Origin of the sequence: uncultured Tateyamaria sp. (assembly GCF_947494755.1) — a bacterium.
GTDB lineage: Bacteria > Pseudomonadota > Alphaproteobacteria > Rhodobacterales > Rhodobacteraceae > Tateyamaria.
Genome location: NZ_CANLVZ010000004.1, coordinates 167,569 through 225,239, shown reverse-complemented (window position 1 = coordinate 225,239; position 57,671 = coordinate 167,569). Strand labels below are relative to the sequence as shown.

47 protein-coding genes, 2 tRNA genes and 1 pseudogene (1 of these 50 running past the window's edge) are annotated in these 57,671 nt (G+C 61.5%); 27 read left to right on the top strand and 23 right to left on the bottom strand.

Features of this window, described 5'->3' with window-relative positions; genetic code table 11:
* From Q0908_RS07025 to bcp, 3 genes are all read right to left on the bottom strand, one after another.
* Positions 1-847: the 5' portion of a M23 family metallopeptidase gene (locus tag Q0908_RS07025; RefSeq protein WP_299282227.1), read on the bottom strand. The gene continues 485 nt to the left of window position 1, outside the view; the window shows 847 of its 1,332 coding nt (coding positions 1-847); its start codon is at positions 845-847; its stop codon lies beyond the left edge, outside the window.
* Between the two features lie 176 nt (positions 848-1,023).
* Positions 1,024-1,833, bottom strand: a complete 810-nt coding sequence (locus tag Q0908_RS07020; protein WP_299282225.1) for a ferritin-like domain-containing protein — start codon at positions 1,831-1,833, stop codon at positions 1,024-1,026.
* Positions 1,833-2,294, bottom strand: a complete 462-nt coding sequence (gene bcp / locus Q0908_RS07015; protein ID WP_299282223.1) for a thioredoxin-dependent thiol peroxidase — start codon at positions 2,292-2,294, stop codon at positions 1,833-1,835. Before bcp ends, Q0908_RS07020 begins: the two co-directional genes overlap by 1 nt.
* A 72-nt stretch (positions 2,295-2,366) precedes the next feature.
* Here bcp and Q0908_RS07010 point away from each other — a divergent pair, with 72 nt between their 5' ends.
* The 5 genes from Q0908_RS07010 (at position 2,367) to lpdA (ending at position 10,446) form a co-directional block, all read left to right on the top strand.
* Complete coding sequence (locus Q0908_RS07010; protein ID WP_299282221.1) at positions 2,367-5,789, top strand: DUF3971 domain-containing protein; 3,423 nt, start codon at positions 2,367-2,369, stop codon at positions 5,787-5,789.
* Between the two features lie 22 nt (positions 5,790-5,811).
* Positions 5,812-6,882 carry a tRNA preQ1(34) S-adenosylmethionine ribosyltransferase-isomerase QueA gene (gene queA, locus Q0908_RS07005; RefSeq protein WP_299282219.1) on the top strand — a complete coding sequence of 357 codons (1,071 nt, stop codon included), beginning with the start codon at positions 5,812-5,814 and terminating at the stop codon, positions 6,880-6,882.
* A gap of 80 nt (positions 6,883-6,962) precedes the next feature.
* A complete protein-coding gene (locus Q0908_RS07000) occupies positions 6,963-8,231 on the top strand; it encodes an MFS transporter (RefSeq protein ID WP_299282217.1) in 1,269 nt (422 codons plus the stop codon).
* A gap of 90 nt (positions 8,232-8,321) precedes the next feature.
* Positions 8,322-8,900 (top strand): DUF924 family protein, encoded by a 579-nt coding sequence (locus Q0908_RS06995; RefSeq protein WP_299282215.1) that lies wholly within the window; start codon positions 8,322-8,324, stop codon positions 8,898-8,900.
* A 148-nt stretch (positions 8,901-9,048) separates the two neighbouring features.
* Positions 9,049-10,446 carry a dihydrolipoyl dehydrogenase gene (lpdA, locus tag Q0908_RS06990; RefSeq protein ID WP_299282214.1) on the top strand — a complete coding sequence of 466 codons (1,398 nt, stop codon included), beginning with the start codon at positions 9,049-9,051 and terminating at the stop codon, positions 10,444-10,446.
* Between the two features lie 58 nt (positions 10,447-10,504).
* Here the strand turns inward: lpdA and Q0908_RS06985 are convergent, their stop codons facing one another.
* On the bottom strand, positions 10,505-11,377 hold the full coding sequence (locus Q0908_RS06985) for a sterol desaturase family protein (protein WP_299282212.1): 873 nt from the start codon (positions 11,375-11,377) through the stop codon (positions 10,505-10,507).
* A gap of 126 nt (positions 11,378-11,503) precedes the next feature.
* On the opposite strand from Q0908_RS06985, the gene Q0908_RS06980 reads away from it, so the two are divergent.
* Positions 11,504-12,658 carry an MFS transporter gene (locus tag Q0908_RS06980; protein WP_299282210.1) on the top strand — a complete coding sequence of 385 codons (1,155 nt, stop codon included), beginning with the start codon at positions 11,504-11,506 and terminating at the stop codon, positions 12,656-12,658.
* Positions 12,659-12,762: 104 nt separating this feature from the next.
* Positions 12,763-15,648, top strand: a complete 2,886-nt coding sequence (uvrA, locus tag Q0908_RS06975; protein ID WP_299282208.1) for an excinuclease ABC subunit UvrA — start codon at positions 12,763-12,765, stop codon at positions 15,646-15,648.
* 5 nt (positions 15,649-15,653) lie between these two features.
* On the opposite strand, the gene mmsB is transcribed toward uvrA, so the two are convergent.
* The 5 genes and pseudogenes from mmsB to Q0908_RS06955 form a co-directional block, all read right to left on the bottom strand.
* A complete protein-coding gene (gene mmsB, locus Q0908_RS20390; RefSeq protein ID WP_366868851.1) occupies positions 15,654-16,526 on the bottom strand; it encodes a 3-hydroxyisobutyrate dehydrogenase in 873 nt (290 codons plus the stop codon).
* An 87-nt stretch (positions 16,527-16,613) separates the two neighbouring features.
* Positions 16,614-17,567 (bottom strand): annotated as a pseudogene (locus Q0908_RS20385) (enoyl-CoA hydratase/isomerase family protein); the annotation flags it as partial.
* Entirely contained in the window at positions 17,564-18,706 is a 1,143-nt protein-coding gene (locus Q0908_RS06965; protein ID WP_299282203.1) for an acyl-CoA dehydrogenase family protein, read from the bottom strand. The gene Q0908_RS06965 and the pseudogene Q0908_RS20385, both read right to left, overlap by 4 nt.
* Positions 18,707-18,767: 61 nt before the next feature.
* The gene (locus Q0908_RS06960) at positions 18,768-19,202 is read right to left on the bottom strand and encodes a hypothetical protein (protein ID WP_299282201.1); all 435 of its coding nucleotides are present in this window, start codon (positions 19,200-19,202) and stop codon (positions 18,768-18,770) included.
* Between the two features lies 1 nt (position 19,203).
* Complete coding sequence (locus tag Q0908_RS06955; protein ID WP_299282200.1) at positions 19,204-20,703, bottom strand: CoA-acylating methylmalonate-semialdehyde dehydrogenase; 1,500 nt, start codon at positions 20,701-20,703, stop codon at positions 19,204-19,206.
* A gap of 163 nt (positions 20,704-20,866) precedes the next feature.
* Between Q0908_RS06955 and Q0908_RS06950 the strand changes: the two genes are divergently transcribed.
* From Q0908_RS06950 to Q0908_RS06920, 7 genes are all read left to right on the top strand, one after another.
* Positions 20,867-21,799 (top strand): LysR family transcriptional regulator, encoded by a 933-nt coding sequence (locus tag Q0908_RS06950; RefSeq protein WP_299282198.1) that lies wholly within the window; start codon positions 20,867-20,869, stop codon positions 21,797-21,799.
* A gap of 178 nt (positions 21,800-21,977) precedes the next feature.
* Positions 21,978-22,412 carry a CBS domain-containing protein gene (locus Q0908_RS06945; RefSeq protein WP_299282196.1) on the top strand — a complete coding sequence of 145 codons (435 nt, stop codon included), beginning with the start codon at positions 21,978-21,980 and terminating at the stop codon, positions 22,410-22,412.
* A 64-nt stretch (positions 22,413-22,476) separates the two neighbouring features.
* Positions 22,477-22,968, top strand: coding sequence for a pantetheine-phosphate adenylyltransferase (gene coaD / locus Q0908_RS06940; protein ID WP_299282194.1), 492 nt, complete (start codon positions 22,477-22,479; stop codon positions 22,966-22,968).
* Between the two features lie 227 nt (positions 22,969-23,195).
* Positions 23,196-23,708 (top strand): hypothetical protein, encoded by a 513-nt coding sequence (locus tag Q0908_RS06935; protein WP_299282192.1) that lies wholly within the window; start codon positions 23,196-23,198, stop codon positions 23,706-23,708.
* 341 nt (positions 23,709-24,049) lie between these two features.
* Positions 24,050-24,988, top strand: a complete 939-nt coding sequence (locus Q0908_RS06930; RefSeq protein WP_299282190.1) for a pirin family protein — start codon at positions 24,050-24,052, stop codon at positions 24,986-24,988.
* 131 nt (positions 24,989-25,119) lie between these two features.
* Positions 25,120-25,196 (top strand) — tRNA-Asp (locus Q0908_RS06925).
* A 65-nt stretch (positions 25,197-25,261) separates the two neighbouring features.
* Positions 25,262-25,338: transfer RNA gene (locus tag Q0908_RS06920), tRNA-Asp, on the top strand.
* A 32-nt stretch (positions 25,339-25,370) separates the two neighbouring features.
* On the opposite strand, the gene Q0908_RS06915 is transcribed toward Q0908_RS06920, so the two are convergent.
* On the bottom strand, positions 25,371-26,141 hold the full coding sequence (locus Q0908_RS06915) for a hypothetical protein (protein ID WP_299282189.1): 771 nt from the start codon (positions 26,139-26,141) through the stop codon (positions 25,371-25,373).
* Between the two features lie 79 nt (positions 26,142-26,220).
* Between Q0908_RS06915 and Q0908_RS06910 the strand changes: the two genes are divergently transcribed.
* Positions 26,221-27,093: a glycosyltransferase family 2 protein gene (locus Q0908_RS06910; RefSeq protein WP_299282187.1), complete on the top strand. Its 873-nt coding sequence runs from the start codon at positions 26,221-26,223 to the stop codon at positions 27,091-27,093.
* Positions 27,094-27,102: 9 nt separating this feature from the next.
* On the opposite strand, the gene Q0908_RS06905 is transcribed toward Q0908_RS06910, so the two are convergent.
* A complete protein-coding gene (locus Q0908_RS06905; protein ID WP_299282185.1) occupies positions 27,103-27,957 on the bottom strand; it encodes an alpha/beta hydrolase in 855 nt (284 codons plus the stop codon).
* A gap of 3 nt (positions 27,958-27,960) precedes the next feature.
* Positions 27,961-29,331, bottom strand: a complete 1,371-nt coding sequence (locus Q0908_RS06900; protein ID WP_299282183.1) for a M20/M25/M40 family metallo-hydrolase — start codon at positions 29,329-29,331, stop codon at positions 27,961-27,963.
* A gap of 249 nt (positions 29,332-29,580) precedes the next feature.
* Here Q0908_RS06900 and hemA point away from each other — a divergent pair, with 249 nt between their 5' ends.
* From hemA to ispG, 3 genes are all read left to right on the top strand, one after another.
* A complete protein-coding gene (hemA, locus tag Q0908_RS06895; RefSeq protein WP_299282181.1) occupies positions 29,581-30,804 on the top strand; it encodes a 5-aminolevulinate synthase in 1,224 nt (407 codons plus the stop codon).
* Positions 30,805-30,916: 112 nt separating this feature from the next.
* Positions 30,917-32,143, top strand: coding sequence for a helix-turn-helix domain-containing protein (locus Q0908_RS06890; RefSeq protein ID WP_299282178.1), 1,227 nt, complete (start codon positions 30,917-30,919; stop codon positions 32,141-32,143).
* 80 nt (positions 32,144-32,223) lie between these two features.
* Positions 32,224-33,357 carry a flavodoxin-dependent (E)-4-hydroxy-3-methylbut-2-enyl-diphosphate synthase gene (gene ispG, locus Q0908_RS06885; RefSeq protein ID WP_299282176.1) on the top strand — a complete coding sequence of 378 codons (1,134 nt, stop codon included), beginning with the start codon at positions 32,224-32,226 and terminating at the stop codon, positions 33,355-33,357.
* 103 nt (positions 33,358-33,460) lie between these two features.
* Here ispG and Q0908_RS06880 read toward each other — a convergent pair whose 3' ends face one another.
* Together Q0908_RS06880 and Q0908_RS06875 are read right to left on the bottom strand one after the other, a co-directional pair.
* A complete protein-coding gene (locus tag Q0908_RS06880; RefSeq protein WP_299282174.1) occupies positions 33,461-34,204 on the bottom strand; it encodes a DsbA family protein in 744 nt (247 codons plus the stop codon).
* Between the two features lie 5 nt (positions 34,205-34,209).
* Positions 34,210-35,544, bottom strand: coding sequence for a M48 family metalloprotease (locus Q0908_RS06875; RefSeq protein WP_299282172.1), 1,335 nt, complete (start codon positions 35,542-35,544; stop codon positions 34,210-34,212).
* 22 nt (positions 35,545-35,566) lie between these two features.
* Between Q0908_RS06875 and Q0908_RS06870 the strand changes: the two genes are divergently transcribed.
* The 5 genes from Q0908_RS06870 (at position 35,567) to Q0908_RS06850 (ending at position 43,292) form a co-directional block, all read left to right on the top strand.
* The gene (locus Q0908_RS06870) at positions 35,567-36,712 is read left to right on the top strand and encodes an aminotransferase class I/II-fold pyridoxal phosphate-dependent enzyme (protein ID WP_299282169.1); all 1,146 of its coding nucleotides are present in this window, start codon (positions 35,567-35,569) and stop codon (positions 36,710-36,712) included.
* Between the two features lie 54 nt (positions 36,713-36,766).
* Positions 36,767-37,975, top strand: coding sequence for an N-acetylmuramoyl-L-alanine amidase (locus Q0908_RS06865; protein WP_299282167.1), 1,209 nt, complete (start codon positions 36,767-36,769; stop codon positions 37,973-37,975).
* A gap of 113 nt (positions 37,976-38,088) precedes the next feature.
* The gene (locus tag Q0908_RS06860; RefSeq protein WP_299282165.1) at positions 38,089-40,599 is read left to right on the top strand and encodes a penicillin-binding protein 1A; all 2,511 of its coding nucleotides are present in this window, start codon (positions 38,089-38,091) and stop codon (positions 40,597-40,599) included.
* An 86-nt stretch (positions 40,600-40,685) separates the two neighbouring features.
* Positions 40,686-41,810, top strand: coding sequence for a peptide chain release factor 2 (gene prfB, locus Q0908_RS06855; protein WP_299282372.1), 1,125 nt, complete (start codon positions 40,686-40,688; stop codon positions 41,808-41,810).
* A 60-nt stretch (positions 41,811-41,870) separates the two neighbouring features.
* Entirely contained in the window at positions 41,871-43,292 is a 1,422-nt protein-coding gene (locus tag Q0908_RS06850) for an amidase (protein WP_299282369.1), read from the top strand.
* Positions 43,293-43,429: 137 nt separating this feature from the next.
* Here Q0908_RS06850 and Q0908_RS06845 read toward each other — a convergent pair whose 3' ends face one another.
* From Q0908_RS06845 to Q0908_RS06835, 3 genes are all read right to left on the bottom strand, one after another.
* Positions 43,430-43,648, bottom strand: a complete 219-nt coding sequence (locus Q0908_RS06845) for a hypothetical protein (RefSeq protein ID WP_299282163.1) — start codon at positions 43,646-43,648, stop codon at positions 43,430-43,432.
* Positions 43,648-44,787, bottom strand: a complete 1,140-nt coding sequence (locus Q0908_RS06840) for an aromatic ring-hydroxylating dioxygenase subunit alpha (RefSeq protein ID WP_299282161.1) — start codon at positions 44,785-44,787, stop codon at positions 43,648-43,650. The genes Q0908_RS06845 and Q0908_RS06840 overlap by 1 nt, the downstream gene beginning before the upstream one ends.
* Before the next feature lie 105 nt (positions 44,788-44,892).
* Positions 44,893-45,252 carry a hypothetical protein gene (locus Q0908_RS06835; protein ID WP_299282158.1) on the bottom strand — a complete coding sequence of 120 codons (360 nt, stop codon included), beginning with the start codon at positions 45,250-45,252 and terminating at the stop codon, positions 44,893-44,895.
* Positions 45,253-45,477: 225 nt separating this feature from the next.
* Here Q0908_RS06835 and Q0908_RS06830 point away from each other — a divergent pair, with 225 nt between their 5' ends.
* On the top strand, positions 45,478-46,275 hold the full coding sequence (locus Q0908_RS06830) for a helix-turn-helix transcriptional regulator (protein ID WP_299282156.1): 798 nt from the start codon (positions 45,478-45,480) through the stop codon (positions 46,273-46,275).
* Positions 46,276-46,278: 3 nt separating this feature from the next.
* Here Q0908_RS06830 and ilvN read toward each other — a convergent pair whose 3' ends face one another.
* The 5 genes from ilvN to Q0908_RS06805 all read right to left on the bottom strand — a co-directional run bounded on the left by ilvN (position 46,279) and on the right by Q0908_RS06805 (position 51,821).
* Positions 46,279-46,839 (bottom strand): acetolactate synthase small subunit, encoded by a 561-nt coding sequence (gene ilvN / locus Q0908_RS06825; RefSeq protein WP_299282154.1) that lies wholly within the window; start codon positions 46,837-46,839, stop codon positions 46,279-46,281.
* A 33-nt stretch (positions 46,840-46,872) separates the two neighbouring features.
* Positions 46,873-48,624 carry an acetolactate synthase 3 large subunit gene (locus Q0908_RS06820; RefSeq protein WP_299282152.1) on the bottom strand — a complete coding sequence of 584 codons (1,752 nt, stop codon included), beginning with the start codon at positions 48,622-48,624 and terminating at the stop codon, positions 46,873-46,875.
* 283 nt (positions 48,625-48,907) lie between these two features.
* Complete coding sequence (locus Q0908_RS06815; protein WP_299282149.1) at positions 48,908-49,693, bottom strand: methyl-accepting chemotaxis protein; 786 nt, start codon at positions 49,691-49,693, stop codon at positions 48,908-48,910.
* Between the two features lie 50 nt (positions 49,694-49,743).
* Positions 49,744-50,391 carry a response regulator transcription factor gene (locus Q0908_RS06810; protein WP_299282147.1) on the bottom strand — a complete coding sequence of 216 codons (648 nt, stop codon included), beginning with the start codon at positions 50,389-50,391 and terminating at the stop codon, positions 49,744-49,746.
* On the bottom strand, positions 50,388-51,821 hold the full coding sequence (locus tag Q0908_RS06805; RefSeq protein ID WP_299282145.1) for a cache domain-containing protein: 1,434 nt from the start codon (positions 51,819-51,821) through the stop codon (positions 50,388-50,390). The genes Q0908_RS06810 and Q0908_RS06805 overlap by 4 nt, the downstream gene beginning before the upstream one ends.
* Before the next feature lie 251 nt (positions 51,822-52,072).
* Between Q0908_RS06805 and Q0908_RS06800 the strand changes: the two genes are divergently transcribed.
* The 3 genes from Q0908_RS06800 to Q0908_RS06790 all read left to right on the top strand — a co-directional run bounded on the left by Q0908_RS06800 (position 52,073) and on the right by Q0908_RS06790 (position 56,696).
* On the top strand, positions 52,073-53,158 hold the full coding sequence (locus Q0908_RS06800; RefSeq protein ID WP_299282144.1) for a TRAP transporter substrate-binding protein: 1,086 nt from the start codon (positions 52,073-52,075) through the stop codon (positions 53,156-53,158).
* 146 nt (positions 53,159-53,304) lie between these two features.
* Positions 53,305-54,279 carry a TRAP transporter small permease subunit gene (locus Q0908_RS06795; protein WP_299282142.1) on the top strand — a complete coding sequence of 325 codons (975 nt, stop codon included), beginning with the start codon at positions 53,305-53,307 and terminating at the stop codon, positions 54,277-54,279.
* A gap of 62 nt (positions 54,280-54,341) precedes the next feature.
* Positions 54,342-56,696 (top strand): TRAP transporter large permease subunit, encoded by a 2,355-nt coding sequence (locus Q0908_RS06790; protein WP_299282140.1) that lies wholly within the window; start codon positions 54,342-54,344, stop codon positions 56,694-56,696.
* 149 nt (positions 56,697-56,845) lie between these two features.
* On the opposite strand, the gene Q0908_RS06785 is transcribed toward Q0908_RS06790, so the two are convergent.
* Positions 56,846-57,664: an arginyltransferase gene (locus Q0908_RS06785; protein WP_299282139.1), complete on the bottom strand. Its 819-nt coding sequence runs from the start codon at positions 57,662-57,664 to the stop codon at positions 56,846-56,848.
* Between the last annotated feature and the right edge of the window lie 7 nt (positions 57,665-57,671).

Below are 57,671 nucleotides of genomic sequence, written 5' to 3'. Positions count from 1 at the left end.
TCGGTTCTTCGCCACGGGTCGAGAAGGAAATCGGGGTCAATGGGCCGCCCTGACCGGAATAGCCCTGGCGGACCTGCTCGATGATGCGATCCGTGGGCATGCCTGCTGCGCGGAACATCTTGTCCAGTGGCGAGACGGACACGCTCATCGCTTCTTCGAGTTGGCGGAAAATCTGATCGTTTTGCTCGCGCATCAGGGCGATCTCGGTCGCCATCTCATCGGCAGCGAGCAGCGCGTCCTGTGCATCCTGCACCACTTTGTCACGTTCGGCGGCTGTTTTGGCGAGGGCCTCGGCGACGAAATCCATCGGAGCCCCGCCGCCCGCCGCTGCCAGCGCGGTGCCACCAGTTCCGGCTTCGAGGTTTTCCTGCAAGGCGGCCAATTCGGTGCGGGCCTCTTCGCGGGCCTGCATCGTGTCGCGCAATGTGGATTGGATCACGTCAATCCCGGTCTCGACCTCGCGACGGCGCGTTTCCGATTCGAGCAGTTCGGACTGCATCACGGAAATCTGAGTGAGGGCGGCGTTAAAGCGTTCCTGGGCGGCCAGGGCCTCTTCGGCGCGGGCGTCGCGCTGCGAAGACAGATCATTCAGGCGGGCTTGGTAGGTCTTTTGATCGCGCTTGGCCTGTTCGCGGAAATTTCCGGCCCCGATGCTGTCCATCAAAAGGATGGCGGTGGCGACAATGGCCCAGGCCACCAAAAACGAACTGCCCGCAAAGGCGATAAGCTGTGTGCCAGAGCGCAAGCGAATGAATCGCGTGTCCGTATCAGATTTCAAAAACACACGGCGTTCTGGAAAATAGTGCTCCAGCAGGCCATGCCACTTAATCCCGAGGCGTGTTCGCACTGCGTCCCGTCCCTTGTCCCATCTCAATCGCGGCCCTCGCGTCCCCCAACGCGGTGCCTTAAGGTCTGTGCATAAGGGCCTCGCGCTGTCGCGGCAAGCCTGATCGAATATTGCGCGACCAAGTGGCGCGGATTTACGTCAAAGTGGCGAAAAACCGCGCATCGAGTCCATACAACTCAGTCTGCTATTGCCAAAGGCCAATAGAAATCAGGGGGTAACCCTGCGTCAGCCCTTTTTTCCTCGTTGAAGGGGGGCTTGAGGGGGCTGTGGAAATATTGCTGCACCAGCCCGTGAAAGGCGACTTTCGGGTCCATCTCGTGCCGTCCGCACAGGAAGTGAAACCATTTTGATCCATAGGCCACATGGGCCACTTCCTCAGCGTAGATCGTCTCAAGAGCCGAGACCGCCTGATCCAGTTTTGCCTTTTTGAACACCTCGATCATACCCGGTGTGACGTCCAGCCCGCGCGCCTCGAGCACCATTGGCACAACCGCGAGCCGGCCCATGAAATCGTCCTTGGTGTCTTCGGCGGCGCGCCACATGCCCGCATGGGCGGGCAGGGCCCCATAGAAACTGCCCAAGGCCTCAAGGCAGTCGCACATCAGCCCGAAATGCTTGGACTCCTCGTCCGCAGCCTTCACCCAGTCGTCATAGAAGCCGATGGGCATGGGCACATTCGTGAATCGCGCGATGATGTCCCAGTGCAGATCGACCGCGTTCAGCTCGATATGTGCCACAGCGTGCAGCAGCGCGATGCGCCCCTCGGGGCTGCCGGGACGGCGGCGGGGCACGTCGCGCGGGCTCAGCAATTCGGGCGCGGCGGGGCGGGCCGGGTGCCGCGGCGGGTCAGCACTGCCGATCTCGGGCACCTCTCCCGCGGCGCGCGCCGCTTGCCATTGGGCCGCATATTCGCGCGACAGGGCGGTCTTTTCGCGCCCCTCCGCAGTGCGCAGCACAGCCTCGGCCATCTGCGCAAGTGGCATCATCACAGGGCCTGCACCGCCGCCAGAACCGCCTCGGCGTGGTTGGGCACTTTGACCTTGGGCCAGACCATGGCCACATCCCCATTGGCGTCGATCAGATAGGTCGTGCGCTCGATGCCCATGTACGTCTTGCCGTACATGTTCTTTTCCTTCCACACGCCATAGTCCTCGCAGACCGTGCCATTTTCATCCGACAGCAAGGGCACGGACAGATCGCGCTTGGCGGCGAATTTGGCATGGCTCGCCACGCTGTCCTTGGAGATCCCAAAGACCTTGGCACCGGCCGCTTCGAAGGCTTCGAGATGTTCGGAAAATGCAATCGATTCCTTGGTACAGCCGGGCGTGTCATCACGCGGATAAAAGTACAGCACCACCGGGCCGCCCTTGAGCGCGGACAGGGTCACATCCTCACCAGTGCCATCGGGCAGCGTGAAATCGGGGGCAGGGGTCGCAATGTCCAGCATCATTTGGCCTTTTCGTCACATATCGGAAAGTTGTGACTGGCATGATAGGGCGGAGCCAGCAAGAATAAAGACATGAGCAGTGCCGATCCGATAAATCAGCCCCCCGCAGCCAAACCGGTGCGGCGCAAACCCCTGTGGCGGCGGCTTGGCTTGGGCAGTCTGCTGATGTCACTGATGACAGCCGTGGTGCTTGGGGCGCTGATCTACATGGCAACGGGGCGGCCCGTATCGGCCCCCGCGTGGCTGCGTGATCAGATCGAACTGCGTGCGGACGAGGCGATCAACGAAGGGCAACTGCGTTTTGACACGCTGGATCTGGTGGTTGTCGACGGGATGATGCCTCAGATCCGGATGAGCAATGTGAAGCTCGTCACGGAAACAGGGGCCGAGATCGTCGCCTTTGGCGAGTTGACGGCTGGCCTGTCGCTGACCGATCTGCTGCGCGGTCAGATCCGCCCCGCGCGCCTGAGCATCAGCGGTATTTTCGTGAACCTGCAACGGCAGGCCGATGGCTCCGTGCGCCTGTCAGGCGGGCTTGATCTGTCGGCCCCCACCCGCGAGGCGGCCACGCTGGCCCAACTGATCGGCGGCATAGACCAGTTGCTGACCCGCGACGGTCTTGATGCGCTGACCGAGGCGGACATTCGCGCGCTCACCCTGCGGGTCGAGGATATCCAGTCAGGCCGTGCCTGGACCATCGACGGGGGCCGGATGCGCCTGCTGCGCACGGATGACACGGTGCGCATCACCTCTGATCTGGCCTTGCTCAGCGGCGGGCAGGGTGTGGCCACGCTGGCGGCGAATTATGAAAGTGAGGTCGGCGCGACCGAGGCGATATTCGGCATGGCCGTCGCCGACATTTCATCGGGCGACATCGCAACCCTCGCGCCCGCCTTTGCATGGCTTGATGTGTTGCGCGCGCCGATTTCGGGGGCGATGCGGGGCGGGGTGAATGCCCAAGGTAAGCTGGCACCGCTGAACGTGTCGCTGACGATCGGCGAAGGGGTGGTGCAGCCCAATGACGCCGCCCGTCCCGTGCCATTCCAGTCCGCACGCACCTATTTCAACTATGACCCTGCCGAGGGGGTGCTGGCCTTTGACGAGTTGTCCGTCGAAAGCGCGTGGATTACCGCGCGCCTTGACGGCCAGACGGTTCTGGGCATTGGGGCGGACGGGCAGTTGGACGATCTGGTGGGCCAGTTTCAGGCCAGCGTCCTGTCGGCCAATCCTGATGATATCTATGCCGAGCCTGTCAGCTTTGATGCCGCCGAGATGGACTTTCGCCTCGCCCTCAATCCCTTCCGGCTGGATGTGGGGCAGGCGCTGTTTCAGGATCAGGGGCAGATGTTGCTGGCGCGCGGCACCCTCACCGCAGGCGGCGAAGGGTGGAGTTACGGGCTGGACGCGCAGATGGACGGGCTGTCACCCGAGCGTCTGCTGGCGCTTTGGCCAGAACGCGTCATCCCGCCAACGCGCAAGTGGCTGGCCGAGAACCTCACGGGCGGTCGGCTGAGCAATCTGGACGTGGCGTTGCGCGACACGCCCTCGACCCCGACCACCGCCTATGCCAGCTTTGACTATGACGAGGCACATGTGCGCTATGTCAAAACCCTGCCGCCTGTGACCGGCGCGCGGGGCACGGCCAGCCTGCTTGGCAATCGGTTTGTGGTGTCGGTGGATGCCGGACAAGTGCGCGCGCCCCAGGGCGGGATTGTCGAGGTGGGCGGGTCATCCTTTATCATTCCCGATGTGACCGCGCGCGAGGGCGCACCAGCAGTGGTCCGGGTCGAGGCGGCGGGCACCGTCACAGCCGCACTGTCGTTGCTGGATCAAAAGCCGCTCAACATCATGGAAAAGGCCGGATTGTCGCCCAGCCTCGCGGATGGGCGCCTGCAACTGGCGGGCACGCTTGCGCTGCCGCTACGACCGGGTGTCAAAACGGCCGATATTGACTTTGACGCGACCGGCACCGCGCGGAATGTGGTCAGCACGACGCTGATTGAGGGGCGCAAGCTGGCATCGGACACGCTGCGTGTTGTCGCGTCGAATGCGGGCGTGACGATCTCGGGCAAGGGCACGCTGGATGGGGTGCCCTATGATGCCGCCTGGACGCAACCGCTGGCCGACACGCCGCAGCCCAGTCGGGTCGAAGGCACGATCGAGCTGTCCGAGCGCACAATCGACGCCTTCCGGATCGGCCTGCCTGCCGGCCTCGTGCGCGGGCAGGGGGTCGGCAACATCACCGTCGATCTGCCCCTTGGTGGGGCTGTGCCCCGGTTTACGTTGGCCACGAACCTGCGCGGGCTGCGCCTGTCTTCACCGCCCCTGGGGTGGAGCAAATCAGCCAACGCCGCCGGATCGCTGTCACTGGCAGGCACCCTTGGCGCAACGCCACGTGTGGATCAACTGACGCTGGATGCACCGGGCTTGCGGGCGACGGGCTCGATCACGCTGACGCCGGCGGGCGGGTTGGAGCTGGCGCGGTTCACGGATGTCCGCGTGGGTGACTGGCTGCGCGCCCCTGTCGATCTGGTCGGGCGCGGACGCAATGCGGCCCCGGCGGTAGCGGTGCGCGGCGGCACGCTCGATCTGCGCCGCGCTGACTTTGGCGGGTCGGGGTCGGGCACCGGCGGGCAGCAGGGGGGCGGGCCGCTGTCACTGGCGCTCGACCGGCTGACCATCACCGACAGTATTGCGCTGACGGGCATGAGCGGTGAGTTCAACATGGCGCGCGGGCTGGATGGATCCTTCAACGCGCAGGTGAACGGCGGCACCGCGATCCGGGGGCAGGTATTGCCGCAAAACGGGCGCAGCGCGATCCGCATCACCGGGCAGGACGCAGGCGGCGTGGCCCGCTCTGCCGGTATTCTGAAACAGGCGCGGGGCGGGGATCTGTCGCTGACCTTGCTGCCCGTCGGTGCGGCCAGCTTTGACGGCAGCCTGCGCATTACGGAAACGCGGATACAGGACGCGCCGGCCATTGCCGCGCTGCTGAACGCGATCAGCATTGTGGGCCTGCTGGAACAGTTGGGCGGCAACGGTATCCACTTTCAGGAGGTCGAGGCGGCGTTCCGTCTGACCCCGTCGACCATGGCGCTGACCCAGGCCAGTGCGGTCGGCCCGTCCATGGGCCTGTCGATGGACGGCACTTATGATGTGACCCGCTCGATCCTTGATATGCAGGGGGTGATCTCGCCCATTTTCATCCTTAACGGGCTTGGCAGCATCTTTACCCGCAAGGGCGAGGGGCTGATCGGGTTCAACTATCGCCTGCGTGGCCCTGCGGCCAATCCGCAGGTGCAGGTGAACCCGCTTTCGGCGCTGACGCCCGGCATGTTCCGCGAGATTTTCCGCGCACCGGCTCCCGAACTGCCCGAGGTTCAGGGCGGCCTGGCGAGCCCCGCGCAACCCGAAGCCTTTGCGCCTGAACCCCAAGGCGAAACCCGTGCGCAGCGTCGTCTGCGCGAGCGTCAGGAACGGCTTGATGAGCGCTAGGGCGCGCGGTAGGGGACGCGCCATGCGTCTGAGCGATTTTGATTTCCACCTGCCCGAAGCATTGATTGCGACCCGCCCTGCGGTGCCGCGATCCTCGGCCCGTTTGCTGGTGGCGGATGGGGGCGACACCCATGATGCCGTCGTGACCGATCTGGTGGACTGGCTGCGCCCCGGTGATCTGCTGGTGCTGAACGACACCCGCGTCATTCCGGCCCGCCTGTTCGGGACGCGCGCCCGCAGCAGCGCGCAGGGCGAGACGACCGCGCGGATCGAAGTCACCCTGCTTGAGCCGCAGTCGGACGGGACGTGGTCCGCGCTGATCAAACCGCTCAAGAAAGTGAAGCCGGGCGAAGAGGTGATGTTTTCCCCTGATCTGTCCGCGACGCTGACAGGCACGCACGAGGGGCAGGGGCTCTTGCGCTTTAACCTGACGGGTGAGGATTTCGACGCGGCCTTGGCGCAGGCGGGGGCGATGCCACTGCCGCCCTATATCGCAGCCAAGCGAGCCGCCGATGAGCAGGACAAGACCGACTATCAAACAGTCTGGGCGCGCAACAGTGGCGCGGTTGCCGCCCCCACCGCCTCGCTGCATTTCGATGAGGCGCTATTGGAGGCGCTGACAGCGCGCGGCGTGGCGATGACCCACGTGACCCTGCATGTCGGGGCGGGGACTTTCCTGCCTGTGAAGGTCGAGGATGTGACGACCCACAAGATGCACGCCGAATGGGGGCAGGTGAGCGCGCAGGCCGCAAATGATATCGCCCAGGCCAAACAGCGCGGCGGGCGGGTCATTCCGGTCGGCACCACCGCGCTGCGCCTGATCGAGACGATGGCGCGCGACGGCAGGATCGCGGCGTGGGAAGGCGAGACGGATATCTTCATCTATCCAGGTTTCGAAATGCAAGTCACCGATGGGCTGATGACCAACTTTCACCTGCCTAAATCCACGCTTATGATGCTGGTGTCCGCGTTGATGGGACAGGACCGCATCCGCGAAATCTATGCGCACGCCATCGCGCAAAAATATCGCTTTTTCTCCTATGGAGATGCATCATTGCTGCTGCCGCGGGCAAATGGGTCAAAATCGACATGAGGCGTCGTAACCTTCGCTAGACAGGCCGCCAAAGCCCGTGCGACGGCTGGCATAGACCCCCTCCCAAGGAGACCTCAGCCATGATCCAGGTTTTGACCAGCGCTTGGGCGCTTTTGCTGGGCATGTTCCTGTTGATGGTCGGCAACGGCATGCAAGGCACATTGCTCGGCGTCAGGGGCGAGATCGAAGGGTTCTCGACCTTCGAGATGTCCATCGTGATGTCCGCCTATTTCGCAGGGTTTCTGGGGGGCAGCCGCATGGCACCCCGGATGATCCGGCGGGTGGGGCATGTGCGGGTGTTTGCAGCCCTTGCGTCACTGATTTCGGCAGTGATGATCCTTTATCCGACATTTGCCGATCCATGGCTTTGGGCGATTGGGCGTGTGATCATCGGGTTCTGTTTTTCAGCTGTCTATGTGACGGCGGAAAGCTGGCTGAATGACGCAGCGGACAATTCGAACCGGGGGCAGGCACTGTCACTTTACATGATCGTGCAGACGCTTGGGATCGTAGCCAGTCAGGCGCTGCTGCTGACAGCGGACCCGTCGGGCTTTGTGCTGTTCGTGATCCCATCGGTGCTCGTGAGCATCGCGGTCACGCCGATCCTGCTGTCGATCAGCCCCACGCCCGCCTTTGACACCACCAAGCCGATGAGCCTTGCAGCCCTTGCCAAATTCTCGCCTCTCGGAGTGTTCGGGATGCTGATCCTTGGCGGCGTGTTTTCGGCGCAGTTCGGGATGTCGGCGGTCTACGGGGCGCAGGCGGGGCTGAGCGTAGCGCAGATTTCGACATTTGTGGCGACCTTCTTTGTGGGGGCGGTGATCCTGCAATATCCCATTGGGTGGCTGTCGGACCGGGCGGATCGGCGGCGGGTGATCGTGCTGGCCTCGGCCACCGGGGTTGCGGGCTCCTTTATGGGGATGGTGCTGGGCGGCTCTTTTGCGTTCCTGTTGCTGTCGGCCTTTGTGGTAGGGGGCGTGTCCAACCCACTTTATTCATTGCTGATCGCGCACACCAATGACTACCTCGAACATGATGACATGGCCGCCGCGTCCGGCGGGCTGATCTTTGTGAACGGGCTGGGGGCGGTGTTCGGGCCGCTGGTTGTGGGCGCGATCATGGAAAGCATCGGCCCCGCCGGCTTCTACCTCTTTACCGCCGTACTGTTCGTGATTTTGCTGGCCTACAGCATGTATCGCATGACGCAGCGCCCCTCGGTGCCTGTGGACGAACGCGGGGCCTACGTGGCGATGTCGCAAACGTCGACCACGCCGGTCGCCTGGGAGATCGCGCAGGAACACGTCATCGACACTTACGAAGAGTCCGAGGACGACAGCCGGGTCGCGTAATGTGTCGCGGCTGTTGTATTTCGTGATTGGGTAGACCTGTAAAACGGATGTAACGATGGCGTAACGGGGCATGGGAACAGGAGAGAAACCATGGTGGGTCCGGACGATATTCTGAAATTCTGGCTGGATGAATGCGATCCAGAGCAGTGGTATCAAGACGACGCGGCCTTTGATGCCGAGTTGCGCGATCGCTTTCAACCGACATGGCAGGCCGCCTCCGAGGGCAAGTTTGCACTTTGGCTGACCTATCCCAATGGAGCACTTGCCTACATCATTTTGGCCGACCAGTTTTCGCGCAACATGTTCCGCGATGATCCGCGCGCGTTCTCGATGGACAAGGCCGCTTTGGCAGCGGCGAAATCCGCCATCGCCAAAGGGTGGGATTTGCGCATCGATCCCCCGGCGCGCCAGTTCTTTTATATGCCGCTCGAACACTCCGAAAACCTCTGTGATCAGGACCGGGCCGTGCGCCTGGCCTGCGAGCGGATGGAGGACGAGACATTCCTGCTTCATGCCCGCGCGCACCGCGAGGTGATCCGCCAGTTCGGGCGCTTCCCGCATCGCAACGCCGCCCTTGGGCGCAAGACCACAGGGGCCGAACAGGCGCATCTGGATGCGGGTGGCTACGGTGCCGTGCTGCGCAGCCTTCAGACTGACAAGGCCGCCTGAGACCGGCCCGCCTGCGCCCGAAACCGCTGATCAGGCGCAGACTGCCCTTGCGTCAGACGTTGTGTCGCGCCAAGCTCGCGTTGAGAAAGCCGTGGAATTAGTTTAACGGTAAACTAATTCTCATGCAGCATAACGCGAGGACATCGAAATGGCAGCGAAATCTTTTGACGTAGTGGTGGTTGGCTCTGGTCCCGGGGGCTATGTGGCTGCGATCCGCGCGGCCCAACTGGGCCTCAGCACCTGCGTGGTCGAACGCGAACATCTGGGCGGCATCTGCCTCAACTGGGGCTGCATCCCGACCAAGGCCATGCTGCGTTCGTCCGAAGTGTTCCACCTCATGCACCGCGCCAAGGAATTCGGTCTGAAAGCCGACGGCATCGACTATGATCTGGACGCGGTCGTCAAACGCTCGCGCGATGTGGCGGGGCAACTTTCGGGCGGCATCGGCCATCTGCTGAAAAAGAACAAGGTGACCGTCATCATGGGCGAGGGCACGATCCCGTCCAAGGGCAAGGTCAGCGTCAAGACCGACAAGGGCACCGAAGAGGTGACAGCCAAGAACATCATCCTCGCCACCGGTGCGCGCGCCCGCGAATTGCCGGGGCTTGAGGCGGATGGCGAATTGGTCTGGACCTACAAGGCGGCCCTGACGCCCAAGCGCATGCCCCGGAAATTGCTGGTCATCGGCTCCGGTGCCATCGGCATCGAATTTGCCAGCTTTTACAATACTTTGGGGGCCGACACGACGGTGGTAGAGGTTATGGACCGCGTGCTGCCGGTCGAGGATGCCGAGATTTCGGCCTTTGCCAAGAAGTCCTTTGAAAAGCAGGGCATGAAGATCATGCAGAAGGCGATGGTCAAACAGCTTGACCGCGCCAAAGGCAAGGTGACGGCCCATATCGAAGTGGGCGGCAAGGTCGAGAAACATGACTTTGACACGGTAATTTCTGCCGTGGGCATTGTCGGCAATGTCGAAAATCTTGGCCTCGAAGGACTGGGCGTAAAGATCGATCGCACCCATGTGGTCACGGACGAATATTGCCGCACGGGCGTCGACGGCCTCTATGCCATTGGCGACATCGCGGGCGCGCCATGGCTTGCCCACAAGGCCAGCCACGAGGGTACGATGGTCGCCGAATTGATCGCGGGCAAGAATGACGTCCACCCGATCAAACCGAACTCGATTGCGGGTTGCACCTATTGCCACCCTCAGGTCGCCAGCGTCGGTCTGACCGAGGCCAAGGCCAAGGAAGCCGGCTATGAGATCAAGGTCGGCAAATTCCCCTTCATCGGCAACGGCAAGGCCATCGCTTTGGGTGAGCCTGAGGGGATGATCAAGACCATCTTCGATGCTAAGACCGGCGAGTTGCTGGGCGCGCACATGATCGGGGCCGAAGTGACCGAACTGATCCAGGGCTATGTGGTGGGCCAGGCGCTCGAAACCACGGAAGAAGACCTGATGCACACCGTCTTCCCGCACCCGACTTTGTCGGAAATGATGCACGAGTCGGTGCTCGACGCCTACGACCGCGTCATTCACATGTAAGACGGCCCTTGCGACAGGGCGAAAGACAAAGGCACGTGCGACACCGCGCGTGCCTTTTTCAGTTCTGGACGGGGGCGTTCTGCGCCGGTTCAACCTGGCGCGGTGCACCACCAAGCGCGGTGCGCACCAGCCGCGTCCATTCCTGGATCGGATAGATGTAGATCAGCAGCGGGTTCTTGTCGGCGATGCCGGACTCCAGCGCGCCCATCTTTTCGCGGCAGACGCCGGGATAGTAGTAGGTGCCGAACAGCACATCCCAGAGCGGCATCACGTTTGCAATATTCTTGCCATGGGCCTCGGGCACATCCGCATGATGCCAGCGGTGAAACACGGGCGAGGCGATCAGGTATTTCAGCCGCCCGTGATCATAGTCGAGGTCCATGTGCACATACATGTTGTGGATCGAACTCAGCATCACCACGACGGGGATCGCATGGGGGATCTGCATCCATGTCAGCAGCAGGATATAGCTCAGCGACATCAGGACCGCCTCGAAGAAATGGACGCGATAGGCGGTAAAGGCGTTCACATGGGTGTCCGAATGATGCGCTGCGTGCGTGGGCCAGGCCCACCGGGTGTGCATCAGCCGGTGGTTCCAGTAATCGACGAAATCCTTGGCCACGATCCCGATGATACAGACCAGCCACAAGGGTACACTTGTCCATAGCGTCTCGGGCAGGGTGGGGATGTGCAACGCGTCATAGGCGGATTGGGCAAAGGCGTTGATATCCTTGTAGAAAAGCAAGGCGACGCCAAAATTCATGCATCCGACCAGCAGCGTGGCGGCAGTGTTCTGCACGGCGTCCCGGCCAAAGGCGTCGCGCTTTTTGTAGACCGTATAGACGATGGCGCACATCAGGAAGGGCACGAGGATCACGTTGATCAGCATATTGCCGTTGAACACGTTCGCGATGTCGTTCAGGATTTCCATGGCCCATGCCTTTCACACGTGGTGGCTGGGGCACGTATGGCGGGGCTTTGTGACCTCAGATCGACGGCAATAAGGCAATTACGCGGGCGGGTTGCGGCGCGCCCCGTTCGGGGATAGCGCAGGGGGATGACCGTGCGCACCTCCTTTCCCCTTGTCCTCGCCCTTTGGGGCGCTGGTCTGGGTGCGGCAGGCCAATATGCCAAGATCAGCGTGATCTTTGACCGGCTCGGCGCGGCCTATCCGGACGCTGGCGCGGCCCTGGGCTTTATCGTCTCGCTGGTTGGCTTTGTGGGCATCCTGCTTGGGGTTGTTGCGGGGCTGGCCGTGGCGCGCATCCGCTATCGCCGCGCGATGTTGTGGGCGCTGTGGGTCGGGGCGGCCGTGTCGGTGTTTCAGGCGACCTTGCCCGGCCTGCCATGGATGCTGGCCAGCCGCGTGATCGAAGGCATGTCGCATCTGGCCATCGTCGTCGCCGCACCCACGTTGATCGCGCAACTCAGCGCCCCCAAGGATCGCGGCCTGACCCTGACGCTCTGGAGCACATTCTTCGGGGTCGCCTTCACCCTGCTGGTCGCCTTTGGGCTGCCCTTGGCCGATGCCCACGGGATCGAGGCGCTGTTTCTGGCCCATGCGCTCTGGATGGCCGGGTTTGCCGTGCTGCTGGCGCTGATCCTGAGGCCAATCGAGGTGCCACCCGAAGGCGCGCTGTCCCTCAGTGGGATCATCCAAGACCACCTCACCATCTATCGGTCCCCGCGCATCGCGGCACCGGGGGCAGGGTGGCTGTTCTACACGTTCTGCTTTCTGGCCATTTTGACGGTCCTGCCGCCCTACATCGCGCCCGAATGGCGGGCTTGGGTGATGGGGGCGATGCCGCTGATGTCGATTGCGGTGTCGATGACGCTTGGGGTGCTGGCGCTGCGGGTGATCAGCGCGGTGGCCTTGGTGCAGATCGGTTTTGCGCTCTGTATCGCGTCGCTGTTGTGGCTCTGGATCGCGCCGGGGCTGCCTGCGGCCTGCCTCGCCTTGGCGGGCGCATTGGGGCTGGTGCAGGGGGCCAGTTTCGCCGCTGTCCCGCAGCTGAACGAGAGTGCAGCGCACCAATCCCAAGCCTACGGCGCGCTTGCGCAGACGGGCAATCTGGGCAACACGCTTGGCACACCTGTCTTGCTGGTTGTGTTGGGGGTCGCAGGGTTTCCGGGGTTAATCTGGACCTGCATTGCGGTGCTTGGCGGTGGCTTGACTGTGCACGCATGGATGGCACGGCGGCGGATGCGCTGACAGTTTGTGGCAACAGAACGCATGTTCACATCTTGTTCTCGTTTTTCCGTTGGCGGGCGCGTCCTGTGGGACTATGTATGACAGGTTAATTCCGGGGGGCTGACATGGCCGAGCAAAAGAATATCGAGGTGCGCGGCGCGCGCGAGCACAACCTCAAATCCATCGACGTGGACATTCCGCGCGACCAACTGGTTGTAATCACCGGGCTTTCGGGGTCGGGCAAATCCAGCCTCGCCTTTGATACGATCTATGCCGAGGGGCAGCGCCGCTATGTGGAATCGCTGTCGGCCTATGCGCGTCAGTTCCTTGACATGATGCAGAAACCGGATGTGGATCACATCACGGGCCTGTCGCCCGCCATTTCCATCGAACAAAAGACGACGTCGAAAAACCCCCGTTCGACCGTCGGCACCGTGACCGAGATTTATGACTACATGCGCCTGCTGTTCGCGCGCGTCGGTACGCCCTATTCGCCTGAAACCGGCAAGCCCATCGAGGCGCAACAGGTGCAGGATATGGTGGACCGGATCATGGCGCTGGAGGAGGGTACGCGCGGCTATCTGCTGGCCCCCATAATCCGCGACCGCAAGGGCGAATACCGCAAGGAATTCATCGAGTTGCGCAAGCAGGGGTTCCAGCGGGTCAAGGTCGACGGGCAGTTCTACGAGTTGGACGAGCCGCCCACGCTCGACAAGAAATTCCGCCATGATATCGACGTTGTGGTAGATCGGATCGTGATCCGCGAGGGGTTGGAAACGCGGCTTGCCGACAGCTTGCGCACCGCGCTCGATTTGGCGGACGGCATCGCGATCCTCGAAACCGCCCCGACCGAGGGCGAGCCGGAACGCATGACGTTTTCTGAGAAATTTGCCTGCCCTGTTAGCGGCTTCACCATCCCAGAGATCGAACCGCGCCTGTTTTCCTTCAACGCGCCCTTCGGGGCTTGCCCGGCCTGTGACGGTCTGGGGCACGAGTTATTCTTTGACGAACGGCTTGTGGTGCCCGATCAGAACCTCAAGGTCTATGACGGCGCGCTGGCCCCGTGGCGCAAGGGCAAATCGCCTTATTTCCTGCAAACCATCGAAGCCATTGCAAAACATTATGAATTTGACGCCCAGACCAAGTGGAAAGACCTGCCCGCGCATGTGAAACAGGTGTTTCTATACGGCTCGGGCGACGAGGAATTGCCGTTCCGCTATGACGAGGGCGGGCGCGTCTATCAGGTCACGCGCGTGTTCGAAGGCGTCATTCCCAACATGGAGCGCCGCTACCGCGAGACGGACAGCAACTGGATCCGCGAAGAGTTCGAGCGTTACCAAAACAACCGCCCGTGCGGCGTCTGCGAGGGCTATCGGCTTCGTCCCGAGGCCCTGGCCGTGAAAATTGGCCCATCAGACAAGCCGGATGAATTGCTGCACGCGGGCCAGGTGGTCGAAATGTCGATCCGTGAGGCGTTTGAATGGTGCAATACGGTGCCCGAACACCTGACACAGCAGAAAAACGAGATCGCGCGGGCGATCCTGAAGGAAATTCGTGAGCGTCTTGGATTCCTGAATAACGTGGGTTTGGAGTATCTTACGCTCTCACGTTCAAGTGGTACTTTAAGTGGTGGCGAGAGCCAGCGTATTCGTCTGGCCAGCCAAATCGGGTCGGGGCTGACCGGGGTTCTCTACGTCCTTGATGAACCATCCATCGGCCTGCACCAACGCGACAATGACCGGCTTCTTGGCACACTCAAGAACCTGCGCGATCAAGGCAACACCGTGATCGTGGTCGAACATGACGAGGAAGCGATCCGCGAGGCGGACTATGTCTTTGACATTGGCCCCGGCGCAGGGGTGCATGGCGGGCAGGTGGTGGCACACGGCACGCCCGACGCGATCGCGGCCCACGCAGACTCAATCACTGGCCAATACCTGACGGGCGTGCGCGAGATTGCAGTGCCGACGACCCGGCGCAAGGGCAAGAAGAAGACACTGAAGGTGGTCAAGGCGACCGGCAACAACCTCCAAAACGTGACGGTCGACTTCCCGCTTGGCAAGTTCGTCTGCGTGACCGGGGTGTCGGGCGGGGGCAAATCCACGCTCACCATCGAGACGCTGTTCAAGACCGCCTCGATGCGCCTGAACGGGGCGCGCCAGACGCCCGCGCCTTGCGAGACGATCAAGGGGCTCGAACATCTCGACAAGGTCATAGACATCGACCAACGGCCCATCGGGCGCACGCCGCGCTCGAACCCGGCGACCTATACCGGTGCCTTTACCCCCATTCGCGACTGGTTTTCCGGCCTGCCCGAGTCCAAGGCGCGTGGCTACAAGCCTGGGCGTTTTTCGTTCAACGTCAAGGGCGGGCGCTGCGAGGCCTGTCAGGGCGACGGTGTCATCAAGATCGAGATGCACTTCCTGCCGGATGTCTATGTGGAATGCGAGACCTGCAAGGGCGCGCGCTACAACCGCGAAACGCTCGAGATCAAGTTCAAGGGCAAGTCCATTGCCGACGTGCTCGACATGACGGTGGAGGATGCGCAGACCTTCTTTGCCGCTGTGCCGTCGATCCGCGAAAAGATGGATGCGCTGATGCGGGTTGGACTAGGGTACATCAAGGTCGGCCAGCAGGCCACGACCCTGTCGGGGGGCGAGGCGCAGCGGGTCAAATTGTCCAAGGAACTGTCCAAACGCTCGACGGGTCGCACGCTTTATATTCTGGACGAGCCTACGACGGGCCTCCACTTCGAAGATGTACGCAAGCTATTGGAAGTGCTGCATGAATTGGTCGATCAGGGCAATTCGGTGATCGTGATCGAACACAATCTGGACGTGGTGAAAACCGCCGATTGGATCATCGATATCGGCCCCGAAGGAGGCGATGGGGGTGGTAAGGTTGTCGCGACTGGTACGCCCGAAGCGGTCGCCGAGGTCGCCGAAAGCCACACCGGTCACTACCTCAAGCCGATGCTGGCCCCCAAGCCCAAGAAGGTCGCGGCAGAGTAGGGGCGTCAGCCCCGTCCGCGCCGCTCGAACCGGGGCAGCATTGCGCTGAAATCGCGCCCCCGCCCGTCTTCGTCCTCGACGAAGGCACGGTAAAGTTCGAGCGCGCGTGCGCCCATGGGTGTGTCCGCATCGACCGCCTCGGCGGCCTGCTGGCTTAGGCCGAGGTCTTTGAGCATCAATTCAGCCGCAAAACCGGGTTGATAGTCATTGTCCGCCGGGCTTTGCGGGCCCACACCGGGGGCCGGACAATAGGCGTTCATCGACCAGCTATTGCCCGAGGATGTGCTGGCCACATCGAACATCTTTTGCCGATCCAGCCCCAATTTGTCGGCCAAAGCAAAGGCTTCGCAGGTGGCGATCATGGTGGCCCCGAGGATCATGTTGTTGCAGATCTTCGCCGCTTGCCCCGCACCCGCATCGCCGCAATGCACGGCCTTCTGGCCCATGATGTCGAACAGGGGTTCTGCGGTGGCAAAGGCGTCCGCGCTGCCCCCGGCCATGAAGGTCAGTGTGCCGCCCGCCGCCCCGCCGATCCCGCCCGACACCGGCGCATCAACGGCCAACAGCCCCGCGGCGTAGGCTTGCTCGGCCACGGCCCGCGCGCTTTCCACATCCACGGTCGAACAGTCGATCAATGTCGCACCTGAACGCATGGCCGGGATGATCGTGGCCGTCACATCGCGCAGGATGGTGCCATTGGGCAGCATGGTAATTACCACATCCATGTCCCGCGCAGCCGCCTCTGCATCGGGGGCCTGGGCCACGCCTTTCGCGGTGGTGCCCGCCACGTCGAAGCCGGTCACGCTATGCCCGGCGGCGGCGAGGTTGGCGGCCATCGGCGCGCCCATATTGCCCAGTCCAATAAAGCCGATCTTCATTCCCGTTCCTCCGAGTTTCAGGGCCATTTCCTTGAGCGGCATCAACATCTTGCTGACCGCGCTGGTGGGTACGAGCATGTCTGCGAACTGCCATTTCGGGCTGCGGTCCTTGTCGATGATCGCGGCCCTGATCCCTTCGAGGAAGTCGCCATGTTCCATCGCGCGCGCGGTAAAGCGGTATTCCAGATCCAGCGCCTTCTCCATGCTGAGCGACGGGCCGCGCAGCCGGTGCAGGATCTCGATCGCGCAGGCCATCGACAGCGGGCTGTTGCGCCCCATCGCCTTCAGGGTGTCGCGCGCGAAATCGCTGTCGTCCTGCCGCAGGGTCGTCAGCACATCGCCCAGGGTGCGCCCGTGAAAGTGGCGGTCGATGTCGCCCATGCGGTTCTGGATGGGGCCGGGGGCAGGGGTGATCGCCGCTGCGTCGAGGGCGGAGACGTCCCCGGTTGTCTCAAGCCCTGCGATGAGGTCCGGCCAGCCAGCTTCGGGCACGTAAACGTCTGCGAATCCTGCAAATATCGCGTCCGACCCGTTCATCCGCGCGCCCGTCGTGCCGAGATATTCACCAAGCCGGTCCGGCGCGAGGGCCAGCATTAGGCTGCCACCCACATCGGGCACCAGACCGATGCCGCATTCGGGCATCGCGATCTGGCTGCTTTCGCCCACGACCCGGTGTGATCCGTGACAGCCGATGCCGACACCGCCACCCATGGTAAAGCCTTGCAGGAAGCTCACGACGGGTTTGGGGTACTGAAAAATCTTGTGGTTCAGCCGGTATTCATCGGCCCAGAACTTCTGGCCATAGGCGTAATCGCCTTGGGTGCCCGTGGCATAGAGTTCGGCAATGTCGCCGCCCGAGCAGAACGCACGCTCGCCTTCGGCGTCGAACACGATGAGGTCCACGGCCGGGTTCGTCCGCCATGTATCCAGTGCGGCTTCGATGGCCAGACACATCTCGTAGGTCATCGCGTTCAGCGCCTGCGGGCGTTGCAGGGTGATGCGGCCCGCGCGGCCTGTGATGCGGATCGAAATATCGCTCATCGGTTTTTCAGCATGTCGCGGGCGACGATGACGCGCATGATCTCGTTTGTGCCTTCGAGGATCTGGTGGACGCGCAGATCGCGCACGAGTTTTTCGATCCCGTAATCGGCGAGATAGCCGTAGCCGCCATGGAGTTGCAGGCATTGATCGACGACTTTCGATCCCGCCTCGGTCACGAACTTCTTGGCCATCGCGCAGAATTTGGTGGCGTCCGGTGCCCCCTGATCCAGCTTCCACGCCGCCTGACGCAAAAAAGTGCGCGCGGCCTGCAACTCTATCTCCATATCGGCAAGGCGAAATTGCAACCCCTGGAACTGGTCGATGGGCTGACCAAAGGCCTTGCGTTCGCCCATATACAGCAATGTGCTGTTCAGGGCCGTCTGCGCCGCCCCAAGCGAACAGGCCGCAATGTTCAGACGGCCCCCATCCAGGCCCATCATCGCATATTTGAAACCTTGACCCTCTTCACCTACCAGATTGGCGCTGGAAATGTTGCAATTGTCAAACTGGACTTGAGCGGTCGGTTGGCTGCGCCAGCCCATCTTGTCCTCAAGCGCGCCGAAACTCAGGCCGTCTGTGCCGTCCTCGACCAGCACGGTGGACACACCCTTGGGACCATCCTCGCCAGTGCGAACCATGCAGACATAAGCGTCGGAATAGCCCCCGCCCGAGATGAACGCCTTGGTCCCGTTGAGGATATAACCCTCGTTCGTGCGCTCGGCCTTTGTGCGCAGGGCGGCCGCGTCGGACCCGCTGCCGGGTTCGGTCAGGCAATAGCTGAGCACGGTTTGCATGGTCAGCACATCCGGCATCACCCGCGCCTTCATTTCGTCGCTGCCGAAACTGTCGATCATCTTGGCACACATGTTGTGGATCGACAGAAAGGCGGCGACCGACGGGCAAGCCATGCTGAGCGCTTCGAAGACCAGTGTTGCATCCAGACGACCCAGACCCGCGCCACCCGATGTCTCGGGCACATACAGCCCCGCAAAGCCCAACGCGCCAACCTCGGGCCAGAGCGTCTTGGGGATGGTGCCCGCCGCTTCCCATTCGCGGGCGAAGGGCGCGATCTGCTCTTGCCCGAAGGCATATGCCATGTCGAAAATCGCGATCTGTTCCTCTGTCAGGGCAAAGTCCATGACGCCTCCGGTTTGGTAACTTTTCCAATTGAACGCACGTTAAGTTTCGATCCTTGCCAGACTATTGCAAGGCCGGACCATCGACGCAGGGCAGGAGCGAGGCGATGCTGGTTTCGGACTGGCCGAGCAAGGCAAGCGCGTTGGCCTCACTGTCCTGCACAAGCGGCACAACCGCGTCCACATCCGCCCAGGATCGCATGAACATCGCGCTGACCTCTTTGCTGATCGGGGTGGGGGCAATATAGACGACGAGCGATTGCACACCCGCCCCGGCCAGCCGTTCGGCCTTGGTCGCCTGCAACTCCATGAACCGCACATAGTCCTTTTCAAAGCCGGTGATGTCGGTCATGTCGACAAGTTGCTTTTGCCCCGCCGCATAATGGCGATCCCCCACATAGGCGCGCGACGCCGCCACCGTTTCATCGATGGTGGCAAAGCCGGCATACCGGACCACGACAAGGCCGCGTCTCGGGAAAATGCGGAAGGAAACGGGCATATTACTCCATGACAGGGATCGAAAATTCGCCGCCTTCTTTGATGCCGGACGGCCAGCGTGCGGTGACGGTTTTGGTGCGGGTGTAGAACTTGAAGGCGTCGGGCCCGTGCTGGTTCAGATCGCCAAACACCGATTTCTTCCAGCCCCCGAAGGTGTGATAGGCCAACGGCACCGGGATTGGTACGTTGATCCCCACCATGCCGATGTTGATCCGGTTTGCAAAGTCCCGCGCCGCATCCCCATCGCGGGTAAAGATCGCGGTGCCATTGCCATATTCGTGGTCCATCGCAAGGCCAAGCGCCTCTTCGTAGCTTTGGGCGCGCACGGTCGACAGGACGGGGCCAAAGATCTCTTGGGTGTAGATGTCCATGTCCTTGGTCACGTTATCGAAGAGGTGCGGGCCAACGAAATATCCGTCCTCATAGCCCTGCAATTTGAAGTCACGCCCGTCAACAACCAGCTTGGCCCCCTGATCGACGCCCGATTGCACAAGCCGTTCGATATTGGCCTTGGCCGCAGCCGTCACAACGGGCCCGTAATCCACGTCATTGCCCGAGGTGTAGGGGCCGACTTTCAGCTTTTCGATGCGCGGCACCAGCTTTTCGATCAGGCGGTCGGCGGTCTCATCCCCCACGGGCACGGCCACCGAGATCGCCATGCACCGCTCACCTGCGGCACCGTATCCAGCGCCGACAAGGGCGTCGGCGGCCTGATCCATGTCTGCATCAGGCATGATGATCATGTGGTTCTTGGCCCCGCCGAAACACTGCACGCGTTTGCCGTTCGCACAGCCCGTGGCATAGATGTATTCCGCAATCGGGGTCGATCCGACAAAGCCGATCGATTGGATCACATCGTGATGCAGGATCGCATCCACGGCTTCCTTGTCGCCGTTCACGACTTGCAGGATGCCGGGCGGCAGTCCCGCTTCCTCCATCAACTCGGCCAGCATCAGAGGCACGGACGGGTCACGTTCGGAGGGTTTCAGGATAAAGGCGTTGCCGCACGCAATGGCGGGCGCAAACATCCACATCGGGATCATGGCGGGGAAGTTGAAGGGTGTGATGCCAGCCGTCACCCCAAGCGCCTGACGCATGGAGTACATGTCGATGCCGGGGCCCGCGCTGTCGGTATATTCGCCTTTCAGCAGGTGGGGCGCGCCGATGCAGTACTCCACAACCTCAAGCCCGCGCTGCACGTCACCGGCGGCATCCGGCAGCGTCTTGCCATGTTCGCGGCTAAGCGCCTCGGCCAGCTTGTCCATGTCGCGGTTGAGCAGATCGACAAATTTCATCATCACCCGCGCTCGGCGTTGTGGATTGACAGCAGCCCACGCCACCTGCGCCTTTGCCGCAACCTCAACCGCGTGCGCCACTTCGTCAGCCGACGCGAGCGGGACCTTGGCCTGCACCTCGCCTGTGGCCGGGTTCATCACATCCGCGAACCGACCTGATGTGCCTTTGACGTGCGCGCCGCCGATGTAATGGGTGAGTTCTTGCATGATGTCTCCTGCGGTGCGCGGGTGCGCGTGTGACGGTAAGGACCGATATCTGTGCGATCCGTGTTGGGCCAATGATAGTCTTGCAAAATGCGGTGTAAAAGAGGCAACTGAGCAAAACCGTTTTGCATTTTTGCAGAATGGAAGATGTCAGAAAGGGCTGGATTTGCAAACGCGATGGGATGATCTGCGCCTGTTTCTCGCCGTGGCGCGTGCCGAAACACTGTCAGGGGCCAGCAAGGCCGTGCGCTTGGATGCCGCGACACTTGGGCGACGCGTGGCCCGGCTTGAGCGGGATTTGAACACGGTCTTGTTCGTGAAATCGCCGCAGGGCTACGCGCTTACCGATATGGGAGAGCGGTTGATGGTACGCGCCCAGGCGGCCGAGGTGGCGATGCGGGCCGCGACCGATGACGTGGCCGGGCATGACGGGGCCGCAGGCAATGCGCGTTCTGCCGCGCTGAGCGGGCAGATCCGCATTGGTGCCCCGGATGGCTGTGCGAATTTTCTGCTGCCGCAAGTCTGCGCCGATCTCAGCGCGCGCCACCCGGATCTGGACATTCAGATCGTGGCGCTGCCGCGTGTGTTCAACCTGTCGCGCCGCGAGGCGGACCTGGCCATTGCAGTCAGCGCGCCCACGGCGGGGCGTCTGACGGTGCAGCGGATCACGGATTACAAGCTGCACTTTGCGGCGGGGGCTCAATATTTGGCCAGCGCGCCCCCGATCCGCACCCTGCGCGATCTGCAAGGCCACCGGATCATCGGCTACATCCCCGACATGATCTTTGACCGCGAGCTGGACTACCTTGCGGATGCAGGCTTGCCGCGTGTGGCGCTGACCTCCAATTCGGTCTCGGTGCAGTTGAACCTGCTGCGTCAGGGCGGCGGGGTCGGGGTCGTGCATGATTTCGCGCTTGATGCGGCCCCCGACGTGCGGCGCATTTTGATGGATGCGTTTTCGATCACACGCAGCTTTTTCCTGATCCGGCACTCCGCAGATCAAGGCCAGGGGCGATTAAGCCGTTTTGCGACTCTGCTCACGCAGGGTTTGCGCGCAGAGGTTGCACGGTTGGAAAAAGCGGCGGTGGACTGCGTTTAAATCTATTTTTTGCAGATGGTTGCGGTCGATACTTCAAGTCGGTCACTGGTATCACGTCTCTGCCTGCCGTGAGGGACTTGGATCGGCGACAGACCGCACCGCGCCCACGACGGGCTTGACACCGACCGGGTCAGGACACGACGCTGGTGGTGACCAGGCCAAATTGAAGGAGCCTCCGATGCTCGTCCACCAGATTCTCAAGTCGAAATCCGACGATGCAGTTGTCACCGTCAAACCCGCCACAAAGGTGTCTGAAGCGGTGCAAATCCTGGCCGAGCGCAAGATCGGGACCGTGGTTGTCTCCGCAGACGGGCACAACGCCCAAGGCATCCTGTCAGAGCGCGATATCGTGCGGGTGCTGGCCAAACGGGGCGGGGCGATCCTGAACGACCCGGTTGAAAAATTCATGACTTCCAAACTGGTCACCTGCCAGCGCAATGACAGCGCCGATGATGTGTTGCAGCAAATGACCGAAGGCCGGTTCCGCCACATGCCTGTGGTCGAGGAGGGCCAGCTTGTCGGCCTCATCACGCTTGGTGATGTGGTCAAGGCCCGGCTGACCGAGTTGGCGATGGAAAAAGACGCCCTTCAGGGCATGATCATGGGCCACTGAGCCGACTTGCGTTCCGCCAGCGTTAATGGTGCAGTGCAACGATCAAGACTGACGGAGGCGTCCCATGCGCATCGGCCTGTACCCTGGCACATTCGACCCGATCACGTTGGGCCATATCGACATCATCCGCCGCGCCAGTCCAATGGTCGACCGCCTTGTTATCGGGGTCGCCATCAACCGCGACAAGGGGCCACTGTTTTCGCTCGAAGAACGCGTGGCCATGATCGAGGCCGAATGCGCCAAGCTGAGCGAGCAGACCGGCACCGAGATCATAGCGCACCCGTTCGAAAACCTGCTGATTGACTGTGCCGCGGATGTGGGTGCGCGGATTATCTTTCGCGGCCTGCGCGCGGTTGCGGATTTCGAGTATGAATTCCAGATGGTCGGCATGAACCGGCAACTCAATGACAGTATCGAGACGGTGTTTCTGATGGCCGAAGCCGAACATCAGGCGATTGCGTCGAAACTGGTCAAGGAAATCGCGCGCCTAGGCGGAGATGTGAGCAAGTTCGTGACCCCGCTGGTGAATGACGCGATGCGCAAGCGGTTTGGGTGAGGGTTGGACAGGGTTTTTTGGGGGTTGTTTGGCGGACGAAGCTATCATTCGTAAGCTTCTGACGAATGTCTGCCAACAAATTAACCAATCGTGATCACCGACGTAATTTTTCCGACACGGTTTCGCCCAACAAAGGCTGGAATGTAGGAACTTAATGTCGGAATTACAAAACTGGCTCTAGACGACGACCTCTCATGGCTTTGACACCCTACGCTGACGCAAGCAGCATGACGCTCATTATCAGCGTTCAAAACGATGGTTCCGTCGCTCAAATGAGCAAAGACCTTAATGATGCGCTAACGCTTGTTCGGGAGAGTCTGAGCGACGATGACCTGTATTACTCTACCATTGATTTGTCTGGAACGTGGCGTCCCGGTGATTGCGAACTTGACTCCTGGGACGAACCCTTCAGCTCCGCGTGGCAAAAACTCATATCTATACCGGCGATGCGCGAACCGCTTGCCGCTTGGCTTGGTAGCGTCGTTTCTCTGATCAAGGAAAATCAAGACAACCAAATGAGCTGTATCAGCGAGCACGACGAAGCCCAATTCGGCGAGGTGCCAGCATCCTATCTTGCGTCAGCAGACAAGCGTTATGTGCCGATCTACGCCGACCTGTTGGGGGTTTGGGATTTGGGTCATGCCGTTTCACAATTTGACGTGGTTGAACAGTTGATCGCAGTGCACGGCGAAAATGCCGATACCAATGCACTCAAAGAAACCGTGGCAGACTGGCTGTAGCCAAGTCCATAGAGGCAACATTGTAACTGGGAGACCGTAACTACAACAGTCCTACAAGAGGCGTTTTGAAATGCTGGCCTACGGCACGCAAAGCGGACATTCAATCACAACGCAGCATCCGTAGAATGGGCTCAAACCCGACCTTCCCGCACAAAACCTGCCCATCTCGGACGCACCTAATACTCACCCTAAAGCTCTCGCCGATCACCCCTACCATTCATACCAACCCGCGAGCGGACAGTCTGTGCACCGCTGCACCCACCCCCGCCATTATTCGCGGATTGTGTGCCCTCGCCATTGCGGTATTGTTCTGGCACCGTCGCATACATGGAGCGCCCGAGATGAGCTGGAATCCCGCCCTTGATCCTGATTGCCCCAAAGGTGATGCGGTGGATGCGATTGAGATGGTGATTGTCCCGCGTGCCCGCGATCTGGGCGGGTTCGAGGTGCGCCGCGCCTTGCCTGCGCCCAAGCGCCAGATGGTTGGACCGTTTATCTTTTTCGACCAGATGGGTCCGGCTGAGTTCGTGACAGGTAAAGGCATCGACGTGCGCCCGCATCCCCATATCGGGCTGGCGACGGTGACCTATCTTTACAAGGGCAAGATCCATCACCGTGACAGTCTGGGCACGGATCAGTGGATCGAGCCGGGGGCGGTCAACTGGATGGTGGCGGGCCATGGCATCACCCATTCCGAACGTACCGACGGCGAGATCCGGGAGCGGCCCCATGATCTGTTTGGCATCCAGACGTGGGTCGCGCTGCCCAAGGATGCCGAGGACGATCCGGCCGATTTTGAGCACGCGCCAAAGGATGCGCTCCCGTATCTGCAAGGCGAGGGCAAAGAGGTACGCCTCATCCTCGGGGATGCCTGGGGCGAGCGGGCACCGGTCAAGACCGCGTCCGAGATGTTCTATGCCGATGCGATCCTTGAGGCGGGGGCCAGCATTCCGCTGCCTGACAACCACGAGGATCGCGGGGTATATGTCGTTCAAGGCAAGATTTCCGTGGGCGGTGAGGTGTTCGAGGCGGGCAAAATGATGGTGTTTCGCCCCGGTGACGCGCTCAGCCTGAAGGCCGGCGCACAGGGCGCGCGCCTGATGATGCTGGGCGGGGCGACATTGGAAGGGTCCCGCCATATCTGGTGGAATTTCGTGGCCTCCTCAAAGGAACGGATCGAGGCGGCCAAAGAGGCGTGGCGCGCAGGGGACTGGGCCCATGGCCGCTTCCGATTGCCGCCCGGTGACGAGGATGAATTTATCCCGGCACCGGCCAACTGAAGCGTCCTCGCGCCGTCGTCCCGCAGCGGCGCGGGTGTGACCGCTTTGTCGATTGCACAATTTGGCGCAATAACCTCAAAACCCTGCTTGACGGGGCAGGGCGGGCCACATATGACCGCAAAACGCAGCGGGCGGTTGTAGCTCAGTTGGTTAGAGTACCGGCCTGTCACGCCGGGGGTCGCGGGTTCGAGCCCCGTCAACCGCGCCACTGCTGCCAGCCTGTCATGGCTTTGAGATGACCGCCGGCCCCGGCGTTAACCCGGCAACAGATGCGCGGTTGTAGCTCAGTTGGTTAGAGTACCGGCCTGTCACGCCGGGGGTCGCGGGTTCGAGCCCCGTCAACCGCGCCATTTCCCTTAGTTGTCAAACGACCCACAGCCCCTCAAACAGCGTAGTGGTATCCAAGAGCCGCCTCAAGTTCGGAGTCCAGTTGCGACATGGCCCAGGCCTTGTCCTCATCCGACCACACCTCGGGCGGCTTTTCACGTCCCCTCACCGTCGGGCGAAACCGATTGCCCATGTTGCGGGTGATGGGGCGATAGCCGCGTTCGGTGGGGGCCAGATCAAAGACGGTGCTCAGATCGTTCACAAAGGCCTCGGGCTGGTCGCGAAACGCTTCAAAGCGGACCAGCACAATATTGGACTCCCGTTGCAACATTCCCAGAAGGCTCCGGGCCTTGAGCGCCCTCATCTCGAAGATGTTCGAAAACCGGGTGCCGTGGATCGGGTGGCGGTCAAATTGCAGCATATGCCCATCGACTTGCAGCTCGGGGTGGATCATCTCGAAATCTGTGGTGCGATCAACAACCCCGTCCCATGGGGCGCGCAGGAATTCGGAAAAGGACAGCGATTGCATGGCGTCGTCGGCGTGCCATGGGCGCTTATAAAGCGAGGCCGCCCAATCAAAGGCGTTTCTGAAGGCGCAGACCACGACCATGGAGCGTGGAATGGCCACCATGGCCGGAAATCCATGCTTCCAACCCAGTGCTTCGGTACGGTGCAGCCTGACGGATTTCGTGATGGTTTTGCGCACCACATTGGTGCCACAGCCCCGTTCGCCCAGCACCTGAAACATGTCGCACTCGGTCTCGGTATGTCGATGCATGAGCCAGCCTGTCTGGCTCATCGCGGCACCCGGTTGATCAAGTGACATATTCTGCCCTTTTCGATTCTCTTTGCAGTCGCGAGAGGGTAACCTTTGCGCCAGAGGACAAGAAACAGGTTTTTTCGATATGCAGACAGTGGCCGCCGTCACCATGGTGCGCGATGACGCGTTTTTTCTGAAGGCGTGGCTGCGCCATTACGGCGAGATGTTCGGGCGCGAAAACTGCTACATCGTCAACCATGGCCGCGGGGCCGAGGTGGCCGCCCTGGCCGAGGGGTGCAACATCATCGGCATTCCCGGAGATCCACACAAGAATTTCGACGTCAAACGGTGGGGCCTGCTGAATAACATCATGGGCGGTTTGCGCCGCTATTATCGCCATGTGATTGTGGGCGATGTGGATGAACTGGTGATCCGTGACCCGGACGCGGGCGGCACGCTGCTGGACTATCTTGAGGACGCGCCGGAGGGGCGGGTGCTGACGCCTCTGGGCTTTGAGGTTATCCACCGCATCGATCTGGAGCCTGACCCGATTGAGGATCACATCCTTGGCCCGCGTCGCCATGTGCGCCCCGCGCCGCACTATTCCAAACCGTGCATCATTTCGGCCCCCGTCAAGGTCGCGCGCGGTGGCCATTTCACCCAGTTCGACAAGATTTTTGCACCCGATGACCTCTATCTCATGCACCTCAAATTCTGCGATTTCGGGGCCTATGTCGGCGTGATGGACCACCGCAACAAAGTGACCGAAGAGGTGCAGGCGGGTGTGAAAGAAGCAGCGATTGGCCGCCACTGGTTTGCTGAAGCGCGCGGAGAGGATCGCGCGGTCTTTGAGGGGTTCGCCGACCTGCGCATGGTGGAGGGGTTTGACATGACTCCGCTGCGCCGACGGATGCGCCGTAGTTTCAAACCACGCGGAACGACCGGGTTTTACCACTTTGACCGGCCCGACTATGGTACCCAATATGAGCTGCCCGAGCGGTTTTTCGGCGTGATCTAAGCGTCGGCCTCAGACCTGTTGCTTTAGAAATCCAAGCAGCGCATCAGTTGTTTCGCGCGGATGTGTGTCGGGAAAGAAGTGCCCACCCGGAAGCCCATGGCATTGCATGTCCGACAGCCGGTCCGCCCAGGTCGCACCCACGTCATAGGCGCGGCCCATGATGCCATCCGTCCCGAAAAGCACTAACGAAATCACATTAACAGTGCGCCACAAGTCTGTGGTATCAAGTGTGAAATCCACATCAATGGCCGCGCGGTAGTCGTGGCACATCGCGCGGATGCAGTCCGGGTCGCGCCATGCGGTGCGGTAGGCCTCTAGTGCCTGGGCATCGAACTGGTCGATGTCGCCACCCCATCCGGCAAGGCAGCTTTGGAAATAGGCGTCAGGGTCGTGCCCAATCAGGGTCTCGGGAAGGGGGCTGGGTTGGGCCAGAAAGAACCAGTGGTAATAGGCGCGCGCGACCTGTTGGCTCAAATCATCGAGCAACAGATGCGTGGGCACGATATCCATCAGCGTGAGCGTGCGCACTGCTTCGGGCGCGTCCAGCGCCAGCCGATGGGCCGTACGCGCACCCCGGTCGTGGCCAACGAGATGAAAGCTGTCATGCCCCAGATGCGCCATCAGCGCGCGCTGATCATCTGCCATGGCACGAAAACTCATATCCTGCATCTGCGCGGGTTTCGTGCTGGCCCCATAGCCGCGCAGGTCGGCGGTCACGACGGTGAATTCTTGCGCCAGCGCGGGCGCAATGGCGTGCCACATCGCGCGGGTCTGTGGAAAGCCGTGCAGCAGCAGGACGGGTGCGCCGCTGCCTTGCGCGTCATAGGCGATGTCGATGCCGCCCGGGGCGGTGAAGACCGGCACCGCTCAGCTCAGCGCATCGAGGATGCGCGCCCAGCTTCGGATACCTTTATGGAAGCTTTCGACGTCGTATTTTTCGTTGGGCGAGTGGATTTGATCATCATCCTTGCCGAAGCCCACCAGCATGGGCGTGGTGCCTAAGATGTCCTGAAAATGCCCGGCAATCGGGATTGACCCGCCGCAGCCCACATAGGCCGCCGGAATGCCCCACTCGGCGCTGAGGGCCGCGCGCGCCGCCTCGAAGGCCGGATCGGAGGTTTCGGTGACCGAGGCCCGACCGGCCCCGTGCCCCTTGAACGACACCTCGCAATCGGCGGGCAGGGCGTTTTGGACCATTTGGCGGAAACTCTCGCGGATCTTGTGCGGGTCCTGATCTCCGACAAGGCGAAAGCTGACCTTGGCATGGGCCTGAGAGGGCAGCACGGTCTTGAACCCGTCGCCCGTATAGCCGCCCCAGATGCCGTTGACGTCGGCGGTGGGGCGCGACCAGATCATCTCGATCGGGGTGCGGTCCTGTTCGCCGGCGGGGTCTGACAAACCCACATCACCGAGGAAGCTGGCGTGATCAAAGGCGAGCCCCTGCCACTGGCTGCGGATGTCGTCGGGCAGTTCAGGGACACCATCATAGAACCCCGGCACCGTGATACGCCCCTGATCGTCATGCAGGGAGGCGAGGATTTTGGTCAGCACCCGGATCGGGTTCATCGCGACCCCACCAAACATGCCCGAATGCAGGTCCTTGTTGGCGGCGGTGATCGTGATTTCTTCACCCAATAGCCCACGCAGCATTGTCACGATGGAAGGCACGCGGGATTCGAACATGCCCGTGTCGCAGATCAGGGCGAGGTCGGATTTCAACTCCTCCGCATTCTCTTTCATAAAGGGGACAAGCGAGGGCGAACCCGATTCCTCTTCGCCTTCGAAAAAGAAGGTGATGGCGCAGGGAAGGGTGCCATGTTCGGCCTTCCACGCGCGGCAGGCCTCGACGAATGTCATAAGCTGGCCCTTGTCGTCGGATGATCCGCGCCCCCGGATCACGCGGCCCTTGGGGGTGTCCTGAATTTCGGGGTCGAACGGGTCATTATCCCAGAGCTCGAGCGGATCAACCGGCTGGACGTCGTAATGGCCGTAAAACAATAGGTGCGGCCCGTCACCCGGCATATGGCCGATGACCATGGGGTGCCCGGGCGTGTCGCGCTTTTCCGCATCAATCCCCAGTGTTTTCAGATCGTTCACCAACCAGTCCGCCGCTGTCTGACAGTGCTGCGCAAAGGCCGGATCCGTGGAAATCGACGGAATGCGCAGCAGATCAAGCAGCCGCTCGGTGGCGTCGGGCAGATCGGCGTCAATGCGGGCGAGGACGGCGTCGAGGGTCATGGGGAGGCTCCGGGCAAATGAGAGGTGTCGGGACAGAGTACGCCGTGCGCCCGGGGTGTCTAGAGGCGGGATTGATCTGCATCAAGGTCACGCGGAGACGGTCCTGTCAGACGGGTGGGGAATACCGGACCTGCGACATGACGCCCTTTTGATTAGCATTGAAGGTGCATTCCGCAGTCTATATTCATTCTAAACAATCGCGTCAGGTGCGCTGTACCGCACCGGCCAAAGACCAATATGGAGCCACGCGTGGACTATACCGCCAAATTGGACACCGCCCTGCAACGCCTGCATGACGAAGGGCGCTATCGCACCTTTATCGATGTCGAGCGGCAAAAAGGTCAGTTCCCCCACGCGATGTGGACCCGCGAAGATGGAACGCAGAAACCGATCACGGTGTGGTGCGGCAACGACTATCTCGGCATGGGGCAAAATCCGGTTGTGTTGCAGGCCATGCACGACGCGATTGATGCAACAGGGGCCGGATCGGGCGGCACGCGCAACATTTCGGGCACCACCGTGTATCACAAGCGGCTTGAGGCCGAACTTGCGGATTTGCATGCCAAAGAGGCAGCGCTGCTGTTTACCAGTGCCTATATCGCCAATGATGCGACATTAAGTACGTTGCCCAAGCTGTTCCCAGGCCTCATTATTTACTCTGATGCGTTGAACCATGCCTCGATGATCGAAGGGGTGCGCCGCAATGGCGGGGCCAAGCGTGTGTTCCGCCACAATGACGTCGATCACCTGCGCGAATTGCTGGCTGCCGATGATCCGGATGCGCCCAAGCTGATCGCCTTCGAATCGATCTACTCCATGGACGGTGATTTCGGCCCCATCGCCGAGATTTGTGATCTGGCGGATGAATTTGGCGCGCTGACCTATATCGACGAGGTCCACGCGGTGGGTATGTACGGCCCGCGCGGGGCCGGTGTGGCCGAACGGGACGGGCTGATGCACCGCATCGACATCATCAACGGCACATTGGCCAAGGCTTATGGGGTGATGGGTGGCTATATCACCGCAACTGCCAAGATGTGTGATGCCATAAGGTCTTACGCGCCGGGCTTCATCTTTACAACATCCTTGCCCCCGGCCGTTGCCGCTGGTGCGGCGGCCTCGGTCGCGTTTTTGAAGACGGCAGAAAATTTGCGCGCCGATCATCAGGCGCAGGCCAAGGCACTCAAGCTGCGGCTTAAGGGGATGGGCCTGCCGATTATTGACCATGGCAGCCACATCGTTCCAGTGATGGTCGGCAATCCAGTCCACACCAAGATGTTGAGCGATATGCTGTTGGAAGATCACGGCATTTATGTCCAGCCCATCAACTTCCCCACGGTGCCGCGCGGCACTGAACGGCTGCGCTTTACGCCATCGCCTGTGCACGGTCCCGGCGAGATTGACGCGCTGGTCAACGCGATGGACAATTTGTGGTCTCATTGTGCGCTAAATCGCGCCGAGAGCGCGGGGTAACTCACTAAAATTCGCAATTGGCGTTGCGATATGTTAGCGTCTGTTCAACAACAGCGGTGAAGCGAATCAAGTGGGACTGGTTCGTGAACACGTGAAAGCAGGGGCATGGGGCATGATCGGGCGTAAATCCGACAGCAGCGATACAGCCGAGGTGGTCGAGCAAAAGGGGTTCGACGACTTCGAATTGCGTTTGGGCGACATTATGCGCGGCGAGCGGGCGACGCTCGGTAAATCCCTGTTGGATGTGCAGCGCGAATTGCGGATCAAGGCAAGCTATATTGCCGCGATCGAAGCCTGCGACCCCGATGCCTTTGATACCCCCGGCTTTATTGCAGGCTATGTGCGCTCCTACGCGCGTTACCTTAATATGGACCCCGACCGTGCTTTTGCGGGCTTCTGCCTCGAAAGCGGGTTCTCGGTCGCCCACGGCATGTCCGCCGAGGCCTCCGTCGTCAAGAAGCCGACCCGCGAGGAACGGCTTGGCCGTGGCCCCGGCACCGATATCTTTGCAGCCCCCGCGACCCCCTTCACCCCTGCGGGCGAAGCGATCTGGTCACGTATCGAACCGCGGGCCATCGGCTCGTCCTTGGTCTTGCTGGCCTTGATTGGCGGCATCGGCTTTGGCGGTTATTCGGTGCTGCAGGAAGTGCAGCGCGTGCAGGTGGCCCCGGTGGATCAGACCCCCGTGGTGCTCTCGGATCTGGACCCACTGACCGGGGCGACCCCGCTGGCCCCTGAAGGCACGGACATTGCCGCTGGTCCCAGCATTCAGACACCCCGCGCCGACGCGCTTGACCGTCTCTACCGGCCTCAGGCATTGGATGTGCCCGTGCTTGTCGCCCGCGACGGCCCGATTGCAACGCTGGATCCGCGCGATCTCGGCAACTTTGCGGCCCCTCGCGGTGACCGCGTGATTGCCGAGGGCGTCGCGCCGGCCCTGGCCGAGGCCGATACCATCATAGGCGCGCCGATCCCGCAGGTTGTCGAAGACAGCGCGCCGGCCTTGACGATGGTTGCTGTGCGTCCCTCCTGGGTGCGTGTGCGCGCCGCGGACGGCACGGTGATTTACGAGGCCACGATGCAGGCCGGCGACACGTGGGAGGCTCCCCTGACCGAAGAGGCCCCGACATTGCGCACCGGCGAAAGTGGCGCGATCTATTTTGCGATGAACGACAAGTTCTACGGCCCCGTGGGTGAGACCGGTTCGGTCACCTCCAACCTGCCGCTTGAAATCGCAGGCCTTCAGGAAACCTATCTGCCGGTGGATGTGAACACCGATCAGGGCCTTGTCCGCTACGCTGAGGCGCAGGCCGCCGCCCTGCCTGACGCGGGCGAATAAGCGTACCGCACCCCATTGCCGGGCCGGGCGCAACTGTCTATCTTGATTGACAATTGTCCCCTTTTTCAGAGGTCGCTGACATGTCGCTGAACCACATCCGTCCGTGGCGCAATATCTATCGGCGCAAAAGCCGTCAGATCATGGTGGGCAACGTGCCTGTCGGGGGCGACGCGCCGATCACGGTGCAGACCATGACCAACACACTGACGACGGATGCCCGCGCGACCATCGCGCAGGTGCAGGCCGCTGCCGAGGCGGGAGCGGATATCGTGCGGGTCTCGGTGCCGGATCAGGACTCGGGCATCGCCATGAAAGAGATCGTGCGCGAAAGTCCGGTGCCGCTCGTCGCTGACATCCATTTCCACTACAAACGCGGGATCGAGGCAGCTGAGGCGGGCGCCGCCTGCCTGCGCATCAATCCGGGCAATATCGGCGATGAAAAACGGGTGCGCGAGGTCATCAAGGCCGCGCGCGATCACAACTGTTCGATCCGCATCGGGGTGAATGCAGGCAGCCTCGAAAAACACCTGCTCGACAAATATGGCGAACCAACGCCCGATGCGATGGTCGAGTCCGGTCTCGATCACATCAAGATCCTGCAGGATAACGACTTTCACGAGTTCAAGATCAGCTGCAAGGCCTCCGACGTCTTCATGGCTGCTGCCGCCTATCAGCAATTGGCCGAAGCCACGGATGCGCCCATTCACCTCGGCATCACCGAAGCCGGCGGTCTGACCTCGGGCACCATTAAATCCGCCATCGGGCTTGGCCAACTGCTCTGGATGGGGATCGGTGACACGATCCGCGTCAGCCTCTCCGCCGATCCGGTCGAAGAGGTGAAGGTGGGCTATGAAATCCTCAAATCCCTAGGGCTGCGCCACCGCGGTGTGAACATTATCTCGTGCCCCTCCTGCGCGCGGCAGGGGTTCGACGTGATCAAGACGGTCGAGAGACTCGAAGAACGGCTCGCCCACATCAAGACCCCGATGAGCCTCAGCATCATCGGCTGCGTGGTCAACGGCCCCGGCGAGGCGTTGATGACGGATGTGGGTTTCACCGGCGGGGGTGCCGGGCACGGCATGGTGTATCTGGCGGGTAAGCAAAGCCACAAACAGGACAATGCCAGCATGGTCGATCACATCGTCGAACAGGTGGAAAAGAAAGCGGCTGAACTTGACGCGGTTGCCAAAGCAGAACCACACGCCGCTGAATAGTCGCGATCCCTCTTCATTTCGCCAAATAAACCGCGGGGGTCCGGGGGCTGGCCCCCGGTCGGTCGCCGCAGCGCCAGCGCGGCGACCCTAAGTCACGACGCTCTCACCGGCGCTTTTCATCCACCAGCGCCATCATCTCGTCGTAAGGCAAAAATCCCCGCAACAGCTCGTCCTGCAAAACGAATGTGGGCGTGCCGGTGATCTGCAAGCGCTGCGCCAGCGCGTGGGTTTGGGCGATCTCTTCGGTCACCTCATCACTGTCCATCCGCGCCTCGATCGCATCGGCATCCAGACCAAAGGTCGAGGCCATCCGGCGCAAGCTGCGCAGGGTGACGTCGCCGGTCATCGTCATCAGCGCGTCCGTCAACCCTTTGTAGGCTTCGTCACCCGCAACCTGCTTGGTCGCCACCGCAAAACGGGACGCCAGCAGAGATTGCTCTCCCAGAATCGGGAATTCCTTGACGATCAGACGGATATTGCCGTCGGTTTCCAGCATCTTGGCTACTTCGGTGTGGGCGCGTTTGCAAAATCCACAGCGGTAATCGAGGAACTCGACCATCGTGATGTCCCCATCCGGGTTACCGCCCACATAGCTGTAGCCGTCGTTGAAAAGGGCCTCGGTATTGTTCGCCACAAGGTTCAGATCGGCTTGGGCCTGCTCGGCTTGCTGACGCTCTTCCAGAACGGCGACGGCCTCCATGATGATCTGCGGATTCTCCAGCAGATAGGCGCGGATTTCCTCGCGAAAGTTGGCGCGCTCCTCTTCGGTCATGTTGCTCAGATCAAGGGCGGCGGCGGGCAGGGCGAGCGCCGCGACGAGGGCAGCAGGGGCAAACATACGAAACATGGGGGTTATCTCCGTTTCTTTTTGGCAGCGCGGTCCGAGGCAAGGAGCACATCATGCGCCCGTTGCCAAGGGCCAGATCCTTCCGGCAGCAGGCCGGTGGCGCGTTTGGCGTGAATGCCTGCGTCCTCAAGACGGCCGCGCAAGGCATAGCGTTCGGCGGTAATCAGCGAGGCCATGCCACGCTGACCGGTTTTGGCATAGGCGACGGAAAGGTCGCGCAACATGGACCCGTCGCGAAAATCAATCGTACGCGCCCGTTCGAGCGCGCCAAGCGCGGCGGTGGTGTTGCCGCTGGCCAACAGGGCACGCCCGTGGCTGGCCTGCAACAGCCCGTCGCGCGGACGCAATTGCACAGCGCGGCCCGTGATGTTGGCCGCGGCGGCAAACTGGCGGGTTTCCATCAGTATCTGCCCTTTGAGATCATAGAGAAACGGATCCTGCGGGCGCAGGGCAATGGCCTTGTCAATGGCACCGAGGGCCTGTTTGGTCTGCGAATTTCCATGCCGGGCCACCGCTTCGCGCATCAGTGCCACGTCGCGATACCCGGTCTCGCCCAACCGGTTCAGTGTCCAGCTTGGCTTGCGCTGATAGGCGGTCAACTTGCCCTTGGCGCGGGCAAACCAGTAATCGGAGGTCGAGGTGTCGCCGCTGCTTTCACCATAGGCGGCAGCGAACCCTTCGATGGCGCGCAAGCGGTCCCGGCTCAGCGGGTGCGAGCGCACGTAGGGGGCCTGACGGCTTTCTGACAGGGCCTCTTGCCCCCGGAACAGGCGGAACACATCAAGCATCCCCGACAAAGGCACCCCGGCGCTGCGCAAATAACGCGCACCAGATTGGTCGGCCGCACTTTCTTCGGCGCGGGTGTGGCGCAGAAAGGCGCGTTGCGCCGCACTTTGTGATCCAAGCGCCAGCACCGTTGCCCCTTCGCCCGCACCGGCAGCGGCGGCAATGACCGCCAGCGCCGTACCAAGCCCGGCCACTGTGCGCGCATTCCCGATATTGGTCAGCCGCCGCGTGATATGCCCGTTGGCGATATGCGCGGCCTCATGGGCGATCACCGCTTGCAGCATCGCCGCGTTCGTCATCCGCCCGATCAGACCGGAATGGATATAAATCGCATCGTTGCTCACCACAAAGGCGTTGAGCGATCCGTCATCCACCACCAGAATCTTGGTGCGCGCCGCACTCAGCCCCGCCGCCTTGAGCACGGGCGTGGCCACCTGCGCCAACGCATATTCCAGGTCCGCATCCCGCAACAATGTCACCGCCCGCGCAGGCAGCGCCAGCGCAAAGATCAGCATCAGGATTGACGCGATGCGCGTCGCAGTATGAAAGGTCATGAACCCGATCATAGGAGAGCCCATGCGAACCTCAAGACGCAGCGACGTCGATCCTTTTATTGTGATGGACGTGATGGAGGCCGCGCGCGCCGCCGAGGCGGGGGGACGCCACATTATCCACATGGAAGTCGGCCAGCCCGGAACCGGCGCACCCCAGGTGGCGATCCGCGCACTTGAAAGGGCGATGGAGGCAGGTCCCTTGGGCTATACCGTCGCCCTCGGGCTGCCCGAGTTGCGCGCTCGCATCGCGCGTCTTTATGGCGAGTGGTACGGTGTCGATCTCAATCCTGACCGGGTGATCATCACGCCGGGTGCCTCGGGTGGGTTCATTCTGGCGTTCAACGCCTTGTTTGACAGTGGCGACCGGGTCGGTATCGGCGCGCCGGGCTATCCCAGCTATCGCCAGATTCTAAAGGGGTTGGGCTTCACCCCCGTTGATCTGCCAACCGCGCCCGAAAACCGGTTTCAGCCCGTCCCAAGTGACGTTGCCGGCCTGGATCTCGCCGGACTGCTTGTCGCATCCCCCGCCAACCCCACTGGCACGATGCTGGATCGCCCCGCCATGTCCGACCTGATCACCGCGACGCAGGACCTCGGTGCCAGCTTCATCAGTGACGAAATCTACCACGGCATCGAGTATGAGGCCAAAGCCGTCAGCGCGCTGGAAATCAGCGACGATGTTTATGTGATCAACTCGTTTTCCAAGTATTTTTCCATGACCGGCTGGCGGGTGGGCTGGATGGTTGTGCCCGAAGACCACGTGCGCGTGGTCGAACGCATTGCCCAGAACATGTTCATCTGCGCGCCCCATGCCAGCCAGGTCGCCGCTTTGGCCGCGATGGATGCGACGCCTGAGTTGGAGGCCAACATGGACGTCTACCGCGCCAACCGCACCCTGATGCTTGAGGGGCTGGCCGCGGCCGGATTCACCGATATCGCACCGCCCGACGGGGCGTTCTATGTCTATGCCGATGTGTCGGCCTTCACCGATGATGCCCGCGCCTTCGCCGCCGAAATTCTGGATCAGGCCGGGGTGGCCGTCACGCCCGGCCTTGATTTCGATCCCGTGCGCGGCCACCGCACCTTGCGCTTTTCCTATGCGCGCAGCACGCGCGACATTGCCGACGGGCTGGAGCGTCTGACCAAATTCATGGCGGCGCGACGATAGGGGGATTCCCGAGCGCGCCCGCTTGGGCTAGGGTCGCGAAAAAAGGGCAGGGTGATGCGGGCGATCCTCTTTGGCATATTGATGTGGGCGGTGGGGCTTTGCGCGGCCACGGCTCAAGACCTGTCGGGGCTGGCCCGTGTGGAGAGCGCGCAAAGCGGCATTGAGGACGGCTGGTTCGACACCACGACCCTGACCCTGTCGCTGAGCCAGGGCGTGCCCTTCCGCGTGTTTGTGCTGGATGAGCCCGCGCGCCTTGTCGTGGATTTCCGCGAGGTCGATTTTCAGGGGTTGCGGGCCGACGCCCTTCTGGGCGGAACCGAGCGGGTGGATGACATCCGCTTTGGCACGTTCAAGCCGGGCTGGTCGCGGCTGGTGGCTGACCTGTCCGCCCCCATGGTGCCGCGCGAGATCGAAATGCCGGTGGACACGGCATCGGGCCGGGCGACCCTGCGGATCGAGATGACAGAGGCCGATGCCGAGGCTTTTGCCGCCGCCACCACGCGCGCGATTGATCCAGATTGGGGGATACAGGCGGCCGCGCCGCCGCAGGTCGCCGAGGACAGCTTTGTGCTGGTGATTGATCCGGGCCATGGCGGGGTTGATCCCGGTGCCGTGCGCGACACCACCACTGAAAAGGACCTGATGCTGGGGATCGGGCTGGCCTTGCGCGATGTGCTGCGCCGATCGGGCGATATCGAGGTGGTGATGACGCGCGATACCGACGTGTTCGTGTCGCTGCCGGGGCGGGTTGCGCTGGCCCATCAGGTGGGTGCAGATGCGTTTTTGTCGCTTCATGCGGATGCGCTTAGCCAAGGGCGCGCGCGGGGGGCCACAGTTTATACACTGTCGGATCAGGCGAGCGATGAAGCTTCGGCCCAACTTGCTGCCCAACATGATCGGGCTGACATTCTGGCGGGGGTAGACCTGTCCGGCACGGATGATGAGGTGGCCACGGTTCTAATGGATCTGGCGCGCACCGAAACCATGCCGCGCACCGACACGCTCGCCACCGCCTTGATCGAGGCGATGGACACGGCGGGTGGGCCGATGAATCGGCGCCCGCGTCGTGAGGCGGGGTTTTCCGTCCTCAAAAGCGCCGACATCCCGTCGGTTCTGGTCGAGGTGGGGTTCCTGTCGGACGAACGTGATCTGGCCAACCTGCGCGACCCGGTCTGGCGCGCGGTCATGGTCGAGGCGCTTGCGGCAGGTATCCTGCAATGGCGGGACGATGATCTGGCGCTGCAACCGCTGATCCGTCAGTAAGGCCAAGGCGATCACGTCAGCGACATAGCGCCCGAGTTGTGTTTTGACCCTCCCTGCGAGGTGGCGTATACCAAAGCCTCAAAGCAACCTTTGGCAATCAGGTGCGGGCGGTCATGTTTCGGTTCATTCTTTCCTTCTTTGGTGGGATATTCACAACGATTACGATGGGCATCGCGATGGTTGCGCTGTCTGTTGGTGCGATCTTCTGGATGTATGGGCGTGACCTGCCCAGCCACGAGTCGCTGGCGCAGTATCAACCCGCTACCATCAGCCGCATCTATTCCGGCGAAGGGCAGATCATCGACGAGTTCGCGCAGGAACGCCGGCTGTTTGCGCCCGCCGACACGATCCCGCCACTGGTCAAACAGGCGTTCATCAGCGCCGAGGACAAGAATTTCTACACCCATGACGGCTATGATCTGCGCGGCATTGGCTCGGCCGCCTATGACGCCATCCGCTCGCGCGGGCGCGACGTGCGCGGGGCTTCGACCATCACGCAGCAGGTGATGAAGAACTTCTTGCTGTCGGGCGACCGCCAGGCCGAACGCAAGATCAAGGAAATCATCCTCGCCGCCCGCGTCGAGGAGGCGATGAGCAAGGAAAAGATCCTCGAACTATACCTCAACGAGATCTTTCTGGGTCAGAACTCCTATGGCGTGGCCGCGGCAAGCCAGACCTATTTCAACAAGACGCTGAGCGAACTCAAACCACACGAGGCCGCCTTTCTTGCGTCCCTGCCCAAGGCGCCCTCCGACTACCATCCGGTGCGCCGCAAGGAACGCCTGCTGGCGCGCCGCAACTTCGTGCTCAAGGAAATGATGGAAAATGGGTATCTCGACGAGGCGGAATACGGCTCAGAGGTGCAGATGCCGCTGCGTTCGGTCCAGAATGGCGATTTCGAGAGCTTCAAGGGCGAGTTGCCGCCGCGCGACTACTTCACCGACGAAATCCGCCGCCAGTTGAGCGAAGATTTCGGCGAAGGCGAGTTCTTTACCGGCGGCTACACCGTGCGCGCCACGATCGACGCCGAAATGCAGCCCGTCGCGGCGCGTGCCATGCGCACGCAGCTGGAACTGTTTGATCGCGGGCGCGGGGTCTGGCGCGGCACAGGGCGCAAGATCGAAGCGGAGCAGCTCGAGGACTGGGCCGAGGTGCTCGCCAATCTGCCGGTTGCGCGTGACGTCGATCTGAACGGCGTCTGGCGCCCCGCCGTGGTGCTTGAAATCGGCGATCAGGAAATGCGTGTGGGCATCGAAGGGTGGACGGAAGACGAACCCGCCGCCGTGGTCCCGCGTGAGGATATCGACTGGATCAAGGGCAGCTTTGTCGACAATTTCGAAGTAGGCGATATCGTCCACGTGCGCGCCATGACGGCGGATGCGGATGGATCGTTCATTCGCTGGACGCTGCGCCAGGTGCCTGCGGTGCAGGGCGGTTTTGTTGCAATGGATGTCGACACGGGTCGGGTGATCGCGATGCAGGGGGGCTTTAGCTACCAGCATTCGGTCTTCAACCGCGCCACGCAGGCCAAACGGCAGCCGGGATCGTCCTTCAAGCCGTTCGTCTATGCCGCCGCGCTTGACAGCGGATACACGCCCGCCACGATCGTGGTCGATGCCCCGATCGAGATCAACACGCCCCAGGGCCTCTGGCGGCCGCGCAACTCGTCCAACAAGTTTTACGGCCCCACACCGCTGCGCACCGGGATCGAACGGTCGCGGAACCTCATGACCATCCGTCTCGCTGAAGAAGTGGGGATGGAAGTCGTGGCGGATTACGCCGAACGCTTTGGGGTCTATGAGCGGATGAGCCCGTTCCTTGCCAACTCTTTGGGCGCGGAAGAGACGACGCTTTATCAGATGGTGTCGGCCTACGCGATGTTCGCAAATGGCGGCGAACGGGTGCAGCCGACGCTTGTGGACCGGGTGCAGGACCGCTTTGGGCGCACTGTCTACCGCCATGACGAACGCAAATGCGAGGACTGTCTGCAATTGGCGAGCCTTGATGCAGGCTTTGGCCCGCGCATCGTATCCAACCGTCAGCAGATCATGGACCCGATCACCGCCTATCAGCTCACCTCGATGATGCAGGGCGTGGTGGAACGCGGCACGGCGGCGCGCACGGTGAACCTGCCGGTGCCCATCGCGGGCAAGACGGGGACCACCAACGATTCCAAGGACGTGTGGTTCATCGGATTTTCGAACAACATCGTGGCCGGGTGCTATATCGGCTATGACCAGCCCCGCTCCATGGGGCGCGGCGCGTCGGGGGGCGGCATGTGCGGACCGGTCTTCCAGACGTTCATGCAGGAAGCCATCAAGAAATTCGGCGGCGGCGAATTCGAAGTGCCCGAGGGCGGCTATTTCATCAACATCGACCGCTTCACCGGTGCCCGGCTGAGCGATTCCGCCTCGGGCCCCAATGTCGTGGCCGAGTATTTTCGCGACGGCGAAGAGCCCACGTTCGGCGTGATGTTCGACGGTGGCTTTGCCATGGGCGCGGACTTGCCACTGTTCGAAGAAGCAGGCGGCGGCGGGCGTCAGGTCACCACCTCGACCGGTAAGAAGGCGGTTGTGGGACCCAAGGCGAACTTCGGCACGCTCAGTTCGGGCGGATTGTACTAACGCAGACGCAGTGATTGATCCTGTGGGCGCTTGTGGCGTCCGGGGCCATGGGCTATCTCGTGGCGGGAGAAAAGGGACCAACACTCATGCGCGCCGAAATCCAGAACCTTGTGGACGACATCGAAAAATCGGTGGCCTTGTTGGCGCAGCGTCTTGATGCCGAAACAGCCCCGCACCGGCTGGAAGAATTCAATGCCCGCGTCGAGGATCCGAACCTGTGGGATGACCCGGACGCCGCCCAAAAGCTGATGCGCGACCGGCAGATGCTGGTCGATGCCATGGCAACCCATGACCAGATCAAACAGGACCTTGCCGACAATATCGAGCTGATCGAATTGGGCGAGATGGAAGAGGACGCCGAGGTTGTCTCCGATGCCGAAGCGGCTTTGAAGGCGCTGGCCGAAACCGCGGCCCAAAAAGAGTTGGAGGCGCTGCTCGACGGTGAGGCGGACGGCAATGACACATTCCTCGAAATCAACTCGGGCGCGGGGGGCACCGAGTCCTGCGATTGGGCCTCGATGCTGGCCCGCATGTATGTCCGGTGGGCGGAAAAGAAGGGCTACAAGGTTGAATTGCAGTCCGAAAGCGCGGGTGAAGAGGCGGGGATCAAATCCGCCACCTACAAGATCAGCGGCACCAACGCCTATGGCTGGCTGAAATCCGAAAGCGGCGTGCACCGTCTGGTGCGCATCAGCCCCTTTGACAGCGCGGCCAAGCGGCACACCTCCTTCACATCCGTTGGCGTTTATCCGGTGGTTGATGACAACATCGAAATCGAAGTGAACCCGGCCGATATCCGCATCGATACGTACCGATCATCCGGGGCTGGCGGGCAGCACGTGAACACGACGGACTCCGCTGTGCGCATCACCCACGCGCCCACGGGCATCGTGGTGACCAGTTCCGAAAAGTCCCAGCACCAGAACCGCGATATCGCGATGAAGGCGTTGAAATCGCGCCTTTATCAGATGGAGCTTGATCGCCGCAACGCCGCCGTGAACGAGATGCACGAGAACAAGGGCGATGCCGGATGGGGCAACCAGATCCGGTCCTATGTCCTGCAGCCCTACCAGATGGTCAAAGACCTGCGAACCAATTACGAAACCTCCGACACCAAGGGCGTGCTCGATGGTGATCTGGACGGGTTGATGGCGGCCACTTTGGCGCTGGCCGTGTCGGGCAAGTCGCGCGCCGAGGCGCAGGGCGACTAGGCGGCAGCCTTGAAATTTGCGCCACTTCGGTCGAACCTGAACGGGCAAGAGGGGGCTGGCATGATCAACGATGGCGCATTGGCGTTGCGGGCGCGCATGGACGCAGGCGAGGTGTCTGCGGTCGAGGTCATGCAGGCCACGCTGGACCGGGTTGGAGAAGTCAACGCATCCGTCAATGCCATCGTGTCGCTGCGCGACAAGGATGCGTTGATGCGAGAGGCAGCCCACGCAGATGCAGGCCCCGCGACCGGATGGCTGCACGGTATTCCCATTGCGATCAAGGACTTGGCCAATGCGGCGGGTTTGCCCACGTCGATGGGGTCACCCTTGTTTGCGGGAACAGTGGCGCCCAAAGATGACATCATGGTCGCCCGTCTGCGCGCCGCAGGGGCGATCGTGATCGGCAAGACGAACACGCCCGAATTCGGCCTTGGCTCGCACAGCATCAACCCGGTCTTTGGCGCAACCCGCAACCCGTATGACACCTCGCGCAGTGCGGGTGGATCGTCGGGCGGGGCAGCGGGTGCGCTGGCCACGGGGATGCTGAGCATCGCGGACGGGTCTGACATGATGGGGTCCTTGCGCAACCCTGCGGGCTGGAACAATGTCTATGGGATGCGACCCACATGGGGCCTCGTGCCGTCCGAGCCGGTGGGCGATACATTCCTGCATCAGCTTGCAACCAACGGGCCGATGGCGCGCTGCCCGCGCGATCTGGCGGCCCTGCTGGACACGATGGCGGGCCCCGATCCGCGCCAGCCTCATGGCCTGAGCCAACCGCCAAGCCTGCCGCAGATCGACGCGGGTGCGCAGGGTCTGCGCATCGGCTGGCTTGCGGATTGGGACGGCGCGCTCGCCATGGAGAATGGTGTGCTTGGCACATGCGAGGCCGCATTGGCGCAAATGGGCGCGCTCGGGGTCGACGTGGATGCCGTGGCCGCACCCTTCGCGCGCGATGCCCTATGGGAGGCATGGATCATCCTGCGCAGTTGGGCTGTGGCCGGGGGATTGGGCGCGCTTTACGACGATCTGGCCAAACGCAACCGCCTCAAGGATACGGCAATTTGGGAAATCGAGCGCGGGCTGGCCCTGTCGGCCATGGATGTGCACCGCGCCAGCGTGATCCGGTCCGATTGGTTCAAGGCGGCGGCGCGCCTGTTTGACACGTACGACGTTTTGGCGCTCCCTTCGGCGCAGATGTGGCCCTTTGACGTGACGCTGGATTGGCCGCGTGAGATCGCGGGGCAGGGGATGGACACCTATCACCGCTGGATGGAGGTGGTGATCGCGGCCAGCCTGATCGGACTGCCTGTGGTTAGTGTACCTGCCGGGTTTGGCGGCGCGCATGACCTGCCGATGGGCCTGCAACTGATCGGGCGACGTGGCCATGACGCGCAACTCTTGCGGCTGGCCGAGGCATGGCATCAGGCCACCGATTGGCCGGGCCAGCGCCCGCCTGATCTGAGCGGAGGCCACCTGTGACCGCGCCCACTGAACGATACCCTCCACTGCCCATGGGCGTGCCGCCGTTTCAGGCTCCACTGCCGAGGTTTGGTCTGCTGCCATGACTTGGCCACGCTTCATGGCACCGGCTTTGCGCAGATCGCAGCAGGCGCGTGCTAAAGCGGGCTTTCGCAGCCCATGTCGATCAGGGCAGCACGCAGGTGGGCCGTGTCCGGGTGCCCCAACTCCAGCGCAAAGACATGCGCATGGGTCAGGTAAAAGGCGCGCGCGGCCCGGTCCGGCGTCTGATCCGCCGCCGTGCGGTAGAGTGTGACGAGGGCCTGCGTGTCCCCCGTCGCATGGGCCGCCAGCAAAGCCGCATCCAGATCGCGCATCACGCCGCCCGGTGTGCCGCCATCCGCGCCGCCACCCAGTCGTGGAACATGTGGGTTGGCCCGTCCATCGCGGGCGAAAAGCGGCCCCCGTCAAACATCGGCGCATGACGGCCCCGCTGCATACCCTCAACCACAAAGATGTCTTCCTCAAAAATCTCGCGCCACTGCGCCGTATTTTTGGCCCGCAAGGCATCGTCGGTCACCGGATCAGCGTAATACAGATGGACGCGTTCGGTTGTGACATCGGGGCCTTCGGGCAGCAGGATGATCGCAAAGGCATGATCGCGGTGCACGCCCAACAGGACATTGGGATAGGCAGTGATGTATTCGGCGGCGGTGTCCCACTTGTCGCTGAGGCCCTCGAAATCGGGGAAGGTGGCCCCATCCGTACCGGTCAGTTGTCGGTAGACCAATGTGCCCTGACCGGAAAACTGCTCGGCGGCTTCAATGTGGTAATGATCTTCGAGCCGGGAATAGCTGTTCAGCCCGGGATGTATCCACGGCAGGTGATAGCTTTCGCAGTAATTTTCGACCGCCAGCTTCCAGTTAGAATTGACGCGCAGATCAAAGCAACTATCAGCACCGCCATGGTACAGGGGCTTGTCGAACTCGGCCCAACGGGCCAGCAGGTCGGCATTGGCGACTTCGAACGGGGGCGCATCCCCCGAGACGTTGATCCAGACCACGCCAAGCCAGATATGGCTGCGCACTTCGATCAGGCCAAGCAAGGCGCGATCAATCCCATGGGCCGTGTTTTGACCGGGGCCGCCCACATGCGGGGTCGAAACAAGTTGACCTTTGGTCGAATAGCACCAGCTGTGATAGGGGCAGCGGATGGCCCCTTCGATCTTGCGCGGGGCATCGACGAGGATCATGCCGCGATGACGGCAGATGTTTTGAAAGACCCGGACTGTGCCCTCCGCATCGCGGATCAACAGCAATGGCATGCCCATAAAGGTCAATGGAACCGCGTCACCGGGGCTCGGCACATCGGCGGGGGCGGCAAGACCCGACCAGCCCGACAGCAACAGCGCCTCGCGCTCTTCGGCGTAAACGGCAGGATCAATATAATGGGCATTGGGCAAACCGTTGGCAGAGCTGATGGGTTTGCGCACCGCGCTGAGGTCTGTGTGATGCATGCTGTCCTCCGATCTGTGTCGGGATCAGCATAGGGCGGCGCGGAGAAGCGACATGTGAAATTTCGACAGCACTTTGTCGTTCACGACATCGCAAACCGGGGCTGTTCAGCCGCGCAGCTGGTGCGCCGTCTCGCGGTCCGGCAGCGTGCGCGTGGCATGCGCGATGCGAAAGGGGATGATTTCAGCGGTCTTGCTGGTGCCAACGACGCCTTCGGACATCGAGATGGCCTGCAACTCGTCGCGCAACTCGGTGCCTACGCCCTGACGCAAACGGATCGCGTTATGGGCCAGGCGCATGTTGCGGCTGGCCTGTACGTCAAATTCGACAACATCACCCACGTCAAAAAAGGTATCGGGCAAATGGACCGCATCAGGGCTGGATAAAAATGCAAGATCGCCCTGATCCTCACACCAAATGACCGCCTTTTGGTCGGCTGCGTCACTCCAAAGAATTACACCAATCATAGTTCTACCCGAAGTTGATCGAGCACCATAAGACGCCTTTATCGCTGGTGTTGACATGGCTAACTCAGCACCGCGCGCTTGCATTTTGTGTCCATGCGGCTAAACTTTAGGTGCTTTTTAGCATCAACGCTGACGCGGATGGGCGTCAGTTCGGCGGAAATGCTTTGTAATGAGCATCAGGACACCTGTTTCCGCACAAAGATTGAAATTGAAGAAGAGTTGTAAATGGCGGAAGCGCGGCGATCACCGGCGGAATTGCGCAGCATGTTTGGGGCCAACTTGCGGATTCTTGCTCGGTCCTATCCTTCGATCTCCGAGTTGTCGCGGCAGTTGGGCATCAACCGCACGCAGTTCAATCGATACCTGTCTGGTGAGAGTTTTCCGCGCCCTGATGTGCTGGCCCGGATTTGTGCGTTCTTTCAAGTCGATGCGCGGGTACTGCTTGAGCCTGTCGATGCCATCACCAAAGGCAGCGGCCCGCTGACCGGAGAGTTTCTGCGGGATTTCGTCGGGGCCGGAGCCAATGACGTCGAAGAGGCGCTATTCCCTTCCGGGTTCTACCGCTTTTCGCGCCGCAGTTTTCTGGATCACAACCGGTTTGTGAGCGGGCTGGTGCGCGTGTTTCGCGACGGGAATGCCACCTATATCCGTGGATACGAGGCCCGCGCAGCGATGATCGCGCAAGGTCTGGCCCTGACCCGCGATGCGCGCGAATTTCGCGGGCTGGTGTTGCGTCAGGAAGAAGGGGTCGCCGCCCTGATTTCACGCAAAGGGGCGATGACGGCCTCGTTCAATTTCCTGAACCGGGTGACCTCATTCGAAAACAACTACTGGGTCGGTTACGTGGCACGCACGGTGCGCGAGACGCCGGGCAGCGACAGGGTTGTCCGCATGGTGTACGAACATCTGGGCACCAGCATCGGGCGCGCCAAACAGGCCGGCAAAGCGGGTGGGTATTGCGGTATCGAAGACTTGCTGCCGTTTCACCAACGCCTGCTGCAAGCGGACGCGCCGTTTGGCTGACGCCTAGTCGCCCCGCGACAGCGCCGCAACGCCGGTCCGGGCCACTTCGGTCAATCCAAGCGGGCGCATGAGGTCGGCAAAAGCGTCGATCTTTTCGGGGGCACCGGTGATTTCGAAAATGAACGTCTCCAGCGTGCTGTCGACCACATTGGCGCGAAAAATATCGGCAAGCCGCAGCGCCTCGACCCGCTTGTCGCCCTGACCGGCCACTTTGAACATCGCCAATTCGCGCTCGACCGATGGCCCCTCGACGGTCAGGTCGTGGACTTCGTGCACGGACACGATGCGGCCCAGTTGCGCCTTGATCTGTTCGATGACCTGTGGCGTGCCGGTGGTCACAATGGTGATGCGGCTGAGGTGCCCTTGATGATCGACCTCGGCCACGGTCAGGCTTTCGATGTTATAGCCGCGGCCTGCAAACAGCCCGATCACACGGGCCAGCACACCGGGTTCGTTTTCGACCAGCACCGCGAGCGTATGTTTTTCGATCACGTCCGAAAAGGTGGGACGCAGGTTATAGGCGGAATGGCTGGTGGAGCCTTTTTTTAGCTTTAGGGCAGACATATTTATTCCTTTTCAATCCTCTATGGTGCGGTCTTAAACCAGCACCGACCCTTTGGCGTCGATCACCCCTTGGGTGTCCGCCTCGCCAAGCAGCATTTCGTTATGCGCCTTGCCCGACGGTATCATGGGGAAGCAGTTTTCGTGCTTCTCGACCAGACAGTCGAACAGGACGGGCCCATCGTGATTGATCATCTCCATGATCGCGTCGTCCAGATCGGCGGGGTCCGAACAGAGGATGCCCTTGGCCCCGAACGCTTCGGCGAGTTTTACGAAATCGGGCAGGCTTTCGGACCAGGAATGCGAATACCGCTCACCGTGCAGCAATTCCTGCCACTGGCGCACCATGCCAAGCCTTTCGTTATTCAGGATGAACTGTTTGACGGGCAGGTTGAACTGCATCGCTGTGCCAAGTTCCTGCATGTTCATCAGCCAAGATGCTTCACCGGCGACATTGATGACGAGCGCCTCCGGATGCCCCATCTGCACCCCGATGGAGGCGGGAAAGCCGTAACCCATCGTACCAAGACCGCCCGAGGTCATCCAGCGGTTTGGATCTTCAAAGTTGAGGTATTGCGCCGCCCACATCTGGTGCTGGCCCACTTCGGTGCAGATATAGCGGTCGTGATCCTTGGTCAGCGCCTCAAGCCGGGCCAGCGCGTGCTGCGGTTTGATGGTTTTGGGGCCTTGGGTGAATTTTAGGCAGTCGACCTTTCGCCACTCTTCGATCTGGCCCCACCATTTGGCGACGGCCTCCGAGTTGGTCTTGCGCCCGCGCGATTTCCAAACCTTGAGGATATCCTCGAGCACGTGGCCCACATCGCCCACAATCGGGATGTCGGCCTTGATCACCTTGTTGATCGAGGAGGGGTCGATGTCGATATGGGCCTTTTTCGACTTGGGGCTGAAGGCATCGATGCGCCCCGTGATCCGGTCGTCAAAGCGCGCGCCGATGTTGATCATCAGATCGCAGCCATGCATCGCCATGTTGGCCTCGTAAAGCCCGTGCATGCCGAGCATCCCCAGCCAATGCTTGCCCGAGGCCGGGTAACAGCCAAGACCCATCAGCGTCGAGGTGATCGGAAACCCGGTCGAGGACACAAGCTCGCGCAGCAACTGGCTGGCTTCGGGGCCGGAGTTGATCACGCCGCCACCGGTATAGAATACAGGCCGCTTGGCCGTCTCGAGTGCCGCGACCAGTTCGGTGATCGCCTCCATGTCGCCCTTGACCTGCGGCTGGTAATGCGAGGTCGAGGGTTTGGGCGCATTGTAGCCGCCGGTGGCGAACTGCACGTCCTTGGGGATGTCGATCAGCACGGGTCCGGGACGGCCCGAAGTGGCCACGTGAAAGGCCTCGTGGATCACGTCCGACAGCTTGTCGGTCTCTTTCACCAGCCAGTTGTGCTTGGTGCAGGGGCGGGTGATGCCCACGGTGTCGGCCTCTTGAAAGGCGTCCGAGCCAATCATGAAGGTGGGCACCTGGCCCGTCAGAACGATGATCGGGATCGAATCCAGCAAGGCATCCGTCAGGCCGGTGACCGCATTGGTGGCACCGGGGCCGGAGGTCACAAGGCACACGCCGGGCTTGCCCGTCGCGCGCGCATAACCTTCGGCGGCATGGACCGCGCCCTGTTCGTGGCGCACAAGGATGTGCTTGATCGAGTTTTGCTGAAACACCTCATCGTAAATCGGTAGGACAGCGCCCCCGGGATATCCGAATACTGTGTCCACACCCTGATCTATCAGGGCTTGAACCACCATTTTCGCTCCGGTCATTTGACGTGTCATATCCGCGTGCTCCGATGTTGCGGTTTGTCGTTTTCGCATAAAAAAACCTCCGGGTTTCGGAGGCGCATGGGGTCGGGTCTGGATGTCCGTTACCGGCCCATGCGTATGTATCCAATAATGACGACTAGAGATGTCATTGCCGTAAGGCCTTTTGTTGCGTGAGCGGACAGTATGCGCGCCCAAAAGGAGCGTCAACAGTCAAATGGCTGAAAAATGTGTCGTGAGGAGGAAAAAATACGACATATTATTACGTCCAAGCGTCGGCTTGCGTAATTTCGCAAAATCAGACGGGCGGTTTCACCACATCGCGGGTGCTTTGCTGGGTCGCGTGGGTCATGGCGGCGATGTCATTGCGCGCCGTTGTGGCCAGCAACTGGATCTCTTCGGCCAGCGTTTTGAATTCGACCGCGATCACCCCAAGCCCGCGGCCTGCGTCCCCGACGCGCGCGGCCTCAACGGAGGCGTTGAGCGAGACAAGCCGCACGTGTTTGCCGATATGTTCGAGCCGGGTCAGCGTCTTGGTAATTGCCGCACCTGTGGCGGCGGCCTTGTCGACCTCGGCGTGGCGCTGACTGTCAAGGTCGGCCCACATCCCATCGCAAAACCCCGTCACCGTTTCAAAGAACCCACCCCGGCCCACGGTGAAATGCACGGTCAGTGCGCGTTCCAAAGCGTTGATGTCGTCACCAGTGGCGGCGACGCACAAGTCGCGCGTCAGATCGCGCATCCGGGTAAAGACGGCCACGTCCTCGGGCCGCTTCTTGCCATGGGTGCCGATCCACTGGCACACCTCGTCGGGAATGTCGCGATTGGGATCGCGCCCGTTCACCAACGCGGTTGCGCGGGCCAGTGCGTCCGCCTGTTCGTTAAGAATGCGCAGCCAATTGGCGCGGGTATCGGCATCCTCGGTCTTGGTGGGATGTTTGCGAAACAGATAGGCCCCGAACAGTGCCGAGCGCACAGCCCGCGCCCGCGACGTTGCGATCAGGTCGATCGCCTTGCGACGCTGCGCAAACAGCGCCACATCATCGCCGTCGCGGTCGGCATGCAGGATCGGGTCGTGTCTCATCCCCCTCATTAGCGCGGTGGACGTGAATATTTCGTTAGCTTAGGCCCGCGTCAGAGCGCATGGCCGGTGCCTTGCAGCACCCCGTGTTCCAGTGCGTAGCGTGTCAGCCCGGCGGTCGAGGAAATCCCCAACTTGCGTTTGATGTTCTTGCGGTGCGTTTCGACCGTGCGCACGGAGATATCGAGGGCCGTTGCGACTTCCTTGTTGGACAGTCCCTGGGCCAGCTGCAGCAGGATCGTCTGCTCGCGGCCCGTCAGGGCGCCGGGCGCATCGCTGCTTTTCGGCGCGATGGCCCCTTCGGCGCCGGTACACAGATATCGCTCACCCCGCATCACCGCCTTGATCGCCTCGGCGATTTCGTCCGTGGGCACGTCCTTGAGCAGATAGCCCATCGCGCCGTGGCTGAGGGCGGAGGAGATATATTCAGGGCTGTCATGCATCGACAGGATCAGCACGCGCGTGCCGGGGCGCTGTTCCAGCACCAGTTCGGTGGCTGTCAGCCCACCCATTTCGGGCATGTTCAGATCCATCAGGATCACGTCCGGGTTCAGCGCATCAAGCTGATCAACGACCGCGCGCCCCGTGCCGAGTGTGCCGACCACATGCAAGCCTTCGTGATCTTCGAGGACAGACTGGATGCCTTGGGCAACCATCGGGTGATCATCAACGATCAGGACGCGGACCATAGGGGTATTCATGCGCGGACGTGCTCCTTCGTCGGAGGGGAGGTTTCTTCGGGCGGCAACAGGTGGGTGAGGGGAACGGTGGCCTCGATCACGGTGCCGCGGCCGCCGTTGGGGCTGGACAGGATGCGCAGCTCACCGTCGAGCTGCTCCACCCGTTCCTGCATGTTGCGCAGGCCGATCCCGGCGGCACGCCGGCTTTGAGCGCGATCAATGCCAACACCATCATCCGTGATCCGCAGGGTCGCACCGCGCTTGTGACCGCGCAAGTCGACCGAGACCTTTGTGGCCCCGGCATGGCGTTCGATATTGGTCAGCGCCTCTTGAGCAATACGGTAAAGTGCGATCTTGGCGTCGGGGTCGAGGCGATTGCGGAACACCACCGTGCTGAACTCGATTTCGGTGCCGGTGCGGCTGGCAAAATCCCCGACCAGCGTCTTGAGGGCCGGGCCAAGGCCAAGGTCGTCAAGCGCGCCCGGGCGCAGATCGCGGCTGATCCGGCGGACCTCGGAGATGGCGGTGCCCAGATGTTCGATCCCCTGATTGAGCGGGGTTGCGGCATCGCCCGCGCCTTTGTCGACCCGGCGCCGCGCGCTGTCGAGCGCATAGCGCACGCCCACAAGGATCTGGCTGATCCCGTCATGAAGCTCACGCGCCACACGGCCGCGTTCTTCTTCCTGCGCGTCAAACACACGTTGAGTGAGGCGTTTCAACTTGGCGTCCGCCAGCCGACGCTCGCGGAAATTGAGCGCCATGCCCGAGGCAAAGACCAGCAGCAGGGCTGCAAGGGTAATGGCGGAAATGTAGTAGAACGTGCGCTGCACCCGGCGTTCCACGTCCGCGCGCGCCTCGGCCACCGAGGTCAGCACGTCGTCGATGAACACGCCTGTGCCGACCGCCCACCGCCATGATGGGAAGGACGTCACATAAGTGATCATTTCGGCCTCTTGCCCGGTCGAGGGCTTGGGCCACAGATGGGTGAGATAACCGTCGCCCTGACGCGCAATTTGGATCAGATCGGACACCACCGGCGTGCCGCGGCTGTCCCGCAGCTCTGTCAGGTCACGATTGATCATGTCGGTCTGACGGGGGTTCACCAAGGCAGTGCCGTCATAATCGTAAACAAAGAAAAACCCCTCATCCCCGTAAATCATCGCCGACAGGATTTGAGACACCTGATCCTTGGCGGCCTGATCGTCGGGGGCGGCAGATCCGTAGATGAAGTAGAACCCGTTCCGGGCCTGGGTGACGTAGTTGCGCAACTCGCGCTTTTTCGCCTCGATCAACTGCATCTCGAGGGTCTGTATTTCGCGTTCCGCCAAGGCGCGAGACTGAACGGCGACCAGCACGGCAATCGCGGCAACCGCAAGAATCAGCGGGACGGCTGCCACAAGGGACAGTTTTTGCGCATAGCTGAGGCGCAGGGCAGGCAAAGAGGCGTTCACCCGCGATTCGATACGATGAAAGAGCGGCGAATCATAGAGTGCAGCCCCGAATTGGTCGCGCTAACAGACTGATGGTTTGACAGCAGGTGCCCGGGATTGGGTCACTTTTTTGACCGGAAATGCGGTTTTGCCAACTTTCTACGCAGTACTAGGTATTCCCTATCGCCAACCCTTCGCTAGGGTAGCGCCACTCGACTTGATCTGCCCGTCAGTGGGTAGGGTCAGGCATTATATTTGGGAGGAGTATCTCTATGGATCGTCGTTCATTTCTGAAGACGTCTGCAATGGGTGGCACCGCAGCCGCCGCAACCACTCTGGCCGCACCGGCCTATGCGCAGGGTAAGCGGACCCTGACAATGGTCACATCCTGGCCCCGCGGCTTTGCGGTTCTGGATGATGCGGCCACCTATCTGGAAAACTACGTCAGCGAGATGTCGGACGGCCAGCTGACCATCGACAAGAAAGCCCCAGGCGAACTAGTCGGCGCGTTCGAAGTGTTTGATGCCGTGTCCTCCGGTCAGGCCGATATGTATCACTCGGCTGACTACTACTTCATCGGTCAGCACCCAGGTTACGCCTACTTCACAGCCGTGCCCTTCGGCGGCACCGCGCAGGAAGTCACCAACTGGTACGAGCACGGCGGCGGTCAGGAACTGCATGACGAGCTGGGCGAAATCTTCAACCTCAAAGGCCTGCTGGCGGGGAACTCCGGTTCGCAGTCCGGTGGCTGGTTCCGTAACGAGATCAACTCGGCTGACGACTTCAATGGTCTGAAATTCCGTATGCCCGGCCTTGGCGGTCAGGTGCTGGGTAAACTGGGTGCATCGATCCAGAACATCCCCGGTGGCGAACTGTATCAGGCGCTGTCCTCGGGCGCGCTGGACGGCCTCGAGTGGGTTGGCCCGATGGCCGACGAACGCGCGGGCTTCCAGGAAGTGGCGAAAGTCTACTACACCGCCGGTTTCCACGAGCCGGGTTCGGCGCTGGCGTCCTCCGTCAACCTCGACGTCTGGAACGACCTCACGCCGCAGCACAAAGCACTGCTGCAAGGTGCCTCGCGCGCCACTACGCACGTGCAGCTGTCCGAAACGCTGGCCAACAACGGTGCGGCCCTTGCCCGTCTGCAACAGCAGGGCGTCAAGACGCTGCAATTCTCGGACGATGTCTGGGATGCGTTCGGCGCAGCCTCGGCTGAGGTCATGGACGAGAACATGGGCGACGAACTGTTTGCGAAAATCCGTGCCTCGTTCGAGGAAAGCCTCGCGACATCGGCAAGCTGGATCAACAAGTCCGACGCTTACTATGTCGAACAGCGCGTGCGCGTTCTGGGCGGCTAAGCCCCGGATATAAAATAACAAAGGGTCCCCGACGCCGGGGGCCCTTTTGACGCAGATCAAGGTTGTTGCCGCGGCACCGTGCAATCGGTTCACCAAAACAGCAGCTACGGCATTCGGGCACAACCGAATGTAGGAGGGGGACACCAATGAGCGACGCGACACCCTGCACAGGGTTTTTCCGAGCCGATCCGGCGGTCGAGGATTCCATCAGCTGTCTGGACCAGTTCCAGTCCAGCGGCCTTGTTCAGTTCGTCTCCGGCAACTTCCTCGAAGCCCTCTACAACATCCCCGCGGCCCTGTTCAGCCCGGGTCTTTGGCTGGATTGGTCCAACAAGGAAGCAATCATGCGGTTCGTCTATTATGGCGGCTCGGTTGAGTTCTTCTTTGCGATTGCGACGATTATTCTGGCAATCACGATCATCGGCATGTTCCGCAACGATTTCCTGTGGGGGGTCGTGCGGGTCTGCGAAGGTTTCGCCAACGGCACGGGGCGCTTGTTTGCATGGGCGGGCCTGCTCATGGTGCTGCAACAGATCATCATCGTCTTCATGCAGCGGATTTTCACCCGCCCCGACATTTCGTTCGGCTTCGGCATTCCTCTGCAATTCGACATCTCGTGGTTTGCCGAAGAGTTGAAACTTTACAATGCGTTGGTCGTCTGTCTTTGCGTGACTTACACCTTTGTGCAGGGCGGTCATGTGCGCGTCGACCTGGTCTATGCAGCAGTCGGTCACCGGGCCAAGCGGGTGATCGACATGTTCGGGTCGCTTTTCTTCATGGTGCCCGCTGCGGTGATGATCTGGATGTACGGGTGGTATTTCCTGTGGCGTCACCTGATCGTGCCGAACCCGTCGGCCTCGGACACGCTTGAATTGTTGCTGCGCAAGTCACGCGCCTTGCGGTGGAACGTCGAGACCATCGGGTTCAGTCCCAACGGGTTCACCGCCTATTTCCTGTTCAAGATCCTGCTTGTCACATTTGCCGCATTGGTCTTCATCCACGGCATCGCGTTCTTCTACCGCTCGTATCTGGAGTGGAAAGAAGGACCCGAGAGCGAGGGCAAATACCTTGACCGCGACACGTTGGGCGACGGCGAAGAAGCATACGAGGGGACACACTGATGCGCCCTCTTATGACGACCGCCCGCTGCCTGCGCGCAACTTTCTCACAAGGACTATAAGCGATGTTGTTTGGACTTGATGGCGTAGAGATCGGCCTGATCATCGTTTTCATCTGCCTGTTTGGCGGCATCCTTTCGGGGTTCCCGGTGGCCTTTGCGATTGCGGGGGCCGGGGTCATCTCGTTCGGGATCATCGCGGCACTCGACAGTGCGGGATTGCTGATCCACCAGGCGATTGACCAATCAAGCCAGGCTTACCGCGATCTTGTGAACTCCGGGGTGAAGCCAGATACGATATCCGTATTTCGCTTCCCGGACCTGCCGCGCATAGGCGAGCCGGTCTTCCCGTCAGGTTGGGAGGTGGCGCTGGATCGCAACGTATCGTTCGTCGTGAACCGCATGAACGAGCGAGTCCTGGCAGGCCAGTCCATCGAGACGCTACTGGCCGTTTTGATGTTCGTTCTAATGGGGATCACGCTTGAGCGTTCCAAGATCGCGAATGACCTGCTGACCACCATGGCGCGCGTTTTTGGCCCGCTGCCCGGCGGTTTGGCTGTGTCCATTGTGGTTGTGGGCGCGTTCCTCGCGGCCTCCACAGGCATCGTGGGCGCGACCGTGGTGACGATGGGCCTACTGGCCCTGCCGACGATGCTGCGCAACAACTACTCGCCCGAGATTGCCACCGGGGTCATTGCGGCCTCCGGCACCTTGGGGCAGATCATTCCACCCTCCATCGTGATCGTTCTGCTCGGAACACTGGCGGGCGATCTCTATTCTGCGGCACAAGAGGCACGCGCGCAGGCGGCGGGCTGTACCGATGCGCTGACCTATCTGGGGGAGCCCGCGGTTGTGTCCGTGGGCACGCTGTTCCAGGCGGCCTTGCTGCCCGGTATTCTGCTGGCTTTGCTCTATGCGCTTTATGCCTTTGGCTATGCGTTGCTGAACCCGGAGAAAGCACCTGCGGTCGAAATGGGCACCACCAATGCCGAGCCGATCACGCGCAACGAAGCGTTCACGTGGTTCCTTGGCGCGCCGGTGCTGATCGTCGTCGGCACGATCCTTCTGGGCAACCTCAACATCGTGGGCAGTCAGTCGACGACCGTGTCGTCCTTCTCGGACATCGGAGAGGCGGCGAGCCTGCGCACCAATGTGGGCCCGGACTGTCAGGCCGCCATGATCGAACTACACGGGCAGGCGGCCTGGGACGCGGCCGTCGCGCAGCAGGAGGAGATTTCGGCGGCAGGCGGTGTCACGCAATCCGAGCGTCTGTCCGAAGAGGACCTCGCCAGCGCCATTCAGGCCAAAGTCGACGGCGCAGCCCCGATCGGGACGGGCACGGCGATCCTGTTGATTCTGCTCGCGTTGATCCTGACAACCGCCCGGGGCATTGCACCCAGCCACGATGCCCGTCCGCTGATCATCGGCGGGGTGGGGATCGTGCTGACCTTGCTGGTCGACATCATCTTTGTCGGGCCGCGCAACACGTCGGGCTACTATGTAGTTGTGATGGCGATCCCCTTTTCGCTGATCATGTACGGCGTGATTGAAGGGGTGAAACGCTGCGCCAAGAATGAGCTGATCCGCGTGGTCTTTCCACCGTTGATCCTGATCGTGGCTGTTCTGGGTTCGATCCTTGGCGGGATCACCAATCCGACGCCGGCGGCCGCCCTCGGTGCAGGGGGGGCCATCATGCTTGCGGCCTATCGCAAGCTGACGGATCTGGATCGCAGCCCCAAGGTGATCATCTGGTCCACGCTGGCCATCATCATCTGTATCCTTGTGGGCGTGAATTTTGATCTGCGCATCAACCAGAGTGAGGTTTCGGCCCAAAGCTGGATCGCGTTCTTTGTGGCCTATGCGGCGTATCTTTATGCGCTCTTTGGGTTGCTGTTCAGCTGTTACATCCTGTGGACGTCTGGCGTTCTGACCCCCGTGGTGCGCGAGACGGCCAAAGTGACCTCGATGGTGTTTACCATCCTGATCGGCTCGCAACTGCTGAACCTCGTGGTGATCTCCTTTGGGGGGGAGCATTATATCCAGCAGTTCCTCAAGTCCTTCGACAACGAGTTCACGGTCTTCCTGATCGTGATGCTTGTGCTGTTCATATTGGGCTTCGTGCTCGATTTCCTCGAGATCATCTACATCGTGATCCCGATCGTGGGCCCGGTGATTTATGGGGGCACGTTTGATCCCAAATGGGTGACGATCATGATTGCGGTGAACCTGCAGACCTCGTTCCTGACTCCGCCCTTTGGCTTTGCGTTGTTTTACTTGCGCGGGGTGGCACCCAAGGAGGTCACGACGGGCCATATCTATCGCGGCATCATTCCGTTTGTGTTGATCCAGGTGGCGGGGCTGGCCTTGCTGTGGACCTTCCCCGGGATCGTCACGATCATCCCCGACCTGATCCCCAACTGATCCGGACGTGATCCAACTGAAAAAGGGCGCGCCCATACCGGCGCGCCCTTTTGCTGTTTGTGATTGATAAAGGCCCTGGCGGGCAGGGGGCTTTGCCCCCGTCCTTTCAGGACTCCCCCACGGTTTATCTGGCGAAATGAAGGGCTGGATCAGCGCGTGGGGCGTGTGTCGGGCAGCGAGATATTGGCGACCTGTTCCGCAATCGGGTCATTGGACAGCGGGTGCGTGTCGGGGTGGAAGTTTTCGGGGTCCGCCATCTTTTGCCAGCGTCCGCCCAGGTAGACTTCGAGCCCGGAAAACTTGGATTTGTAGTCCATCTTCTGGCTGCCCGGCACCCAGTAGCCAAGGTAGACGTAAGGCAGGTTCGCCTCTTGCGCGATGCGCACGTGGTCAAGGATCATGTGCGTGCCAAGCGAACGTTTTGTCATGTCGGGGGCGTAGAAGCTGTAGACCATGCTGAGCCCGTCGGTCAGCACATCTGTCAGGCTGACGCCGATCAGTTCCTTGGTTTCTTTGCGGGTATATTCCACGACCCGGCTGCGAATGGGGGTCTCTTCGATCATGGCCGCGAATTCGAACACATCCATATCCGCCATGCCGCCATCGGCGTGCCGGCTGTCGAGATAGGCGCGAAAGAGGGCATATTGATCTTCGGTGGCCCAGGGGGATGTGGCGCGCCGATCAATGTCTGCATTGCGGTTCAGCGTGCGTCGCTGGCTTTTGGTAGGCGCAAAGGCCGACACGTCAATCCGGGCGGAAAGACAGGCCGAACATTCCGCACAGGACGGCCGGTAAAGCACATTTTGCGAGCGGCGAAAGCCCTGCTGGCTCAGGCTGTCATTCAGCTTTTCCGCGTTTTCCCCTTGTAGGGCCGTGAACAGCTTACGCTCCATCCGCCCGTCCAGATACGGACAGGGCTGCGGGGCCGTCACATAAAACTGAGGCGCAAGGGGGAGCGTGTGGCGCATATCATTC

Excerpts from the sequence above, each read along its gene's own strand:
- Q0908_RS06870 (WP_299282169.1), top strand. The coding sequence starts at position 35,567 with ATGCGAACCTCAAGACGCAGCGACGTCGATCCTTTTATTGTGATGGAC.
- mmsB (WP_366868851.1), bottom strand. The coding sequence starts at position 16,526 with ATGAAGATCGGCTTTATTGGACTGGGCAATATGGGCGCGCCGATGGCC.
- Q0908_RS06965 (WP_299282203.1), bottom strand. The coding sequence starts at position 18,706 with ATGGACTTTGCCCTGACAGAGGAACAGATCGCGATTTTCGACATGGCA.
- Q0908_RS07020 (WP_299282225.1), bottom strand. The coding sequence starts at position 1,833 with ATGATGCCACTTGCGCAGATGGCCGAGGCTGTGCTGCGCACTGCGGAG.
- Q0908_RS06980 (WP_299282210.1), top strand. The coding sequence starts at position 11,504 with ATGACCGTGCGCACCTCCTTTCCCCTTGTCCTCGCCCTTTGGGGCGCT.
- Q0908_RS06785 (WP_299282139.1), bottom strand. The coding sequence starts at position 57,664 with ATGCGCCACACGCTCCCCCTTGCGCCTCAGTTTTATGTGACGGCCCCG.
- Q0908_RS06845 (WP_299282163.1), bottom strand. The coding sequence starts at position 43,648 with ATGCGCGATCTGGATGCGGCTTTGCTGGCGGCCCATGCGACGGGGGAC.
- Q0908_RS06910 (WP_299282187.1), top strand. The coding sequence starts at position 26,221 with ATGCAGACAGTGGCCGCCGTCACCATGGTGCGCGATGACGCGTTTTTT.
- Q0908_RS06850 (WP_299282369.1), top strand. The coding sequence starts at position 41,871 with ATGATCAACGATGGCGCATTGGCGTTGCGGGCGCGCATGGACGCAGGC.
- Q0908_RS06930 (WP_299282190.1), top strand. The coding sequence starts at position 24,050 with ATGAGCTGGAATCCCGCCCTTGATCCTGATTGCCCCAAAGGTGATGCG.
- prfB (WP_299282372.1), top strand. The coding sequence starts at position 40,686 with ATGCGCGCCGAAATCCAGAACCTTGTGGACGACATCGAAAAATCGGTG.
- Q0908_RS06835 (WP_299282158.1), bottom strand. The coding sequence starts at position 45,252 with ATGATTGGTGTAATTCTTTGGAGTGACGCAGCCGACCAAAAGGCGGTC.
- Q0908_RS06795 (WP_299282142.1), top strand. The coding sequence starts at position 53,305 with ATGAGCGACGCGACACCCTGCACAGGGTTTTTCCGAGCCGATCCGGCG.
- Q0908_RS06915 (WP_299282189.1), bottom strand. The coding sequence starts at position 26,141 with ATGTCACTTGATCAACCGGGTGCCGCGATGAGCCAGACAGGCTGGCTC.
- Q0908_RS06880 (WP_299282174.1), bottom strand. The coding sequence starts at position 34,204 with ATGTTTCGTATGTTTGCCCCTGCTGCCCTCGTCGCGGCGCTCGCCCTG.
- Q0908_RS06935 (WP_299282192.1), top strand. The coding sequence starts at position 23,196 with ATGACGCTCATTATCAGCGTTCAAAACGATGGTTCCGTCGCTCAAATG.
- Q0908_RS06860 (WP_299282165.1), top strand. The coding sequence starts at position 38,089 with ATGTTTCGGTTCATTCTTTCCTTCTTTGGTGGGATATTCACAACGATT.
- ilvN (WP_299282154.1), bottom strand. The coding sequence starts at position 46,839 with ATGTCTGCCCTAAAGCTAAAAAAAGGCTCCACCAGCCATTCCGCCTAT.
- queA (WP_299282219.1), top strand. The coding sequence starts at position 5,812 with ATGCGTCTGAGCGATTTTGATTTCCACCTGCCCGAAGCATTGATTGCG.
- coaD (WP_299282194.1), top strand. The coding sequence starts at position 22,477 with ATGCGCATCGGCCTGTACCCTGGCACATTCGACCCGATCACGTTGGGC.
- Q0908_RS06985 (WP_299282212.1), bottom strand. The coding sequence starts at position 11,377 with ATGGAAATCCTGAACGACATCGCGAACGTGTTCAACGGCAATATGCTG.
- Q0908_RS06820 (WP_299282152.1), bottom strand. The coding sequence starts at position 48,624 with ATGACACGTCAAATGACCGGAGCGAAAATGGTGGTTCAAGCCCTGATA.
- Q0908_RS06830 (WP_299282156.1), top strand. The coding sequence starts at position 45,478 with ATGGCGGAAGCGCGGCGATCACCGGCGGAATTGCGCAGCATGTTTGGG.
- Q0908_RS06810 (WP_299282147.1), bottom strand. The coding sequence starts at position 50,391 with ATGAATACCCCTATGGTCCGCGTCCTGATCGTTGATGATCACCCGATG.
- Q0908_RS06995 (WP_299282215.1), top strand. The coding sequence starts at position 8,322 with ATGGTGGGTCCGGACGATATTCTGAAATTCTGGCTGGATGAATGCGAT.
- Q0908_RS06865 (WP_299282167.1), top strand. The coding sequence starts at position 36,767 with ATGCGGGCGATCCTCTTTGGCATATTGATGTGGGCGGTGGGGCTTTGC.
- Q0908_RS06800 (WP_299282144.1), top strand. The coding sequence starts at position 52,073 with ATGGATCGTCGTTCATTTCTGAAGACGTCTGCAATGGGTGGCACCGCA.
- Q0908_RS06955 (WP_299282200.1), bottom strand. The coding sequence starts at position 20,703 with ATGCAAGAACTCACCCATTACATCGGCGGCGCGCACGTCAAAGGCACA.
- Q0908_RS06960 (WP_299282201.1), bottom strand. The coding sequence starts at position 19,202 with ATGCCCGTTTCCTTCCGCATTTTCCCGAGACGCGGCCTTGTCGTGGTC.
- Q0908_RS06945 (WP_299282196.1), top strand. The coding sequence starts at position 21,978 with ATGCTCGTCCACCAGATTCTCAAGTCGAAATCCGACGATGCAGTTGTC.
- Q0908_RS06790 (WP_299282140.1), top strand. The coding sequence starts at position 54,342 with ATGTTGTTTGGACTTGATGGCGTAGAGATCGGCCTGATCATCGTTTTC.
- Q0908_RS07000 (WP_299282217.1), top strand. The coding sequence starts at position 6,963 with ATGATCCAGGTTTTGACCAGCGCTTGGGCGCTTTTGCTGGGCATGTTC.
- bcp (WP_299282223.1), bottom strand. The coding sequence starts at position 2,294 with ATGCTGGACATTGCGACCCCTGCCCCCGATTTCACGCTGCCCGATGGC.
- Q0908_RS06900 (WP_299282183.1), bottom strand. The coding sequence starts at position 29,331 with ATGACCCTCGACGCCGTCCTCGCCCGCATTGACGCCGATCTGCCCGAC.
- Q0908_RS06890 (WP_299282178.1), top strand. The coding sequence starts at position 30,917 with ATGATCGGGCGTAAATCCGACAGCAGCGATACAGCCGAGGTGGTCGAG.
- Q0908_RS07010 (WP_299282221.1), top strand. The coding sequence starts at position 2,367 with ATGAGCAGTGCCGATCCGATAAATCAGCCCCCCGCAGCCAAACCGGTG.
- Q0908_RS06815 (WP_299282149.1), bottom strand. The coding sequence starts at position 49,693 with ATGAGACACGACCCGATCCTGCATGCCGACCGCGACGGCGATGATGTG.
- Q0908_RS06875 (WP_299282172.1), bottom strand. The coding sequence starts at position 35,544 with ATGACCTTTCATACTGCGACGCGCATCGCGTCAATCCTGATGCTGATC.
- uvrA (WP_299282208.1), top strand. The coding sequence starts at position 12,763 with ATGGCCGAGCAAAAGAATATCGAGGTGCGCGGCGCGCGCGAGCACAAC.
- ispG (WP_299282176.1), top strand. The coding sequence starts at position 32,224 with ATGTCGCTGAACCACATCCGTCCGTGGCGCAATATCTATCGGCGCAAA.
- lpdA (WP_299282214.1), top strand. The coding sequence starts at position 9,049 with ATGGCAGCGAAATCTTTTGACGTAGTGGTGGTTGGCTCTGGTCCCGGG.
- Q0908_RS06840 (WP_299282161.1), bottom strand. The coding sequence starts at position 44,787 with ATGCATCACACAGACCTCAGCGCGGTGCGCAAACCCATCAGCTCTGCC.